Source organism: Flavobacterium aerium (assembly GCF_030766725.1).
In the GTDB taxonomy this organism is placed as follows: Bacteria; Bacteroidota; Bacteroidia; order Flavobacteriales; family Flavobacteriaceae; genus Flavobacterium; species Flavobacterium aerium.
Genome location: NZ_JARQWR010000003.1, coordinates 346030 through 403700 on the forward strand (window position 1 = coordinate 346030; position 57671 = coordinate 403700).

Here is a 57671-nt window from a genome sequence, read left to right on the forward strand (position 1 = left end):
CGACGTGCTCACTCTGTTGCTGCTCAAGGTGGTGTAAATGCTTCTAAGAACTATAAAAATGATGGTGATAATGTATTCCGAATGTTTGTGGATACGTTAAAAGGTGGTGACTTCAGAGCTCGTGAAGCCAATGTATATCGTCTGGCACAATGTTCATTAAACTTAATCGATCAAGCAGTAGCACAAGGGGTTCCCTTTGGACGTGAATACGGTGGTTATTTAAACAATCGTTCTTTTGGTGGTGTACAAGTCAGTCGTACATTTTACGCCAGAGGACAAACAGGACAGCAACTATTATTAGGTTCCTATCAAGCTTTAATGCGTCAAGAAGCAGCGGGTACAGTTTCCGTATTTACACGTCATGAAATGCTCGATTTAGTAATTATTGACGGTAAAGCACGTGGCATAATCGCAAGAAATCTAGATACGGGAAAAATAGAACGACATGCTGCTCATGCGGTTGTAATGGCCTCTGGTGGTTTTGGTAAAATCTATTACCTTTCTACATTAGCAATGGGATGTAATGGTTCTGCTATATGGCGTGCCCATAAAAAAGGAGCATTGATGGCGAGTCCAAGTTGGACTCAAATCCACCCTACTTCCTTACCGCAATCAGGAGATTATCAATCCAAACTTACATTGATGTCAGAATCATTACGTAATGATGGAAGAATCTGGGTGCCTTTGAAAGAAAATGAAACTAGAATTGCCAATGACATCCCAGAGGAAGAACGCGATTATTACTTAGAGCGTCGTTACCCAGCCTTTGGTAACCTTGCTCCTAGAGATATTTCTTCTCGCGCAGCAAAAGAACGTATTGATGCAGGATTTGGTGTTGGAACACAAAAGAATGCTGTATATCTGGATTTTTCTAAAGCGATAAGAGAACAAGGAATTGCAAAAATCAAAGAGAAATACGGAAATCTATTCGACATGTATCGAAAAATCACAGACATAAACGCATACGAAGAGCCGATGATGATTTCTCCTGCAGCTCACTTTTCTATGGGTGGTTTATGGGTAGATTATGAATTAATGACCACAATTCCTGGATTATTTGCCGCAGGTGAAGCTAATTTTGCAGATCATGGTGCCAATCGTTTGGGGGCTAATTCATTGTTGCAGGCTTGTGTTGATGGATATTTCATTATTCCGTACACTTTATCCAATTACCTTTCTACAGAAATACATACAGGTAAAATCTCAACGGATCATCCTGAATTTGAAAAGGCAGAGAAAAATGTAACAGATCAATTACAATTGTTATTACAAATTAAAGGAAACAAAACAGTCGATTACTTCCATAAACAATTGGGTAAAATCCTATATGACAAATGTGGTTTGTTACGTACTGAAAAAGGATTAAAGGAAGCTATAACAGAAATTCGTCAATTGAGGGTTGCTTTCTATAAAGAAGTACATGTTCCTGGTACTATGGAGAACATGAATGCTGAACTAGAAAAAGCAGGTCGTGTTGCTGATTATCTTGAAATTGGTGAGCTAATGTGCCAAGATGCTATAACCCGTAATGAATCCTGTGGTGCGCACTTTAGAGAAGAATATCAAACTCCCGATGGAGAAGCCTTACGGAATGATGCTGATTTCAGTTTTATCTCCGCTTGGGAATGGCTTGGTGCAGAACAAGAAGCTGCTTTACACAAAGAAAATCTACACTTTGAAACAGTACAACCTATTGTAAGAAGTTATAAATAAAATCAAAGAAAACAGTAGTTTCATCGCTACTCTATTTCTGATAAAAATAAAAATTATGAAATTAGATCTTAAAATTTGGAGACAAAAAGACCAAAAATCTGAGGGAAAATTAATTGATTATACCTTAGACAATGTCAATTCTCATATGTCGTTTCTGGAAATGCTAGATACCTTAAATGAAAAACTAATTTTACAAGGAGAAGAAGCCATTGAGTTTGATCATGATTGCCGTGAAGGAATTTGTGGCCAATGTGGTGTACTTATCAATGGTATTGCACATGGTCCTATTGAACATATTACAACTTGTCAGCTTCACATGCGTGAATTTTCAGATGGAGAAACCATTATTATTGAACCATTAAGTACACAAGTATTTAAAGTAAAAAAAGACTTAAAGGTAGATCGTTCTGCTTTTGACCGAATTATTGGTGCTGGTGGTTTTATTTCTGTAAATACAGGTCAGGCTCCTGAAGCAAATACAATAGCAATTACTCATGAAAATGCTGAAGCTGCTTTCGATTCTGCTGCTTGTATTGGTTGTGGTGCATGTGTTGCTACCTGCAAAAATGGTAGTGCAGCACTTTTTACGTCAGCAAAAATCAGTCACTTAGCACAATTACCACAAGGTAAAGAAGAACGAGAAAAAAGAGTTTTAAAAATGGTTGCTCAAATGGACTTTGAAGGTTTTGGACATTGTTCTAATACAGAAGCCTGCGAAGTAGAATGCCCTCAAGGAATTTCCGTTTTAAATATCGCCCGAATGAACTGGGAATATAACCGAGCTAATATTCTTAAAAAATAAGAATCTACTCTATATAAAAAAGCCCTTGACAACAATTATCAAGGGCTTTTTCAATTATAATACTATAGTAGATTTCCAAACAATTCCACTGATATCTGTTAATTCTAAATGATATTGTCCTTTGCCTATGTTTTTTAATTCATCGTCTTGAAAGGTCAACATTGCTTTTGCTCCTAAGGGAATAATCAAACTATGTTTTCCGGGTTTAACCTTCGCTACATATTTATTCTTAATCATAGAAGGTGCTATCATTGATAATTGTTTTCCATCATGATTAACAATTACTGTTCCCGAAGCATCTTTTATTGTAACACCAATCAGGAATGAACCATACACATCTGCTCCTTCTACTCGATTAACTTCAAAAGATAGTTTTCCATTTTCAATTTTAGCATCATTAATTGTAACCAATGGTTTTACCGATTTATTATGAAGCGTTCCCCATACTCCTCCATGAAAATATTGATTCGTGTACAAGGTTAGTCCGAAAATAGCAATCGCACCAATCACTGCTATTTTTTGCAACATCTTATCTTTTAAAGGTAATTCACCTGATGTCATCCAAAGAAACCATTTCTTGGCACTTAGTTTAGGCTTATTTTTTGCCAATACATAATCTAATGAATGCTTTCCACTACCGGATAGAAATATTGAAAAACCAGCGGCTATTCCTAATATTCCTATTTGCCATTCATCCAAACAAGTTGTTCCCAGCCATCCAGCACCCAAAAGAATCCCCATGGCCAGACCAAAAACAATGGCACTCATTAGGCGCGTATATAAGCCAAGCATAAACAATAGTCCTGCTATTCCTTCAATAATGGTAAAGGCAACCATAAACCACCATAATACGGCTTCATGTGTCACTAAATATTCAATCATCGATTGGATTCCTAATGCATTGGGTAAAAAATGATTGAATTTTTCGCCAATATATCCTGCAGCTTCAGGATCTAATTTATTCTCTAAAACTAATCTCCTCCAAAAGGCAGAGAAGTAAGTCCAGCCCACCACTAAACGAATGGAAAGCATAAAAAGTCCCGTTGTATTATAGGACTGTTTGTTTGTCATTTTTACAGTATTATTCATGTGTATATACATTGCTATGTCCTATATCCATGGGATTAAGACGGTTTGAAAATTATCTGAAAATCAGATTCTAACATAATTATATCCTTCTAAAAAAGAATAGAATCAAGCTAAGATTTTCATTTTTTGATACAGAATGTATTTTGGTAGTGTAAACCATGAAAAGAATTGATCTTTCGAATGGAGATTTGAATGGGTTGTTTTTTGTAAAAATAGTGTTCCTACAACCGGCAATAATAAGAATAGAATAATACAATCGGGCACTTTCTGAATAGACTGAATTCCTTCAACTTTTTCTTCCAAAGAACAATGACTTATTGTATTCAATGCTGTTTTAGAAACATTGGTCACAGAAACAACTGGAATATCTAAATAGGTTTGAATTGATTTCCGAACCGTACAGGATAAAAGTACAACAAGAATTACGCCCAGTGTTAAGGCGGTAAATCGAATTATTTGTTGAATACTTTCTTTAAATTTCATCTTTGTATTTAGCTAAAACGTGCCAATTCAATTGGTTTTTCTTATTCTTCAAACTTAAGGTTTTTTTCAAAATAATTAATTATGAATCTTAATTGTTTGTTATTTATATCCTATTTTTTTTATCCAAAGCCAAAACAAAAATTATTGGCACAGAAATTGGTTTATTGACCAATAGATAAAAACCCATTTCGAAAATAACAGTCAAAAGACTAAAAAACAAAACATTAAGAAGATCATGAAAAATAAACTATCCATACTGTCCCTGTTCTTAGTATTTATCACAATTACTTCTTGTGCTGCACAAACTAGAACAACCGTTAGAGCAAAAAGCTATGACATTAGTGATAATCTTGACCTTAAAGCAGTAGCTTCTATTTTTGGAGATTCTGATAATTTACAGGATTTTGAAAGACGATTGAATGATCCTAACATTCAAATTTCCAATTTAGATTTAAACGGTGACAATCAAGTAGATTACTTGAGAGTAATTGAAACTGTAAACAGTAATTCTCACTATATAACTATTCAAGCAGTAATAGGACAAGATCTATTTCAGGATGTCGCAACAATTGATGTAAATCGTGACCGTGATAGCCGTATTCAAGTACAGGTAATTGGGAACAGTTATATGTATGGCTCTAATTATATTTATGAGCCAGTATATGTACATACACCCGTAATTTACAATGTATTTTGGGTAAGTAACTACAGTCCTTATTATTCTCCTTGGTATTGGGGGTATCAACCTAGCTATTATTATGGATGGAAACCTTACTCTGTGAACCGATATAGAAGAAATATAAACGTTCACATCAACGTAAATAACCGATATACTTATACAAGTAACCGAAGAGATAATTATAACTATGGTTCTACTCGTGGTAATGCTTATGAGAATCAATATCCTGATCGTTCATTCACGAATAGAAATTCTAATGTAACGAATCGTTATGAATTAGATCGTAGCAGTAACAGTGGAAACCGTAATGGCCAATATACTTCAAATAGAAGTGATAATAATAGTAGTAGAAGTTCAAACTCTGGAAATAGAACATCAGATTCAAATACAACAAGATCTACGAATAATACGACGAGATCCACAAACAATAACACAACACGTTCTGATAATCAAACATATACAACACCTACGAGATCTACAAACAATACTAATAATAGTACGAGATCAAATACAAGTGAAAGTACAAATCAAACGTATACAACGCCTACTAGATCTACAAATACCACTAGGTCTACAAGCAATAATTCGACCTATACTGCTCCAAGCAGAACAACGAATACAACTTCTACTCGATCAGAAGGAAATACCAATACCACAAGATCTTCTAATAATTCACAAAGAAGCTCTAATGTAAGCGAGTCTAGAAGCAACAATACAAGCCGCAGTTCGAATACCTCTAATGAAGGTGGACGTTCCTCTAACAACAGCGGAAGAAGATAAAAGAATCATATTTTAAATCACCCAAAGTTAAAAACACATCTCCAAAGGATGTGTTTTTTTATTCTATTTTACTTTTTACACCATTTTCAGGCCCAATTGCATATTAACAACACAACTAACTGTTAACTTTTAAGTAAAAAAAGAATACCTTTGCCGTTCAATTACAGAAAATGAGATTACACAGAAATTTAGTTTACACTACAATAGATTCGTTAAATGCCATATTCAATGAAAAAGAGTATGCGGATAAAGTAGTAGCAAGAGCATTAAAAAAAGACAAACGTTGGGGAAGTCATGATAGAAAATTTGTTGCAGAAACAATTTATGAAATCGTGCGATGGAAAAGACTATATACAGAAATAGCTGAAGTTAAAGAGCCTTTTGATAGAGATAATCTATGGAGAGTTTTTGCTGTTTGGGCTGTTTTAAGAGGATACACAATTCCAGACTGGAGACAACTTGAGGGTACACCTGCTCGAAAAATAAAAGGTCGTTTTGAAGAATTATCAAAAATCAGAAAGTATAGAGAATCTATTCCAGATTGGATGGATGAATTGGGTGTTAAAGAATTAGGAGAAGACTTATGGTCTAAAGAAATTTCAGCTCAAAATCAACAAGCAAGAGTAATTTTGCGTGTAAATACTTTAAAATCTACTCGTGAGCAATTAAGAGCTCGATTGATGGATTTAGATATCGACACAGAGACTTTAAAAGATCAGCCTGATGGACTTGCTTTAAAAGAAAGAGCAAATGTATTTTTAACAGATGCTTTCAAAGAAGGTTTATTTGAAGTACAGGATGCCTCTTCTCAATTAGTTGCTCGTTTTCTTGATGTACAACCGGGTATGCGTGTAGTAGATACTTGCGCAGGTGCTGGAGGTAAAACATTACACTTAGCTTCTTTAATGGAAAATAAAGGACAGCTGATTGCAATGGATTTATACGAAAGTAAATTAAAGCAGTTGAAATTAAGAGCAAAGAGAAATGGTGCTTTTAATATAGAATACCGTATTATTGACAGTACGAAAGTCATTAAAAAATTACACGAAAAAGCAGACCGTGTTTTAATTGATGCACCTTGTAGTGGCTTAGGAGTTCTAAAAAGAAATCCTGATGCAAAATGGAAATTGATGCCAGAGTTTATTGATAATATCAAAAAAACACAAGCGGAAGTTTTAGAAAACTATTCTAAAATTGTAAAACCAGGTGGTAAATTGGTTTATGCTACTTGTTCTGTATTGCCTTCTGAAAATCAGGAACAAATACAACATTTCCTAAAAACTGAAATTGGTAAAGAATTTACTTTTATCAAAGATCAAAAGCTATTGGCTTCTGAATCTGGATTTGATGGATTCTACATGGCACTATTAGAAAGAAAAGAAAAATAATTCCTTGTTTATTACTAGGATTACATGAAAAAGCCTTTGGAAATTCCCAAAGGCTTTTTTTATTTCAGATACTGTTAAATTAAGGGCAGAGCAAGGAACTTAATTTGATAACAGAAATATAATTGTTAATTTTAATTGTTATTTAAATAAAGAACATACTTTTGCCATCCGAAAAAAGAACAAATGAAACAAATTTACACCTTAACAATGCTGATGCTTACCACGTTAGCATTCGCTCAAATTCCCGCTGGATATTACAATAATGCAACTGGAACGGGCTATGCGTTAAAGACGCAGTTGAAGACTATTATTACAAATGGTCACAACCCTAAATCATACAATGCGCTTTGGACATTATACGCAAACAATGCGTACAAAGATCTTTACTATGAAAATGATAATACCTTATTAGATTTCTATTCTGAGAAACCTGCTGGTCCAGATTCATATACTTTTAATGTTCCTTCAAATCAATGTGGAAGTTATACTGGGGAAGGTTCTTGTTACAACAGAGAACACGTAATGCCACAGTCGGTTTTTAATGAAGCCTCTCCTATGGTAAGTGATGCACACCACATTTTCCCAACGGATGGTTATGTAAACGGTAAAAGAAATAACTATGCTTTTGGAAAAGTAAACAGCCCAACATGGACTTCAACAAATGGTTCTAAATTAGGTCCAAATACTAATTCTGGTTATTCTGCTGGATATTCTGGTGTTGTATTTGAACCAATTGATGAGTTCAAAGGAGATATTGCTCGTGTTTTATTATACATGGCTACTCGTTATGAAGGCGTTATTGCTGGATGGAATGATCATGAAATGTTGAACCACACTAGCAATCAAGTATTTTCAGATTGGTCATTGAGTGTATTATTAACATGGAATAATCAAGATCCAGTAAGCGATAGAGAAAGAGCGATCAACAATGCTATATATACACATCAAGGTAATAGAAATCCTTATATTGATCATCCAGAATACGTTGCGCAAATCTGGGGAACTCTTGGTGTAGATACTTATGAAAACTTAGCTTCTGTATCAATCTACCCTAACCCGTCTAATGATCATAGAGTTAATATTCACAGTGAACAACCAATCACAGAGATTCAATTGATCAATATTAATGGTCAAATCATGCAACAAATTAAAAATCCTGTAATGCAGAATAATGCTACTTATTCATTGGATAATTTACCACAAGGTTTCTACTTTGTAAAACTATCTTCTGATAATAGATCGGTTACAAAAAAGATAATTGTAAACTAATCATTCAAAAGTTCCTTTATAAAAAAAACGCTCTGATAAATATCAGAGCATTTTTTTTATTTATAGCTAAACGTCAATTTATTAACCGTCATTCATTGAGATTAAAAACTCTTCGTTATTTCTTGTTTTCTTAAAGCGATCATTGATAAAATCCATTGCTTCTACTGGATTCATATCCGCTAGATATTTACGCATAATCCACATACGTTGAATTGTCTTTTCGTCCAACAATAAATCATCTCTTCTTGTACTAGAAGATGTTAAATCTATAGCAGGGAAAATACGCTTATTAGCAATCTTACGATCCAATTGTAATTCCATATTACCAGTACCTTTAAATTCTTCAAAAATAACTTCATCCATTTTTGAACCAGTATCAGTTAAAGCCGTAGCAATAATACTTAATGAACCACCATTCTCGATGTTACGAGCAGCACCAAAGAAACGTTTTGGTTTCTGTAAAGCATTTGCATCTACACCACCACTTAATACTTTACCAGATGCAGGTTGCACTGTATTGTAAGCTCTTGCTAAACGTGTAATTGAATCTAATAGAATTACAACATCATGTCCACACTCCACTAAACGTTTTGCTTTTTCAAGAACGATATTAGCTACTTTAACGTGTCTGTCTGCAGGTTCGTCAAAAGTAGAAGCAATCACTTCTCCTCTTACACTACGTTGCATATCGGTAACCTCTTCAGGTCTTTCATCAATCAACAATACGATTAAATATACTTCAGGATGATTGGCAGCAATAGTATTTGCAATATCCTTTAGCAACATCGTTTTTCCCGTTTTAGGTTGTGCCACAATCATACCTCTTTGTCCTTTTCCTATTGGAGAAAACAAATCAATAATACGGGTAGAAATTGTACTCTGTTTATCGGCTAAATTGAATTTTTCTTCTGGGAAAAGCGGTGTTAAATGTTCAAAAGAAACACGGTCTCTCACCACTTGTGGGTCATGTCCGTTAATTTTTAAAACTTTAACTAGTGGGAAGTATTTCTCTCCTTCTTTTGGAGGACGTACTACTCCTTTTACAGTATCTCCTGTTTTTAATCCAAATAATCGAATTTGCGAATTTGACAAATAAATATCATCAGGTGATGCTAAATAATTATAATCAGATGAGCGTAAAAATCCATATCCATCAGGCATCATTTCCAATACACCTTCACTTTCAATAATTCCATCAAATTCAAAATCAGAATCTCTGAAATTGCCTTTTTTGTTTTTATGATTTGGATTTTGGTTAGGGTTTTGATTTGGATTCTGGTTCGAATTCGGATTTTGATTCGGATTAGAATTTTGCTTTTGATTTGGATTCTGTTTCTGATTTGGATTAACGTGTTGTTTTGCAACAGTTGGTTCAAAAGTAATTTGATTTCCGTCAGCTTTAGATTTTTCTACAGTTTGATCTGATGTAGTATTTTGATTTTGACGGGATGTATTTGTTGTATTCTCTTTTTTAAACTTGATAACCTTCTTTACAGGTTGTTTTTCAACAAAAGGCTTCTCTGTAGCTACATTTTCCTGATCAATATCTGCATTCTTTTCTGTTACTATTTCTTCCTTTTCAATTTCATTTGGAGTAGCATTTTCTACTACTTTCTCTTCTCTTGCTTTTGGGGTAACAGTTCCTTTTGGTTTTACATCCGCAGGAGTGTTTGTTTTTTTAGCTGGAAGAATCCTTATTCTCTTTGGCTTATCTTCGGTTGCTCCGGTTTCAACAGCTAAGGGTGCAATAACTTCAGGATTTGCTGCTTGATGGTCCAAAATTTGGTAAACTAACTCATCTTTTTTTAATCCTCTAAATTTATTTATTTTAGCATTCTTAGCTATTTCTTGAAGCTCAGACAGCTTCATTTCTTTTAATACAGAAATATCAAACATGTATGTGATATGAATTTAATTATTTGATCAGTAATGTTCTAAAGTGTAGTGTATTTTGTTGACTTTGAATTGCCCGCAGAATGAAGTACTTACGGAAACACTATGCAATAATACGAATTAAATTTTATGAAACAATAGTATTTTAAAAAAAGAAAATATATTTTTGTGCTGCAAATCGATAAAAAATGATTCAGAGAATTCAGACTATTTACCTTATTATTGCCTTCATAGTAACAGGTGCCTTGCCTTTTGTCTTTCCATTATGGGTAGATCAAAACAAAGTGGACTTCTACTTCATGAATAATATGGCTTATGTAGCTTTATTTGGATTAAGCTCTACTTTGAGCTTATTGAGTCTTATATCATACAAAAACAGAAAAAATCAATTTGTCCTTGGGCGATTGAACATAATATTGAACTTAATTTTACTAGGATTATTTGTGTATCGTTCACTAAATCTATCTGGAGAAACTACGGTTTCGGAGAAGGGTATTGGGCTTTTTCTTCCTATAGTCTCTATCGTTTTTTTAGCTCTTGCTAATAAAGCCATCAAAAAGGATGAAGAACTCGTAAAATCTGTGGATCGGTTGAGATAAACCTTTCATCTTAGTTTATTAGTGCGTGAAAATCCGAATCATTTATGGTTCGGATTTTTTTTTATTCTCCCTCACTAAATTTAGTGATATTCTGTTTTTAACCAAATAAGTGATTTTATAGACGAAAAAAATGGTTAAATTTGTCTCAATAACCCAACTTATGAATACAAAAATCAGAATCCATTTAGCGGACGATCATCAAGTTTTAATTGACGGATTACTAGCTGTACTTAAAACAAATAAGAATTTTGAGGTGGTAGGCTATTCTCTGGACGGAGAAAATTTAGTGGAGGAAGTTTGTAAGAATAATATTGATATTTTAGTCATGGACATCAATATGCCAAAAAAGGATGGTATCGAAGTCCTAAAAGAATTCAGTATACAAGGATTTTGCTCGAAAGTTATAGTTCTTTCCAGCTATGATGATATTAAACTCATAAAAGAGGTATTAAAATTAGGTGCTAGTGGTTATTTAACTAAACAATGTGCTGGAGAAAACATAATTGATGCTATTATTGCAGTGCATAAAGGCGAGCAATATTTCTCAAAAGCCATTAGTGATAAAATCTTCAGTTCCTTCTCAGGTAATAATGTTAAAAGCTCGGCTAATATCAATGGTCAGATCTTATCTTCTATTACAGAAAGAGAACTTCAAATTCTAAAACTAATTTCGCAGGAATATAGCGGCAAAGAAATTAGTGAAGAATTATTTATCAGTACAAATACAGTAGAAACACATCGAAAGAATTTAATTAAAAAATTAAATGTTCGTAATACTATTGGTCTGGTAAAATTTGCTTTAAAAAACAATTTAATTAACCCATAATCTCAAACACATGTCAAATTCCCTCTTAGGTAACTATTCAGTAATCAAGTCTGAAAGTAACAATTATGCTCTAGATTTTGAAATTCCAACAAACTGCCAGTACTCTTTTGATACTGATGCTGATACTCAGTATGTGAAAATTCAATTAAATGAAGGAGAAAAGAATCCAGCTGCAACGCAACAACAATGCAATGTCCCATTGGAAATGATTAACAATTATATCAATGTAACGTTCATTCAGGAAAGAACTGCTGGAACAGTAAAAAAACCGAAAATTATTATTGAAGGTTTTGAAAGCTTAGATCGTAGTATATAATTCACTACAGTCATAAATCATAAAAATTAGCTTTTGACAACAACTCTCAAAAAGAAATATTTTTCATTTATTATAATTCTTTTTTTGAATTCAATCTGTTACGGGATTTCATTATCAAATCCCGTAACAGATTCTTTATCTTATTATGTTGCCAAAAAAGAATATGCCAATGCTTTAAACTACTCCAGAAAGCAGGCTGATATGTATTTAAAGAATAAACAATATGCTCAATATTGTGATATCTCTATACGAAAATCGAATATCTACAAACAGTTCAACGATACAGAAAACTCCATTAAAATTCTTTTTTCTGCTCTTGGTATAGCAGAAAAACATAAATTAAAAGAACATCAAATCATGATTTGTCGCGAGCTATCAATGCGATATACCGACATTATTGATTTATCAAAGACTAAAGCTTATTTATACAAAGCACAAAAAATAGCCCATTCCATTAATGACAAAAAATTAATCTCCTTGATTGATCAGTCATTATTCAAATTGCATACCCGAATAGAATCCGATAGTGCATTTTATTACATGGAAAAAGTAATGAAATACAATAAGGAATTTGGAGATGACTTGGCTAAAGCTACGAGCTACAATAATTATTTTGCTTATTATTCTAATAATAACGAGCATCAGATTGCTAAAAAATACCTTGATACTTCCATTGTTTATGCTTTAAAAACAAAAGACAATGAAATCATAGCCAATAGGCTGAACAATCTTGCCTATTATTATATCACGGTCGATAAGAATTTTAAAAAGGGAGAGCAGGAATATTTAAAAATTCTAAAATTATTCCCTAACGATTCTACTTACAATAGCAAAATAGACATTTATTACAATCTTGCCTTTGCGTATGAGAACATGAACGATTTCAAAAAGGCAAATGAGTACTTAAATAAATACATTGATTTCAATGACGATTTATACAATAATCGCATCAAAAATGCTCTTCGTGATATTGAGGCTCGTTATGAAATCAACAAACGTGAAGAAGAATATAAAAAGAAAGAACAACTATTACACGAGAAACAAATTCGAACTAAAAAGATCATTTTTATTTTCATTGCAATTCTGGCTTTTAGTATCATTTTATATTATTTCTTCTATCAGAATTTAAAATTAAAACAAAAGAATAAACTGATTGAAATTGATCGTGATATTCAACAAAATATCATCAATGCTAATATTGATGGTCAAGAGATTGAACGTAAAAAGATCGCTGAGTTTTTACACGATAGTATTAGTGCCTCACTATCTTCAGCTAGTTTGCATCTTTCGGCTTACGAAGCAAGTTATTTGAAAAAACCTTCGGAAGAAATCAAGAAAACAAAAGCAATCATCAAGGATGCACACGATAAAGTTCGTGATTTATCTCATGAATTAATTCCAACATTATTATCAAAATTTGGATTATATCATGCCATTCAGGATCTGTGTGAAAAGAACTCTAACTCGATGCTTTACTTTGAATGCATCAATTATTTAAAACGAAACACACGTTATCATAGCGAATTTGAAATGAAGATTTATTTCATCTTAGCCGAATTATTAAACAACATTATCAAACATAGTGAAGCTACGGAAGCGTTTGTAACACTTGACGAGATGGATGAAGAACTCATTATACAAATAGAAGATAACGGTAAAGGGTTTGATAGTCATAAAACAGAGACCACTGCAGGTTTTGGTTTAACTCAAATACGAGCTCGTATTAAAAATTTAAACGGTATCATGACCATCGATTCCAAAATAAATAAAGGAACCAAAATTTACATTAAACTGAAAATTTCCTAATTAGCCCCTCTTCCCTAGCTCAATTATTTCGAGGTTTTTAATCTCTTTTCCATCGATTTCAAAACGCAACATCGTACGCACCTGATGAAAACCATAAATACCAGCGGCACCAGGATTCATATGCAATAGATTATAGGTTTTATCATTCATCACTTTTAATATATGAGAATGTCCACAAATAAAAAGTCTCGGTGGGTTTTTACTAATTTCAGGTTTAATAGCAGGACTGTACTTCCCAGGATAACCACCGATGTGGGTAATTAATACATCCACTCCCTCACACATAAACCTATTGTTTAATGGGAATTCTTGTCGTGCCTGATTATCATCAATATTACCATATACGGCACGCAAAGGTTTTAATTTTTTCAACGTATCGGTAACCATCAAATCTCCTATATCACCCGCATGCCAAACTTCGTCTGCTTGATTTACATATTTCAAAATGGAATCATCAATATGACTGTGTGTATCGGATAATAAAAGTATTTTTTTCAAAGTAAGAGGTCTATAAATTATTCTACAAAAATAGAGAATCCATCCCTTTTTTAACTTCAAATTATCAAATATTGAAATTATTAAATTGTCGCATAATGACTATCTTTGTACACAATTAACTAGCGAGACATTTCCTTTGAGATACTTTATCGAATTAGCCTATAACGGAAAAGATTACCATGGTTGGCAATATCAGCCTAATGCAGCTTCTGTACAAGAAACCCTAAATAATGCACTATCAGTATTATTCAATACTAAAATAGAGATTATGGGTGCTGGTAGAACAGATGCTGGTGTACATGCAAAACAAATGTATGCTCACTTTGATATTCCAATTGAAATCGATGTTATAAGCTGGGTTAGAAAATTAAACTCTTATCTTCCAAAAGATATTGTTATTTTCAAAATCATTCCTGTACAGGATGATGCCCATACACGATTTGATGCAACACGACGTTCTTATGAGTATCATATTCATCAATTTAAGAATGTATTTGAACACGAAGGCAGTTGGTACTTTCATCAGAAATTGAATATCGATTTGATGAATGAAGCTGGTAAATTGTTATTAAATCATACTGATTTTAAGTGTTTTTCCAAATCAAATACGGATGTAAACACTTATAATTGTGATATATTTGAAGCCCGATGGACACAACATCAGGATAAATTAGTTTTCTCTATTTCTGCTGATCGTTTTCTAAGAAACATGGTACGGGCCATTGTAGGAACAATGGTAAACGTTGGTCTAGAAAAAATTTCATTAGATGATTTCAAGATGATTCTTGAAAGTAGAGATCGCAATAAAGCAGGTTTTTCAGTTCCTGCACATGGACTATATTTGACAAAAGTTGTCTATCCATATATTTAATATAACGTACACGGTAATCCCTAATAGACCGCAATGAAATTAGTTGACAATCGCATTTTCAGAAAAATAATGTTTTTCACTAAACCCTATCAATGGCGCTTTAATGGTGTTATTATATGGGCTATTAGTCTTTCCATATTTGCGGCTTTAAGACCTTATTTACTTAAACAAACCGTAGATAGTTATATTCAAAAAGAAGACGCTACAGGACTTCTTTGGTATGTTGCCCTTATGGCTCTAGTATTACTACTTGAGGTGTTGTCTCAATTCTATTTTGTCTATTGGGCAAACTGGTTAGGTCAAGACATCGTAAAAGATATCAGGGTAAAACTATTCAATCATATGACTAGTTTTAAAATGAAATATTTTGACAATGCATCAGTGGGACAACTGGTTACACGATCGGTATTTGATATTGAATCCATTGCAAAAATATTCAGTCAGGGGCTTTTCATGATTATCAGTGATTTGATGAAAATGTTTGTAATCCTGCTGTTCATGTTTTATATGAACTGGAAGCTTACCTTCATTGTACTTATTGCAATGCCTATTTTAGTATTGGCCACTCGTGTTTTTCAAATAAAAATGAAATCGGCCTTTGAAGAAGTAAGAACTCAGGTTGCTAATCTAAATACCTTTGTGCAAGAACGAGTTACAGGGATGAAAATTGTACAATTATTTTCAAGAGAAGATATCGAATATGAAAAATTCAAAGTAATTAATGACAAGCATAATAAGGCGTGGATAAAAACAGTATGGTATAACTCAATCTTCTTCCCTATTGCTGATATCGTTTCTTCTTTCACATTAGGTATTATTGTATGGTATGGTGGACAGAACATTCTGAATGGCGATAACCTTACTTCATTTGGAGATTTATTTGCCTACACGATGCTAATCAGTATGCTTTTTAATCCATTGCGTCAAATTGCAGATAAATTTAACGAGCTTCAAATGGGTATGGTGGCTGCTAATCGTGTTTTTGAAATTTTAGACACCGATAGTCAAATACAAGATAAAGGAACCGTAGAAGCCTCTATATTCAAAGGAAATATAAAATTTAAAGATGTTCGTTTTAGTTATATTGAAAATGAAGAAGTTTTAAAAGGCATTAACCTAAAGGTAAAAGCAGGAGAAACGGTAGCCATTGTTGGGGCAACAGGTGCAGGAAAATCAACCATTATCAATTTATTAAATCGTTTTTATGAAATTAATAGTGGTGTTATAGAAATAGATGGCACTAATATTCACGATTATACATTGGATTCTTTACGCAGACAAATTGCAGTAGTATTACAAGACGTCTTCTTATTTGCAGATACAATTCTGAATAATATAACATTGAACAATCCTGCTATTACCCGAGAGGAAGTTATAGTAGCTGCAAAAAAAATAGGTATTCATCAATTCATTATGAATTTACCAAATGGATATGATTACAATGTAAAAGAACGTGGTGTTATGCTATCTTCTGGACAACGCCAGTTAATTGCATTCCTCCGTGCTTATGTAAGTGATCCGAGTATCTTGATTCTAGATGAGGCAACTTCATCGATTGATTCATATTCTGAAGAAATGATTCAAAATGCAACCGAAACCATTACCAAAGACCGAACATCTATTGTTATTGCACACCGTTTGGCAACAATTGTTAAGGCAGATAAAATAATTGTGATGGATAAAGGTTTAGTTGTAGAACAAGGTACACACCATGAATTACTTTTAAATCAAGATGGTTTTTATAAAAACTTATATGAATCCCAGTTTTTAGCAGTAGAGGAAGAATAAAACATTTTAATTTTTTAACTAAAAAGAAGAGAAAACAAAAATAGTAAGTACTCAAAAAAGCGTTCCAGTTATAAGTTCAAAAAAAATTAACGGTACACAGATTTTTAAGTAATCAAATAAATAACTATTTTCGTGACTTCAAATGAATAACAAAAAACGCATAGAAATGAAATACGATATTATTGTTTTAGGTAGTGGCCCTGGTGGTTATGTTACTGCTATTAGAGCTTCACAGTTAGGTTTTAAAGTTGCAGTTATTGAGAAAGAAAATTTGGGTGGTATTTGTTTGAACTGGGGATGTATCCCAACGAAAGCATTATTAAAAAGTGCTCAAGTATTTGATTACCTAAAACATGCTTCAGATTATGGTTTAACTATTTCTGAATTTGATAAAGATTTCAACGCCGTTATCGCTCGTAGCCGTAGTGTTGCTGAAGGGATGAGCAAAGGGGTTCAATTCTTAATGAAAAAAAATAAAATTGACGTAATTGACGGTTTTGGAAAGTTAAAAGCTGGAAAAAAAGTTGATGTTACAGATAAAGACGGAAAAGTAACTGAATTCAGTGCAGATCATATCATTATTGCTACAGGTGCACGTTCTCGTGAATTACCTAATTTACCTCAAGATGGTAAAAAAGTAATTGGATACCGTCAAGCAATGACATTACCTGAGCAACCTAAAAAATTGATTGTTGTAGGTTCTGGTGCAATTGGAGTTGAATTTGCTCATTTCTACAATTCAATGGGAACAGATGTTACTATTGTTGAGTTTTTACCAAATATCGTTCCTGTAGAAGATGAAGACATCTCAAAACAAATGGAACGTTCCATGAAAAAAGCAGGTATCAAAATAATGACTAGCTCTTCTGTAGAGAAAGTTGATACTACTGGTACTGGAGTAAAAGCTACTGTAAAAACAGCTAAAGGAGAAGAAATTCTTGAAGCTGATATCGTTCTTTCTGCTGTAGGTATTAAATCAAACATTGAAAATATCGGATTAGAAGAAGTTGGTATTGCTACGGATAGAGATAAAATCTTAGTAAATGATTTCTACCAAACAAACATTCCTGGCTATTACGCTATTGGTGATGTAGTACCTGGACAAGCATTAGCACACGTTGCTTCCGCTGAAGGTATATTATGTGTAGAGAAAATTGCTGGTTTACATGTTGAAGCTTTAGATTACGGAAATATCCCAGGTTGTACATACGCTACTCCAGAGATTGCTTCTGTAGGTATGACAGAGAAACAAGCAAAAGAAAAAGGATACGAAATAAAAGTTGGAAAATTCCCATTCTCAGCTTCAGGAAAAGCAAAAGCTGCTGGTACACCAGATGGTTTTGTAAAAGTTATTTTTGATGCAAAATATGGAGAATGGTTAGGATGTCATATGATTGGTGCTGGTGTTACAGATATGATTGCTGAAGCAGTTGTGGCTAGAAAACTAGAAACTACAGGTCATGAAATCTTAAAATCAGTTCACCCTCACCCTACAATGAGTGAAGCAGTAATGGAAGCAGTAGCTGAAGCTTACGGTGAAGTAATCCACTTATAAGATAAAATATAGATTATAAAAAAATCCGCTAGTAACTAGCGGATTTTTTATTTTATAGCTTTGATAAAAATCAAGATATTATTTTATTTAGAAAGCAACATTCCATTTTGGTAAACGTTGGTTTGCAGCAAAAAACTGTTGCAATACAAATGCTTCTGCATAAGTAGGAATCTCTTTATTATGCTCGTTTACTGTTTCATACCAGTATACTTCTAAAGCATCAAAATTTTCTTTTTCCATTTGCATTGGCCAAGAATATTTTCTTCCCATTTTACCAAACTGATGTCCATTTACAATTTTGTCGTAAAGACCACCATTACGGCTTTTCAATTCACCATTGTTTTGAATTGTTCCAGAAGAACCTACCATTATCAACTCTTTTACGTCGTCAACAACACTATATACTAAATAAATTCCACTTGCATTTTCTGGTGCATTACACACTTCAACTAATTCATTTTCTTTAGTAAATCTAAAATGATTACTATGCTGATATTTCTCTAATTCTTGAAACATTTTCTTATTTTATGTTATTATTTATTTTCTACTGGAGTCGATTCCTTCTTTTAATCCTCAGAAACTAAGCTCAAAGAGCTTATTTCTAAAAGGCCTCAAAGATATAGGTTTTTAAAATGATACTCATCTACAATAGCTAATTTCTATTTAGAATTATCAAAAAAAATGCATTTCAAACACAATATCCCACAAACAACTGATAATCAATAATAAAAAATTACTCTAAAAATAAATTTTAAGAAAAATACAACATTTGAAATGCTCAAATCCAACCCCTCTTCCCTCCCTTTTATTTATCTTTGTAAGAGAAGCCATAACATTTTATGCCTCTACATCTGAGGCTTTTCTTATATCAACTATTTCTCATGTTAAATAGAATACCACATAAAAAATCAATTCAGAAATTAATTAATGCAGTATATACCGCATTATTTACCACTGAACTATTGGATAAAAAACAACAGCAACTCAATTATTCTAAAGTTGAAAATAGGCTTAGTAAGCTTTTACCTGAAGATTTATTGGATAAAGAGGCTGTTCTAAAAAAGTTCCAAACGGAATTGGACCAATTAAAGGATACTTTACTGAAAGATGCAACATTCATCTTAGAATCAGATCCTGCAGCGAATCAATTAGAAGAGGTTATTGCTATATATCCTGGATTCTATGCCATTGTATGCCATCGAGTAGCTCATATTTTGGTACAATATAACATCCCTTATATTCCAAGAATGATTACAGAGCATGCCCATCAGCTCACAGGAATTGATATTCATCCAGGTGCAACGATTGGAAGTCCTTTTTCAATAGATCATGGAACAGGAATCGTCATTGGTGAAACGTCACACATTGGTAATTATGTAAAAATGTTTCAAGGTGTTACACTTGGTGCGCTGAGTGTAGATAAAGATAAAGCCTCCAAAAAAAGACATCCTACAATTGAAGATTATGTAATCTTATATTCAGGTTGTTCTATATTAGGAGGAGAAACCATTGTTGGCGCTCATAGTGTTATTGGAGGAAATGTATTCCTTACGAATAGCATTGCAGCCAACTCTGTTGTATATCATAAAAGTGAAGTTGTAGTACGAACACAACAAAATTTTCACGAACCCATTAATTTCGTTATTTAAAAAATTAAAAACTGACAATTATGATCGTAAATACTATATTAGAAACAATCGGTAATACTCCTCATGTAAAAATCAATCGATTATTTAATCCTGATTTTTCTGTTTGGATGAAAATGGAAAAGGCAAATCCAGGAGCCAGCATTAAAGATCGTATTGCATTCGCTATGATTATTGACGCAGAAAAGAAAGGTCTTTTAAAACCTGGAAGTATCATCATTGAACCTACATCGGGTAATACTGGAATTGGTTTAGCGATGGTTGCCGCTGTAAAGGGATACCGAATCATATTGGTTATGCCCGAATCGATGTCTATTGAAAGAAGAAAAATCATGAGTGCTTATGGTGCCGAATTTGTATTAACACCTAAGGAATTAGGAATGAAAGGTGCTATTGAAAAAGCAAAAGAGCTTACTGCCGAAATGAAAGATGCTTGGATGCCTATGCAATTTGATAACCCTGCAAATACTCAAATACATTCAACAACTACAGCACAGGAGATTATTGCAGATTTCCCTAATGGAATAGATTATCTTATTACAGGAGTTGGAACAGGCGGACATATTACAGGATGTGCAGAAGCCTTAAAGAAACAGTTTCCAAATTTAAAAGTATATGCTGTTGAACCAGAATTATCACCTGTATTAAGCGGAGGTGCTCCAGGACCACACCCACTACAAGGAATTGGCGCAGGTTTTATTCCAAGTATTATGAAAACCGAATTATTAGATGGCGTAATTCAGGTAAGTAAAGAGGAAGCTTTTGAATTTACACAAAGAGCCGCAAAAGAAGAGGGAATTTTCTTAGGAATAAGCTCGGGCGCATCATTAGCTGCGGTGCATAAAAAAAGCAAAGATTTTGAAAAAGGAGCAAAAGTAATAACATTCTGCTACGATACTGGTGAACGCTATTTATCTACAGAAGGATTATTTTAATTTATAAAAAGAAGTACATGTCAAAAAAACCGACTCTAGCTATAATTGCTGAATTTATTGTAGAATTACACAATCAGTCTAAAGTGTTAGAATTACTAGTAGAATTACGCCAAAAATCACTTACTGAAGAAGGATGTTTACAATATGATATTCACACTGCTGCAAACGACCCATTAACAATTGTTCTTTATGAAAGTTATACTGATCTTGATGCCGTTCAAGCACATCGTGACAGTACACATTACAAGGAAATTGGAGGTAAGCACTTGGCGCCTTTATTATTACAAAGAACCATTACCGAATTTAATATTTACAATCATTAATTGATTTTATAGGTTCTATTATAAATCAAAAAGCATTGATGTTTTCACGCATCAATGCTTTTCTTTTTTTGTTTCTGGTATTATTATGCTCTACAAAGGCTTACGTCCTTGTATAATTCTTAAAAGAATTGCTATTACAGCAATAACTAATAAAATATGTATGATTGATCCGGCACTATAGGCAAAAAATCCAATAGCCCAACAGATGATCAATATAATTGCGATTGTATACAGTAAATTTCCCATGATTATTATTTTTTTAGGTTAATAGATGGTTAGCTTACTCCTACTTTCCGTATGTGAGTAACAGTAAATAAAAGAAGAAGCAATTCTACAAAATTTGTATTATTCAATTCTCATAGAATTGCTTCAATTGATCCTTATAGGATATTATTTTTTGATTTTAGTTTGCCAAGCAATTGCTTTGTCAAGATGTTGTCTTATACTTGCTAATTGCTCATTTGCCCAAGCTACGATTTCTGTATCTTTAGAATCTTTTGCAATGGCTTCAAATTCTGTTATTGCTTTTTTGTGATCTTCCACCATCAAATCAGCATATGCTTTATCAAAATCAGCTCCTGTTTTTTTGTTTAAGTTTTCATATACTTCTTTACCATCTTCGGTAACTGCTGTAGGAACTGTAATTTGTTTTTTCGCTGCTAATGCTTCTAATTCAGTCCATGATTTTCCATGGTCTGTTTCCATCATTTTACCAAAAGCTTTGGTATCAGCGTTGGCACTTTTTTGAACTAATTTACCTAATTCAATTTGTGCTAAATTCATTTCTGCTGCATTTACTAAGAATGTAGCATCATTTTCTTTTTCTTTATTATCATCAAACTTTGCATCGTTATGCTCTTCTGCTACTTTCATTGTATCTTCTTTTTTCTCTTTGTCATTACATGACGTAAAAGATAAAAGCATTGCTGTTGCTAAAGTCGTTCCTAATAATACTGATCTAAGGTTTTTCATAGTTTTCATAATATAAAAGTTTTGGTTAAACGTTATTACATTACAAAGTTGCGTAAACTATGAAGGCAATGTGTTACATGATATTTAGTAAATGTTACAAAATTCTCATGTAGTGTTATATCTCCCTTGTTTTAGGGGATTTAGAATCCTATAATTCTACTTCTTGCTTGAAAATTTTCACAGAATAAGGATTGGGTACAATCTCATCTCCGTATTCTCGGGCATATACTTTTGTAAATTCTGCGCCAAAGTATAGGATTATTGCCGAATAATAGACCCAAATCAGAATTACAATAACAGAACCTGCTGCTCCATATACCGAAGCAATTGTAGAGCTACCTAAGTAAGCCCCTATTGCGAATTTCCCTAACATGAAGAATATCGAAGTAAAACCTGCACCAATCAAGGAGTCTTTCCATCTGATCTCACCATCGGGTAATGATTTAAATATAATGGAGAATAGTGATGTAATAATTAAAAAGACAACAATCATATTCAGTACATAGAATACATAGAATGTCATCTCTGGAAAATAGAGTAATAAACGTTTATTCATTACATCCATCAAAGTATTCATCATTAAACTCACTAATAATAAGAATCCCACTGAAGCAATCATAGAGAATGACATTAATCTATTGCGAATAAATTTCATTAAACCGCGATTAGGTCTTGCTTTTAATCCCCATATAAAATTGATTGAACTTTGGATTTCAGCAAATACTCCTGAGGCTCCTACCAATAACATGATAATACCTATAGTGGTAGCAAACGTATTATTTCCCGATAACTCTACGTTTTTAATAGCTTCTTGTATTTGTAAAGCGGCGGCATTTCCAACTAATCCATTAATTTGTCCAAAAAATTCTCCTGTAACCGCATCTTTTCCAAAAAACATGCCTGCCACAGAAATAATGATTATCATTAAAGGGGGTAAAGAAAAAATAGTATAGTAGGACAACGAAGCACTTAGCTTCATACCATTATCCTCAATAAACTCTAATACAGTTAATTTTAATAATGAAAAACCTTTTTTTGAAACTTTCTTTACTTCCATACGTGCTATCTTATAATACTCTTTATCCTATTATTTCTTACAAAGTAAATACTTTTATTTATTTTGGTAAATAAATAGTGAAAGTTGCTCCAACACCATTTATCCCTTTAGCTTCTATAAAACCATGGTGATTCTCCATGATTTTCTTGCATATTGCTAATCCAATACCTGTTCCGTAATATGTGTTTTTATTGTGTAATCTATGAAAAAGAATAAAAATTTTATCCGCGTATTGTTGGTCAAAACCTATTCCATTATCTGAAAATGATATTTGGTAATATTTCTTGTGTAATTTGAACTTTTCATCTTTCAAATCTTTAGAATCTACAATTTCTGATTTTATGGTAATTGTTGGTATTTCATTTTCTTTACTATATTTCAACGAATTAGCAATTAGATTGGTAAACAACTGTTGCATCTGAAATGGAATCACATCTATAGTCGGTAATTGTTCTGCATTAATCACTGCCTTTTTTTCATCGATTAATTGAGTCATTTCCTGTTTCACGGTATCCAATAATACATTCAAATCCGTTCGTTGGGCTATTTTTTCTCTTTTTCCAGTTCTGGAATACATCAACAAATCATTAATCAAGGTTTGCATTCGATTAGCAGAACTCTGAATGCGTTCAAAATACTCTCTCCCCGATTCCGAAAAGTTTTTCTGATCCTTATCTTTTATTCGGGATACAAACATTTGTATTTTTCGTAAGGGCTCTTGCAAATCATGACTGGCAATATGATTAAAAGAGGCTAGTTCAGCATTACTACTTTCCAGTTCTCTATTCTTCTGTTTCAATCGAATGATATTTAAATGTTGTGAGGTAATATCACAGGTAACACCCACCACAATTGAGGTGCTACTATTGTCATTCATTAATTTCCCTGTTGATTTAAAATAACGTAATTTTCCATCTTTACGGATAACTCGGTACGATAAGGACATTGGTTTTATATTCGATCTTATTTGTATAATTTTTTTGTGTAATACTTCCCGATCTTCTGGGTGTACATATTCCATATAATTATCAATCGTTGATTCAAAAGCATTCGGTTCTACTCCCAGTAAACGATAATGATTATCGGATATATTTAATTCATTCGTTTCAAGATTCCATTCCCAATGTGAAATATCTGCAATGGCTTCTGCATGAGCAAAAGTTTCGTTCATAATCAATAATCTTCTATTCAAACGTTTCAGATTTTTAACATCACTGTTGATTTTCTGAAATGAAAAAATAAATACGAGGAGTGAAAAAATAACCACCAATAATGATGTTAGTGGTGTAAGGACAATATCTTGCTTGTACTCTCTCTCATGTTTTTGGAGCAACAACATTTCCTCATTAATCATCATATTCACATGTTGTCTAATTGCGCTCATTACTTTTTTACTCGCAATCATTTTTACGCGTAATGCTTTAGAATATCCTACTCTATTCACATTACTAACATCTATTCCTTTTGCTAAAACTAAATAGTATTTATTGATATAGAGTTGCAATACATCAATATTCTGTAGTTGTTTGAAATTATCTCCTGCTAATGTTTTTAGATTCTCTATGCTTTGATTTGCTTTAATTCTACTCCCATTATAGGTTTGCAAATAATCCAAATCATGGGTAATTATATATCCTCTTTGCCCTGTTTCCGCATCTTTGATAATCGATACTAATTGTTCCAGTTCAATATGTACTTTATGGGAATGTACGACCAATTCCTGTGACTTATTTAATGCTTGGATTTGTTTATTGGACAAGCTCGCAATAAAAAAGAGCACAAATACTGAAACAGCAAAGACTATTGTAAAAAGAGTGGATGATTTTAATAGGGATTGAAGTTTCATATTTTGAAATTCCTAATATTATTAAATACTCAGTAAAAATGTTTCTTTATTCAGTCCTGAAGTTTGATACTGCCAATTAATTTGGAGCACTTCTGACATTACTTTTTTTAATGCCGAAAAATCAGTTGGTTTTTTAATATAAACATTTGCTCCTTCTACGAAGGTATTTTCGATATCCTCATCAGAAGAAGAAGTCGAATAGATTGCAATGGATATATTTTTTAATCTTTTGTCATTGCGAATCTCTCTCAAACAGTCTAATCCTGATTTACACGGCATATTTAAATCTAGAAAAATAATATCTGGAATAATTGTTTCTTCATTTTGAAGGTATTCCATCAACTGTATACCATCATTTAATGCTGTGAATACAGTTTTAATCTTTATTTCTTCAATGGCATCTGCAAATATCAGACGATCTTCAACATCATCATCTGCTAGAACGACATTTAATGGTTTTTGATGCATGTCAATAAATTTTTCGGGGTTTTGTATTTCAAATGTACACTATTTATGCTTCTTGTAATCGAATACCATTTGGTTTAAAGTTCTTGCTGTACAGCGCGTCTTCTGGTAATAATTCGTTGGAATGATGTGGGCGTTAAACCAGTCGTTTTTTTAAACTGATTGGACAAATGTGCCACACTACTGTAATTTAATAAATATGAAATCTCGGTTAATGTCAATTCCTGTGCTATGATCAATTGTTTTACTCGTTCAATTTTTTGAATAATAATAAAATTTTCAATTGATGTATAGGTTATTTCTGAAAATAGATTTGATAAGTAGCCATAGCTGTGATTCAATTGTTCAGCTAGATATACGGACATCGTTACTTGTGGTTGTTTCTCATCAGAATAAACCATTTCTGTAATTGTATCTTTAATCTTTTGAATCAGCATTGTTTTTTGATTATTAACAATTTCTATTCCATAACGATTCAAACCTTCATTAAGCTGTTCCAATTGCTCATCGGATAAAGAATCGCTTATTTCTAAGGCATTTAAATCTTTGATCTCATAAGATACACCTAACAAGTCCAATTGCTCTTTAAGAATCATTTTACAAGCCAAATGAATGTCATATTTTACATAGAGGTTCATATCAATTTATTTAATGTTTTCAGCAAGTATATCGGACTTCGTCGATTACTCGTTACATAAACTTACAAAACCTATATTTCAAAACAAAACACTTAACTTAAATTTAGAGTATGTAAAAATTCAAAATTGAATCAGCTCAACTCGTTTTTCAACATCAATTGCATGAAAGTAACATCTAACCATTTATCAAACTTATAGCCTACTTCTTTAAGTTGGCCCATTTCTACGAATTGATAGTTTTTATGGAATAATATACTGTTCACATTATCGGAATCAATCACTGCAATCATAGCATGATATCCTCCAGTTGTAGCACTAGTGATTAATGTTTCTAATAATTTTTTCCCTACTCCTTTTCCTCTTGCATTTTCTGCAATATAAATGGAATGTTCTACTGAAAATCGATATCCTACTTTTGGCTTAAAGGTTCCATAAGTACCATACCCAATCACCTCATTATCATATTCTGCCACAAAAATTGGAAAACCTTCGGACTGTTTTTCTGCAAACCATTGTTCTTGCATTTCAAAACTACGGGGATCATAATCATACACAGCAGTTGTTGTTTCAATTGCATGATTAATAATTTCCAAAATACGTTCTAAGTCTGTATAAACGGCTTCTCTAATTCTCAATTCCATTGGTTTAATTTTTAATGCATTATATCGTCTCGTCGAGGATATTTTATTACAACAAATTAACACTCTTTTTTAATTATAATTCATAATTATTCCCGAATTAACGATAATTAAACATAATAAAATACTTATTAATAAATAACGCTTAAATAATGCATTAAAACCACCTTCTTCCAAATTCTTGTTTAAATTTGTACTCATAATAATCCCACAAATGAACCCATCTGCAAACGGTTGGATAGATAAATTTTTTTTAGAGCAAAAACCAATACTTCTCCCTGTATTTGTTTATGCGAAACAGTTCTATATCACTACCCGTGCTACAGGATTTATTTATGGCCATGTTGTATCTTTTGATAGCGTAGAGCCTATTATTACAAAAGGTTGGACTTTCGAAGAAGTCACAAAAGTAGCTTTACTCAATACTTTATATGGGATTTATGGATTAGTCACTCATGAAAGTGAGCCAAAACAGTTCATATCTCAAGCTGTTTCTTTTTATAAAGAAATGCATCCTGAAAAATTCAATGTATTAAATATTATATTGCCCAATGGTAGTCCGTCGAGTAATCTTGAGCGTGCTATTAGTGATCGTGTTCAAACAAATGATAACATCGTTAGTAAGAACTTTTCTCACATTTTGACAAATGCTTTACTGTACATGGATATTTTGGCTTTTCGTCAATATTTAATCCATGGAGCAATCCCTAATAATTACCTTAAAAAACTTGAAGAAACGATTGTCAGCATCGTATCATTGGCCTTAAAAACGAAGACACAGAAATCTAATTATGATGATTTACTAATCAAACTTTTTGAAGCTTCTGTTCGTTTTACTAAATTTTCTAAGGTGAATATTCAAAATCTTGAAACCTTACAATTGGATTATTTCACTTCCGATTTAGAGAAATTTTACCTGATTGATTTAGCTGGAATGGCTTTATGGAATGATTCCAAAATTGAAGAAAATGAAATTGCTTACTTATATCAATTAAGTGATTTAATGGAAGTTGATTCTACATTTACGGAAGACAGCATTAGAGCTACCGATGAATTTATTACAAAATACCGCAAAGAAATTCCTTATTTCAATTACTCAAATCCGGTAAAGCATTTCTATGATCAAGCCACACAAAATGTTGTTTTACTGATTACCCGAAACAAGAATAGATTGATTAAAGAGATTTCTCAAAGTGGCGAACTACTTAAATTATTAGCCGTATCTACCACAAGAGATTTGGATGAAAAGGAAAAGAAAAAAGTAAAGAAACAATTATTGGAAGTTTGTAAAACGATTCCTTCGCTTACTATTTTTTTATTGCCTGGAGGAAGTTTATTATTACCCATACTTATTAAGTTTATTCCTCGAATGTTGCCCTCAGCATTCAATGAGAATTTAGATAATGAATAAAAAAAGCCCCGATAAACATCGGGGCTTTTTTCATATATAAATTATTCGAATTAGATTTCTTTCATGAATTCTACTTCACCAGTTTCGATATCATGGTAAGCCCCTGCGATAGCAATTTCACCTGCATCATGTAATTCTTTAAGTACTGAGCTTCTTGATAATATTTCATCCATTGTATGGATAATATTGTGGTGTGCAACTGCTTCTACAAAACTAGAATCATTGCTTGCTACTGCCGCTCCAAATTCAGTTCTAACTTCATCTACAGAAGGTTGAATCTTATCTAATAATGTTGTAAGATTTCCAAGTTTTGCTCCTGCACAAGCTCCTTTAATCGCTCCACATTTACTATGTCCAAGTACTACAATCAATAAAGATCCTGCTAATTTACAAGCAAACTCCATGCTTCCTAGAATGTCTTCATTCAAAACATTTCCTGCAATTCTAGCACTGAAAATATCTCCTAAACCTTGGTCAAAGATTAATTCTGCTGATGTTCTACTATCGATACAACTTAGGATGATTGCAAATGGAAATTGCCCATCTTTTGTTGCGTTAACTTGTTCAAGTAAATTTCTATTAACTTTTAGATTGTTTACAAATCTCTTATTCCCCTCTTTTAATAGTGATAATGCTATAGTAGGAGTTAATTTTGCCTGTGTTTCTGCTGTATGTGCTGTCATTTGATAGTGTATTAAAAAGTATTAATTATTCTATTTGCCCCAAGCAAATTTTTATGTTTATAGCCAACAATCCTGTCCTCAAAACTCATTTAGGATGTTGTAATAATCAATACGGTGTTTATTTTTCTTTTGTTAATTCGGTAATCACTTTTTTGTGTGATGTGGTAGCGCTTTTTCTAAAGTCTTCCATATTTTTATGGGCAATAGAAACATGCTGGCTTTCTGAATTTTCTAATTCATAAGCTTCTTTAAAGCCAATTAAGGTAAGTTCAATATTTTTCTCTGGCGCCTTAATATTTTTCAACTCTTCTATCAAGTCTAGAACATCATGGGCGATATATACTGTATCTGAAGCATTAATAACTACTTTAGAATCTTCTGGTAGATTATTAAGTGTCAATTTGATTGCAGCTTTATTCAAGAAGGATACTTCTTGTGCAAGATCAATATGAATCACATCTCCATCTTCAAATTCTTCTTTTTTGAAATAATAAGCTCTTTTAATATTTCCTCTTAAAATAAAAATGATACTAATCAACATACCTAATGCTACACCTTTTAATAAGTCAAGGAACACCACTGCGATTAACGTTACAATGAACGGTACAAATTGATATTTCCCTTTTTCCCAGAAGTGTTTTATTGTTGCTGGTTTAGCAAGCTTATATCCTACTAAAAGTAAAATTGCAGCCAATGTTGCCAATGGAATTTTGTTTAGAATAGTAGGAATTGCCAATACACTGATTAATAGAAACAAACCATGTATAATTGCTGACATTTTAGATTTTGCCCCAGCGTTATTATTTGCTGATGTACGCACAACTACTGATGTCATTGGTAATCCGCCTAAAAATCCACTAATGATATTTCCAATTCCTTGTGCTTTTAATTCCACATTGGTATTGGTGAATCTTCTTTGCGCATCCATTCTATCTGCTGCTTCGATACACAATAAAGTTTCAATCGATGCTACCACCGCAATCGTTATGGCTACTACCCAAACTTTAGGATTTGTAATTTCTGAGAACTTTGGAGTAACGATAATGGCTTTAAATTCTTCAAAAGTAGTAGGCACTGGTAAGTTTACAAGGTGTTCCCCTTTAATAGCCAATGAACTACCAGATTGAGTAAAAAGCTCATTGATAATAACTCCTAAAGCTACTGCGATTAAAGCCCCTGGAAGAAGTTTCAATTTTTTTAAGAAAGGAACTCTATCCCAAGCAATCAAAATGGTTAATGAAACTACAGTGATGATGATAGCCCCTAAATGTAGTGATTCTAATGCTCCAGTAATTGCGGAAAACGTATTATTTCCATTAAACTGAAAGAATGATTCATCTCCTTCAAAGTCTGCATCATACCCTAATGCATGTGGTAATTGTTTCAGAATAATAATAATTCCGATACCTGCAAGCATTCCTTCAATTACATTGTTTGGGAAAAAGTCGGAAACACTTCCTGCTTTTAAAAACCCAAGAATTAACTGAATTAAACCTGCAATAACAACGGTTAGTAAGAATATATCGAATGCTCCTAAGTCACTAATAGCGGTTAAGATAATGGCTGTTAAACCTGCAGCTGGACCCGAAACACTTAAGTGTGATTGACTTAGATATCCTACTACGATTCCTCCTATTATACCTGAAATAATACCTGAGAATAAAGGGGCACCAGAAGCCATTGCTATACCTAAACATAAAGGTAGTGCCACCAAAAAGACCACTAAACCAGATGCGAAATCAGATTTAAGGTTGGCAAAAAGATTGATTTTTTTTGTCATTTTATTTTTGAAAAAATTTGATACTTAGCCACGCATTCTTATCGTATAGAAAATACACAACAGACGCATAACTTGTTTAATAAACAGAGAAAGTATTAAATAAATTCGGGTGGTGGGGAGAAGATCTCTTCTAGTAAACTATCGTGTTTTTGAAGATGTTCAAAGCAGATCATTCTTTTCGTGGTAGGTGTAAAAGCAAGTAACTCATCTCCGAAATTATATTTCAGTTCTGCTTTTACCTCTTTTATTTCTTTGTGATTTTCTTCTTCTGACATACTGTAAAGCATAGACACATCAACATCTTTCTGAATCAAACTCACAATAGTCGGAGTCGATAGAAAGGTGATAAACATGAATAATACTAACTTTACAATAATTTTCATGTTGCGAAAATATGAATTAATTGCTTTATTTAAAAATACTCTAAATAAATTTAATCTAAATTTAACACCGTTAGCTATCTGCAAAAAAAAAGCAGTTTCATTGTGAAACTGCTTTTTTTATATACTAAATATTGAGAATGATATCATTAGATTGCTTCTTCTAACCATGCTTTCATCATCCACATTGTTTTTTCTTGCTCTTTAATAAAGTCACTCATCATAGAATTTGTTCCTTCATCGTTAATTGCATCTGATGTATTTAAAATTTCCCTTTCAATTTTTAATAAATCCGTTAATGATTCTACAATAAGGTTTACTGCTTTCTCATCATTGGAAATATTCTTTCCAATTTTTAATTTGTTATTTTGAATGTAATCTTCAAATGTATGCAAAGGAGTAGCTCCTAATGTTAAAATTCGTTCTGCGATTAAATCAATTTTTAATTGTGCATCATTGTACAATTCTTCAAATTTTACATGTAAATCAAAAAAACGTTTACCTCTAATATTCCAGTGTAAACCTCTTAAGTTTTGATAATACACTTGGAAGTTTGACAATAAATTGTTTAGTTCTGCACTAATTTGTTCTGTTTCTTTAATCGGTAATCCAATACTATTCTTTTTCATATTCCTGTTTTTTTATTTACTCAAATTTAAGGAAAATTTAGAGGAATAAATAATAGTTTAAATTGATAGTTTTTATAATTTTATCGAAAATATTTATACCATGACGATCACCCAACTTTATTATGTTTTAGCTGTAGCCGAAAATAGGAATTTCACTTTGGCTGCAGAAAAATGTTTTGTTACTCAACCTACTTTAAGTATGCAAATACAAAAACTGGAGGAAGAACTTGATATACAGATATTTGATCGTACTAAAAAACCAATTCAACTTACCGATATAGGACAAAAAATCGTTAACCAAGCGAAGAATATTGTCAACGAATCGGGACGAATTAAAGATATAGTCGATCAACAAAAGGGATATATAGGAGGAGAATTTAAATTGGGAATTATCCCTACAGTTATGCCTACATTATTACCGATGTTCCTGAATAATTTTATAAAAAAATACCCTAAGGTTAAACTCATCATTGAAGAGTACAATACAGAAGAGATTATTATCAAGCTAAAAAATGGTCATTTGGATGCCGCTATTGCTTCTACCCCATTGGAAGAAGATAATATTAAAGAGGTCGTAATGTACTACGAACCTTTTGTAGCCTACATTCCTGAAAATCATTCGAGTCACTCTAAAGCTAAAATTGATATTAGCGATCTGGATGTGGATAACATATTGTTGTTACAGGATGGGCATTGTTTTAGAGAAGGAATTCTGAATTTGTGTAAAAATGCACATAATCATAACTCTAATTCTTTTCAAATTGAAAGTGGAAGTTTTGAAACTTTAATAAAATTGGCTGATGAAGGTTTGGGAACTACTTTACTACCCTATTTGACTACTTTGGATTTAAAAGACAAAGACCGCGGTAAATTACGTCATTTTAACGATCCACAACCTGCCCGTGAAGTAAGTCTCATTTATCCTAAAAGCGAGCTTAAAATCCATATAATAGAAGCTTTACGCAATACTATAGCGGGTGTAGTAAAGGGCGCCATTGCTTTTCAGGATGTTCAAATCATTAGTCCTTTGAACAAAACGAAACTAGTCAACTAAACTCAGTCGTATATAAACATAAAAAAGACCGCTCATGAGCGGTCTTTTTATTTATCGGTTCACAATGACTAAACTTAGTCTTAGTTCGGGCTTTTCAATTGTGTATTTTAATAACCATTCTCTTAATTGTTCAATTTCATATGGTAGTAATGATCTTAAACCTTTTTCTAACTCTTTACAAAAAAGTAAAGGATCAAAGCTGACTCTCTCCAAAATTGTTTTAGTGTAAGCAAACATAGGTCTTGACATGATAAATCGTATTATTTATTGGTTAGATTTTATTGTAAGAACGCTTTGTAAATGTAATTATATAAATCTTCAATCTTTAAGACATTAACGTTATATTATGAATTCTATTGTGTTAAATCTCCTTTTTTTGCACGCATCATTTCACGCTTCCCTGGTGGGCCTTGTAACTTTTCAACCTGAAAGCCAGCTTCTTGCATTGCGCGCTTGATTGGTCCCCTTGCTGCGTATGTTACTAAAATGCTATTTTCCTTTAATGCCTTATACATTATAGAGAAGATTTCAGCCGACCATAACTCAGGTTGTACTCTAAAACCAAACGCGTCAAAGTAAATTAAATCAAATTCATTTTCTGCTTGAATGTCTTTAAAAAACTGCTGTTTTTTGGTCAAATTAAATTGAGCATCTATTCTTGTTTTTTCCTCCCAAGGACAGGCATGCATTTGTTTGAAAACACCATCAAATTCCTGCGCTTGGAGTTCTGCTACATAATTTAGCTGTACAACTTCTTCTGCTGGAATTGGATAGGCTTCAATACCCGTATAATCAATTGATATTCCTTTTTGTTTTGCTTCAAGGAATGTAATAAAGGCATTTAAACCGGTTCCAAAACCAATTTCTAATATAGAAACAGACTTCTCTGTAAACAGAGAGAGTCCGCTTTTTATAAAAACATGATAAGCTTCTTGTATGGCTCCAAATTTTGAATGATAGGTTTCATCCCATTCAGGCAAAAATATTGTTGTTGACCCATCTGAAGTCTTAATAATTTTTCGTTCCAAATTCTATTGTATAAGTAATTTTCTAATTCTAGGAATCGGCCCACCACATTTTGTCTCATGACAACGTATACAGGCATTTATTGCTTCATTGAAATGCTTTTTAGCATTTGCTGAATCTTTAAAAATTAATTGTTCGGCTTCCAAAAAAAGAGCGGCTTGTTCTTTAAAAAAAGCATCATTCTCCGATTCATCTGTCATTCTGGATTGGTATATATTAACAAAATGGTCTGGGAAATCACCAATGGGTTCCCCATTTACAATTCTTTCTTTTATTCGACCATTATCTACATACATCTGTTCCATCAATGCTGCCATAGGCGACATCTCATACATCTGGAAATCTTTTTTTTCTGCTTCTTTTTTAGTTTCTACTTTTTCTTTGCACCCTGAAAGAAAGAACAAACTTAAAATTATACAATAGTATTTATTCATTGATTTATTGAGAAATTAATACACCATCTGCTTGAAAAGCGTAGGTAACTTTAGGTTCTGTAATTTTATCTATTTCTGCTTGAGATTTCCCACCATCTTTAGCATAATGTTTTAATTGTTCTACCGTTTCAACACTTACAAACGCTTTACCGTTTACAATCGCATCTTCATTGGCTGCATTCATCGGTACAAAGAAAGCATAATCTTTAAAACGAACAAAAGCTTCTTTCTCATCTGGTAACTCTAGAGACATCCAACATCCTTTTTTCTTGCACACTTCGTGAATTTTAGATTTGAATTTCACTGCAATTGTATCTCCTTCTTTCATCGACTTGAATTTCTCAAGCATTTGTTCTTTTGTAAGTGCATTGTCTGCCACAATACTATCTCCAAATGAAGCATAAGCTACTTCTGGTTTTTCTGGGGTTATAGGTTCTGTTTTTTTCTTTTCTGTACAAGCCATTAACATTAAAACGGCGCTAAAAGCGATAACTATTTTTTTCATATTTGATTATAATAAGTATTAAAAGTTTATTTTTTCTATTTCAAATTTAATTCATTTATTGTAATTATGCATCTTGTTAACATCGATTCATAAAATTATACACGAATACTGTAAAAAACTCAACGAATATAACATAATCTATGTACTTTATGAATAAAAACAGAATTTTAAATAAAAACTTCAAAAATCTATAAAAATTATTAATTTAGCAAAATTATAAGTGCAATTTCATAATAACGAAACAAAACAGCGAAATCACCTGTTTTTCAGCATTTTGCACGTTATTTCCAAAATTCAATTTAAAATGAACAATTACAACAATGACGCTTTTGATTTTATTGAAATTTCTTCTTCTAAAATTGGCAGTGTAGATTTTGAAAATATTTCTTTCGGAAATTTATTTACGGATTACATGCTTACCTGCGATTTCAAAGACGGTGCATGGCAGAAACCTCAGATTAAACCTTACGCACCATTTTTATTAGATCCATCAGCTAAAGTTTTTCACTACGGACAAGCTATTTTTGAAGGAATGAAAGCTTATAAAGATGAACAAGATGATGTTTGGCTTTTTAGACCAGATCAAAATTTTGAACGTTTTAATAAATCTGCTGTACGTATGGCGATGCCAGAAGTTCCAGAAGAAGTTTTCTTGGGTGGTTTAAATGAATTAGTTCAAATCGAGAAAGAATGGGTTAAGAAAGGAAAAGGTAACTCTTTATATATCCGTCCATTTATGATTGCTGTAGGATCTGGTGTTATTGCTGCTCCTTCTAGTCAGTATCGTTTCATGATTATCTTATCGCCTGCAAAATCATATTATTCTGGTGAAGTAAAAGTAATTATTGCTGAGCATTACAGTAGAGCGGCAAATGGTGGAATTGGTGCTGCAAAAGCGGCGGGTAATTATTCTGCTCAGTTCTACCCTACAAAATTAGCAAACGATCAAGGTTTCCAACAAATCATCTGGACTGATGATGCTACACATACAAAATTAGAGGAAGCTGGTACAATGAACGTTTTCTTTAGAATTAATGATACTTTATATACTGCTCCAACAAGTGAACGTATCTTGGATGGTGTAACACGTAAAAGTCTTATTGAATTAGCACAAAGAGAAGGTATAAAAGTAGATGTTCGTCCTGTATTAGTCGCTGAAATTGTTGAGGCAGCTAAAAACGGAACTTTAAAAGAAATTTTTGGTGCAGGAACTGCTGCGGTAGTAAATCCTATCATCGGGTTCTCTTTCCAAGATCATTACTATGAATTGCCTAAAATTGATGATTCAATTGCGTTGCAATTGAAAGAAAAACTGAACAACATTCAATATAAAATTGATGCGGATACTTTCGGTTGGACCGTTAAAATCCAATAAATCTATATTCGCTTTTACCATATAAAAAACGTCCCGACTATTTTAGATCTGGACGTTTCTTTTTTACTTGGAAGGTTTAGAAAAAAATATTTCAAATTGATCTATTATCTAATCCATTTCTTTTAGTCGGTTTGTTCTGAGTTATTTTCCTTTATTAATTACTTCTCTCGCATTGTCATTTTTAGGATTTAGCTCTAACGATTTTTTATATGCTTTTATTCCAGCTTCTTTTTTCCCTAAAAGTAATAGACATTCTCCTAAACTATCAAACGTATTAAAGCTGTTTGGATACAATTTAGTATTTAATGTAAATACCTCTAATGCTTCATTTTCTTTATTGGTATTCATCAGTTCATATCCAAAACTATTAAGTTCGTCCTCACTTATATTGTAGGTTGATTCTACACCTTTTTTGTTTTCTGTCTTGATTAATGTGATTGTCTGTTTTATGGAATTAGATTTTGAATAGAAACCTGAAATTGACATCAAATTCATATTGCGCTCCTTTTCAAGTTGTTCAGAAAGTGTTTCTACCCTGTAATATTTCCTTTCTTCATCAGTAACTTTTGTTGTATCAATGGTATATCGTTTCCATTTGGCTTCTCCATTATATCGAACATATTGTGTTCCATAAATCTGAGGTTTCTCTCTCCTCATTAGGTCTCTATCAATCGCAGCGGCCAATAACCATTTGTTTATTGTTGAATCTAATTCAATTGCTTTTCTCATTTGACTTACCGCCATAGATGAAGCAAGAGTATCATTTCCATGTTGGAATATCATAGCCGAATTATAGTAATCTTTTCCTGTTACTACTTTTCCTGAACTAATGAGCTCATAGACTCTTTTCTCTCTTTCTTTATCTTGTTTGGACAAGATTATCCAATCAATATCTTTTACACTCCTTGAATTTTGGTCTTCATTATACATTTTTTGTAATTCACTATTATCTGTTTGTGAAAGTACAGTCCATGGAAAAAGACATAAAAACAGGAATCTTATGAATATACTTGTTTGCATAATGGCTAATTTATGAGTGTGATTTTATTTTAAAATAGTATCAAATTGTGGTTTGAAATAATTTGGCCCTTTCATTACTTTTCCATCTTCACGATAAATTGGTTTTCCATCGGCTCCTAATTTACTCATATTACTGCGCTGAATTTCTTCAAAAACAGCCTCTATCTTATGTTGCAATCCATGTTCCAGTATTGTACCACATAATATGTATAGCATATCGCCTAAAGCGTCTGCAATTTCCACTACATCATTATTTTGTACTGCTTCTAGATATTCTTCATTTTCTTCCTTCATTAAATTATAACGAAGTAAATCTGTTGACTCTCCTAAAGTTCCTTTAATCTCATTGCTAACCCCTAATCCAAAAGCGGTGTGAAATTCTTTAACGGCATCCAGTTGTTTTTTCATTTTATATTAAATTTGGCTGTGTTTTACGACTACAAAATACTGAAAATTACTAAACAATCCTTAATTTTGCCTAAATTTTAAAAACTATGTTTAGTTCTGGTCAATATACATTTGCAGGTTTTTTTATAATCGTATTTCTTGTTGCAATGATTTATTCTTACAGAAAAGATATTCGATTACATCGTAAATATTACAATAAAAATTATTGGGTATTACTCGGTTTTATACTTTTTCTTGGAATCTTATTTTTCATCAAATTGTATCATAAATAATTAAAAATATCTCATTATAAAATCCTTCAAATTATGGTTTCAAAAATAGCGATTCTAGGTGATTTTAATCCTATACATTATACTTTACATGCACTAAATGATAGTACTAGAGCTGTACAAAAATCTCTAAATACAGAAATTCAATTTGACTGGATTTCTACAGATATTTTTAATCCTAAAATTGTCTTTGAAAACAATAATTACAAAGGATTATGGATTGCTCCTGGTAGCCCTTATAAAGACATGGAGAATGTATTAAATACAATAGAATACGCCAGACAAAACAACATCCCTACGTTCGGTAATTGTGGTGGATTCCAACATATGATTATTGAGTTTGCTCGAAATGCTTGTAAAATAACAAATGCAGATCATGAAGAAACATCAACAAATCATGAAGATATTTTAATTAAAAAATTGTCTTGTTCTTTAAAAGGAGAACAGGAAAAGTTAGAAATTATTGATTTGGACAGCTTCCTTTTTAAAACATTAAGACAAGAGCATTTAATAGGTCAATACTATTGCAGTTATGGCATCAATGAGAAGTATATAGACATATTAGAAAAAAATGGAATGGTATTCACTTCAAAATCAGAAGACAATCATTATCGTTCTTTTGAAATCAAATCACATCCTTTCTTTGTGGGCACCTTATTTCAACCTGCATTAACTTCGACAGATGATAAACCGAATCCTATTATTATTGAATTTATAAAAAAATGCATTCAATAAACTTAGTATAAAAAAAGTCCCGATTACATCGGGACTTTTTGTTTTAGTTTACATTCGGTAAGAAACTATAATTCTTAGAATAGTATAGCATCTGTTCTGCAAAATCTTTTGGTTGCGTTACTTCAATTGAAATAATCTCTCCTTTTTTATCCATTTTAGGAACCAATACTGGATTAACAAATCCACTATAGGCTGCTGACTTGAATTTCTTATTACGCTCTAACACCTCAGCATGTAATTTCTGATCTACTTTCACACCGTAGTTCTCTACTAAAGCTTTACCTGCCTTGTAATCACCTTCTGATTTGATACGTTGTGTCTCCTTCAATAATTCTCCGAATAACTCATGTAACTTTTCATAGTTTGTGATATTGTAATACGTCTTTCCATCGCGTGTTATTTTCTCAATAACATTGTCTTTTTTGCCTTTTTCAAATACCCAAGCACTTACCCATTGACGGTTTCTCATATGTGCTTCTTCAATATTATCTCCAAGATTTAGACGAACTAATTGCGTCATTAATCCATTACGGATGTAACCATCATAGGCTGCGGTTCCTACTTTTTTCCAATCATCAACTAATCCTAATTCTTGTAATTTTGGATTGTACAAATAGTAAAGTCCTACCAAATCGGCTCTACCTTCTTCCAAAGTTGAAGCATAGCTTTTTAATGTTTCTTTTGGTGTTCCTACACCTGGATTAATTTGTCCAGAAGCATGACCCACCACTTCATGTAATGCAGTATGCAATTTATCTGCGATTTCTCCATATTTTTCTTCTAAAGCTATTTCTTCAGCGTCGTTTGCAAATTCTTTCAACTTATCTGTACCACCTGCATGGTTGTAAGCATCAATGATATTTCCTAATGAAACAGATTTTGAACCATGTTCTGCACGAATCCAATCGGCATTTGGTAAGTTCACTCCTATTGGAGTACTTGGAGACGAATCTCCTGATTCACCGGCTACAACAACTGTTTTGTACGATACTCCTACAACACTTTTCTTTTTATGGGCTGGCATTAACGGTGAATTATCTTCAAACCATTGTGCGCTTTTAGAAATTACTTCCATTTTTGCCGACATATCAAAGTCTTTGATTTGTACCACACCTTCATAGGATCCTCTATATCCTAATGGATCGTTGTATACTTCAATAAATCCATTGATGTAATCAATATTCCCTTCTGTAGCTTGCAACCAAGCGATATTGTAATCATCCCAAGTTTGTAAACTTCCCGTTTTATAGAAGCTAATCAATAATGCTAAAGCATCGCCTTGTTTTTTATTTTCTGCAACACCTTGTGCTTTCTCTAACCAAAAAATAATCTTATCGATTGCTGCACCATACATTCCGCCACTTTTCCATACTTTTTCTTCTAATTGTCCTTGTGCATTACGAACTAATTTAGAATTTAAACCATAGGAATGTGGTTTCTTTGGATCTGGGCTTGTCATTTTAGCATAGAATGCCTCTGCTTCTTTTTCTGTAATTCCTTTATCATAAAAATTTACAGCAGAACCTTTTAACAATCCTTTTGCTTCATCCAAATTCACTTTTTTTGCATCTTCATTATTAAATAATACTGCTGCAATTTCTGGTGCCAAAGTAGTTTTAGTTTCCTCCAGTAGCGTTTTGAAATATTCTGGTGTAAAATCTGGTTTGATTTTATCATTTGAATAGTGATGATGGATTCCATTTGAAAACCATACTCTTTTTAAATAAATTTCAAAATTCTTCCAATCTGTTGTTGATTTATCTCCTTTGTAGTTTTGATAAATATTTTCCAACGCTTTACGTATAGTCAGGTTGTGCTTATAGTTCTGATCCCAAAACATATCACGTCCAGACATTCCAGCTTGCGTCAAATAATAAACAAGTTGTTGTTCTTTCAAGGTTAAATTTTCCCATCCAGCTACCTGATAGCGCAATACTTTAATATCAGCAAATTGCTCTACCACATACTCAAAAGGTTTTTCTTCTTTCTTCAACGTTTCTTTTTCGCTTTTTTTCTCCTGATTACAAGCAAAAAATGTAGTACTTAACAGGACAATTCCTGCCATTTGGTGTAATTTCATTAATTTATAATTTTTTAGGGTTATTAAAATATCATATAATTTCATCGAAAAAGATTGTACTATTTTTACGATAGATAAATCTTAACGTTTATTTCTTCGAAATTAGGAAATATTTAAGTAAACAGCGCGATTATCAATTAAATTTATAACTTTGTTTTCTCAAACCTAACCAAGTTTTTTTTATGAAAATTGCAAAATATATTTTCTTACTTCTTCTTCTAGCAATAATTGCTTTTTCTGTTTATGTGGCAACACAAAAGGGAGATTTTAATATTGAAAGAAGCCGAATCATCAATGCTCCAAGATCTTTTTTATTCAGTTATGTAAACGAATATAAAAACTGGGAGAAATGGGGAACTTGGCAGCAAGAGGATCCAACTATAAAATACACGTATCCAGAAAAGACTTCTGGTGTTGGTGGTTCTTATACTTGGATTGGAAAAGATGGGAATGGTAAAATGGAAACGGTTTTCAATAAAGTAAACGATTCTATTGCGCAACGTATCTATTTAAAAGATATTCCTTCTGATGTGTATTGGAAATTCAAAGATACTGTAGGAGGGACAAAAGTTACTTGGGGAATGAAAGGTGAAATGGGCTTTATGTGGAAGGCTTATGCAATACTAAGTGGTGGTGTCGATAAGATGATAGGACCGATGTATGAAAAAGGTTTGGATAACTTAAGTACTGTAATCGCTAATGAATTGAGTAATTTCAATATTCAGGTAAATGGTCTTACCCTAAAAGGTGGTGGATTCTACCTACAACAAACAGCTTCCTGCAACATCCCTGATCTTGATAGTAAGATGGATCCTATGTTAGTGAATATTATCAATTTCTTTAAAGAAAATAAAATTCCAACGGCTGGTGCTCCATTTAGTATTTATCATGTATATGATACTAAAAATAATGCCGTTACTTTCTCTGTTGCAATTCCTATTGTAGAGCAGATATTCACCACACCGGGTAGTGATTACACAACGGGTGAATTAATGGAATTCCAAGCTTTAAAAACGACTTTAAAAGGGGATTATTCTCATATTCAAGCGGCATGGGATAAAGCAAATGAATACATGACTAAAAATAACCTAGAAGAAGTTCCTGGTGGTAAGTTCTTAGAGGTATACATTAAAGGTCCATCGGATACAACTAGTCCATCGGAATGGATTACAGAAATATATATTCCAGTACGTGAAAAAATTGCAACTCCGCCACCTGTGGTACCTGTTGTACCAAAAGTAAAAATTACACCACCGGCTGTAACTGAATAAATAAAAAAAGTCCCGATATAATTCGGGACTTTTTTTATGTTTTTATTTTAATAAGTGTCGGATAACTGTTTCGGCTGCATGTAATCCAAAAAGTCCCGGCATATAACTGTTTGTTCCGTAAAAAGATTTCTTGAAATTCTTCCCATCTGTTACTTTCAAACTGCTTGAATCCTGAATCTCTGATGAAAACACAACTTTAATTCCTTTATCTATTTTAACTTCTTTTAAGCGTTTTTTAATTGCTTTGGCTAAAAAGCAGTTTTTTGTGTTTCTAATGTCTGCTACTTTCACCTTACTCGCTTCCATTTTGCCACCGGCACCCATACTACTGATTATCTTTACTTTTTTGCGTTTTGATGCAATAATCAAATTTAATTTGGGTGTAACACTATCAATACAATCCATTACGTAATCAAATTCATTGGAAACGATTTCAAAAGCACGTTCAGGAGATAGAAATTCTTTGATTCTTGTGAGGTTTAATTCTGGATTAATATCCATCAATCGATCACCTACTACTTCAATTTTAGGCATTCCTACAGTAGAGTGTAATGCCGGTAATTGTCTATTAATATTCGTAATATCCACTTCATCTCCATCTACAATGGTAATATTCCCTACTCCTGCACGGGCGATAAACTCTGCTGCAAACGATCCTACTCCGCCTACTCCTACAATAAGTACTTTTGCATTTTTTAATTTCTCTAACCCTTCTGGTTTAAATAATAGTTCTGCTCTTTCAGTCCACACTGCCATTCTTAAAAACTGTATTAAAATTAGTTGTAATTATTTGTTCAAGCTTTTCTAGCTCTATTTTTTTATAATATGCCGCCAGTGCATATACTTGTTCTATTGTTTCTTCTATTGTATCGGTTTCTAAAAAAATCTTATTCTCTGGTACCGCCGTAAATACCGTTTCTAATGCTGGATTTCGCAATAAATATTTTCCAAAGGATAAGTAGAATCCGTTTTTTATTAATTGTTGTGCAACTGTTTTATTTTTAGAAAATCCATGGATAATCATCGGTACAGTTGTGTTTGTATTCTTTCTACAGGCAATCACTTCCTGAAATGCTTTTACACAATGTATAATTACTGGTTTATTATAACCTTGTGCCAATAGCAATTGTTTTTCAAATACTTCTACTTGCAAAGAAAAGGGCACTTCAATGCGTTTATCCAATCCACATTCTCCTAAGGCTAAGCAATTTGGTTGTTGCAACTGCTCTTCAATAATAATCAGTTCCTGCGCAATATTCTCTTCTTTTATATACCACGGATGGATTCCTACTGAATAGAAAGGAATTGTAACATCAAGTTCTAAAGGATATTGATTTACAACATCCAGTACATGGTCTCGATTACTCCCTACATGTGTATGTAAATTATAATATTGCATTACTCATGGAATTTCTTTACTCCTGCTTTTACTTCAATTTTCATATCGTTTTCTGCTGGAGGAATTGGGCAAGAATATTTCTCATTGTAAGCACAATAAGGATTGTATGCTGCATTAAAATCTATAGTAATTGTAGCACCCGTCGGAATTTTCAAATCGACATAACGACCTCCGCCATAACTTTCTACACCAGATGTGAAATCAGTGAATGGTAAGAATAAATCGTCTTTGTATTTTTTAATTTTCATTAAATCTAAACTCTGATAGATATTCAGTTTAAACTTTTGTCCTTCTAATTCAAAATGAGCTTCTCCATACTTTACATACATCGGTTTTCGATCTGTAGTCGTTGGCATTTGAAATGGTTTTTCGTCAGCTGTTCGTACAAATTGAGCTGTCACTTTATAGGTATCATTAATAGCAAAAAAATCTAAACTTTTAAAATGCTCAAAGTCTTCCTCCTTTAGTGGAGATTTCTTTCGATCTGCATATTCTTCATTTAATTCTTTCTGATATTGCGCAGAAGATTTTTCTTTTACTTGCCCTTGTCCACAAGCTGAAAGGCTCAACACTAAACATAGTGCAATTAAAAACTTTGACATTGTTTTTTCTTTTTTGCAAAGATATTATTTAAAAGCAGAAATATGCAAAATGCCGTAAAGCGTTTTGATTAAAGGATATTTTAAGCTATTTGAGATATGATATGATGAATGGTATTTTTTTTTATATTATTTATTTTAAAAAAATTGCCAAACCATCGGAACTACCGTCTTGTTCACCCAAATGTGTGGCTACACCATTTTTCCAATAGGTTACAAAATTATCTTCGGTACCTGCAATATAAACGCTACCTCCTGATAAGGCAATACCATTTGCTATAGATTTTTTCGTCTTATCGGTAAGATCTGCCATTTTACCATTTCTCCAAAATACGGCTGTATTCCCCATATTTTGTCCATTGACTTCATTCCTTCGATAACCAACGACATAAACATTCTCACCTGAAACAGCAATACCCGTTGCAAAGTTGTGACTCGTGCCATCTGTCAATGGTACAGCTACACCATTTCTCCAGTATTTAGCAATAGTCTTACTACCACCATCGGTTGTCATCCCTTCAAATCCAACAACATACACAACGTTATTTACCACAGTTATTCCATAAGCAGCAGCAGATTTAGTCCCATCGGTCAGCGGTACAGCTACTCCATTTTTCCAATATTTGGCTACATTCCTACTTCCATTAAATTCACTTCCAGCAACATATACATCATTACCTACTACTACAATTCCATTTGTATTGGTATGATGCCCTGTAGTGCCATCGGAAAGATCGGTAGATACTCCATTTTTCCACAATTTACCCACTTTAGTACCTACACTATTGGGTACTGCTCCAGAAACATACACATCATTACCATTTACAACAATAGCACCGGTTAGCGAATTACTGACATCGCCAATAATAAGTTGTGTACTCACTCCATTTTTCCAATACTGTAACTTTCTCCCTCCAAGAATATCTTCCCAGCCAGCTACATACACATCATTGCCTACTACCTTAATGCTTGTAGCATGTCCGTCAGTGTTACTAGTAAGATTGGTTACGATACCATTCTTCCAATACTTGGGTTTCCTGCTTTGATAGCCCGTTACATAAATTTCTGATACAGCTATTTCCGGTTCGATTGGTTCAAAAATAGACGCTGTAGGATCTGTAGGGTCTATGGGATTGGAATCATCTTTATTACAAGCAGTCATACTTACTACTAATACTGTTATGACGATAATTAAACGATAGTTTATTTTCATATTTTCTTCTATTGGTTAATCATTCTGTTTTTTTTCCGATAAGATGTAATCGATTTAAACTCTACCACTTCCTTCTTCATAATGGGATTACTCTTTTCTTTTTAACTTAACTTCCTGTTTATTTTGTTTTCAGGATTAGGTCTAACTATCAGATTATCAATCGAATTTACCACTATAATAAGTGATAACCAAAAAAGAGTTATCAATTCCTACAATTTTACCTTCTTCATTTTGTTCCCAAAAATCATTTAAATTGTATTCTTTTAGTGTATTAATGTTGCATTTGACCTTTTATTTTACATTGTAATTACTCCAGATTTCAGGGAAATAACTTTCCGTTTCGCTTAGCCAAATTATCGCCTCTCAATTAGGAAACACAATCTATATAACTCATTTTAAATACATTTTATTTTAAAAAAATATTACGTTCAAAAATAATTGCTATCTCGTTTCACTTCGTAACTTTGTATAATTCGGTTATTATAATCCTTTCCCCTATGTTTCAAAGAATTCTACGCCAGTACATCGCTTCATTTTCAGGTTTTAGTAAAGAAATTTGGTTTCTTACCTTGATTACATTTATCAATCGTGCTGGAACGATGGTTTTACCTTTCTTATCAAAATATTTAAAAGAAGACTTGCATTTCTCTTATAGCGAAGTGGGATGGGTTATGGTGTGTTTTGGTAGTGGATCGATGATTGGTTCTTGGCTTGGTGGAAAATTATCCGATAAAATAGGATTTTATAAAATCATGGTTTTCAGTTTGTTTACCAGCGGAATATTATTCTTCTGTTTACAATTTGTGACTTCATTTTATGGACTATGTGCGGCAATGTTTGGAATCATGATTATTGCCGATATGTTCCGCCCTGCAATGTTTGTTTCCTTAGGTGTATATGCCAAACCTGAAAATAGAACTCGAGCTTTAACATTAGTGCGTCTTGCTATAAATTTAGGTTTTGCTGCTGGTCCTGCGATGGGTGGTTTAATTATTATGAGATTAGGTTATGAAGGATTGTTCTGGATTGATGGTGCTTCTTGTATCATCGCCATCATATTATTTAGAATACTCGTTAAGGAACGCAAAAAAGCACCCGTATCTAGGCATGAAATTGTTGAGGACAACCGCTCGGTTTTTCAGGATAAACCTTACTGGTTATTCCTTTTTATCTCATTTGCTATGGCTATGGTTTTCTTCCAATTGTTTACCACACTCCCATTATATCATAGAGAAAAATATGGATTAACAGAGGCTCAAACAGGGCTATTAATGTCATTCAATGGTTTGTTGATTTTCTTTCTCGAAATGCCTTTAGTCAGTTATATTGAGCGTAAAAAGATTCAAAAAATACGAATCATCCTTTGGAGTACATTACTTATATCCATCAGTTATTATATGCTATTGATAGATCAATGGGTTGGTATTTTAGTAGTTAGTTTATTTGTTCTATCTTTTGGAGAGATGACTGGATTCCCTTATACAAACTCCTTTGCAATGAGTCGGGCAACCAAAGGAAAAGAAGGTCGATATATGGCTTTATATACCATGAGTTTCTCTTTGGCCCATATATTAAGTGCAAAAACGGGTATGGAAATCATTGCTCGTTGGGGTTATACCGCAAACTGGTTTTTCATGGGATCCTTTGGTTTACTTGCTGTTTTCGCGACATTATGGCTTCAGCGAATCGTTAAAAACGAAAAAATTAGTTCCTAAACTAAAAAAATAGTTGGTTAACTAAATAATTAGTTTTATATTTGAATTATCAAATTAAGAACAATGCAAAAGTTAACCAACAAAGAAGAAGAAATCATGCACATATTATGGAAACTTGAAAAAGCTTTCGTAAAAGAGGTCATGGCTGAAATCACCGAAGATCAACCACACTATAATACACTTTCAACCAATATTCGCAACTTGGAAGAAAAAGGTTATGTATCTCACAATGCTTTTGGTAATACACATCAATACTTTCCTATTGTAAAAAAAGAAGAGTATAGAAAACGCTTTATGAATACGGCTATTGAAAATTACTTTAATAGTTCCTATAAAAACATGGTATCTTTTTTCGCAAAAGAGGAAAAAATATCTGCAGATGAGTTACGTGAAATTCTTGAAATGATCGAAAAAGAACAATAATATGGAAGCGCTATACATTTATTTGATAAAGTCAGGACTATTACTACTTCTATTTTATTTAGGGTATCATTTTTTATTGCGCAAAGAAACTTTTTTCACCACAAACCGTTGGTATTTACTTGTCGGTTTGTTTACTTCTGTATTATTACCTTTATTCTTCATTACTAAAGTAGTTTTAGTAGAATCTGAACCTATATATGATCAAATTGTACCGCTCGCTCCTTTAGTACAGTCGGTACCATTAGCTCCAACAGTATATAATACTACGGCTACTATTGTAGAAAACGAGCCTATTGATTGGATCAATATTGCAGGAATTTTATACATGCTTATTGCTTCCGTTTTAAGTTTTAAAATTATAGTCGATTTATACTCCTTATTTAGGTTGTTGTATCGAAAAAATAAAATTAAAAAAGAACAATTTTCATTAATTGATTTGGAGGAAAACATTGCTCCTTTCTCTTTCTTTAATTACATCATATTTAATTCTGCTTTTTATACCAATGACGAATTAGCGAGTATTTTATCCCATGAGAAAATTCATAGCCAAGAAAAGCATTCTATCGATATACTGATTGCAAATATCTTTTGTGTAGTATTCTGGTTTAATCCAATCGTTTGGTTATACAAAAAAGCTATTACCCATAATTTAGAATTTATTGCCGATCATAAAGCAATACAAAATTTCAATGACAAAAAGGTATATCAAAAGGCCTTATTAAAAGTAGTTTCTCATCAAAACTGCGTATCAATCACCAATCATTTTTATCAATCATTAATCAAAAAACGGATCGTTATGTTAAACAAAAATCAATCTCGTAAGAGAAATTATTGGAAGTACTTATTTGTTCTCCCAGTAATCGCAGCTTTCTTATTTTATTTTCAAGTAAAGATTATTGCGCAAGAAAAATTGTATCCTGTAATTTCATCAACTACAGAATCAGCTACTTGTACAAAGAATTCATTTGAAATGACTATCACAAAGGATTTAACCGATAAAGAATTAAAAACCATTGAAGACAAATTCAAAAATGATAATGGTATAAAATTCAGATTCTCAAAAGTAAGACGTAATAAAACTGGAGAGATTACTCGAATTAAAGTTTCCTTCAAAGATAAAAAGGGATTCAAAAAGGATTATTTCCAAGATAATAGCGAGGCAATAAAACCTGTTAATTTTATTCTTAAATTCGACAGTGCAGGCATCTCAGATATTCAATTTAATGACGATTACAATCAAAATAACAGAAGAAACTATGGCACAAGTAATAATAATGACGATAATGAGTCTATTAAAATACCTTCTCTTGACAGTTTACCCTTAAACATTAATATTTCAGAAAATCTAAATATTTCGGATATAGTGGGAACAGCTTTAACTTCTGCAAATGAGAATTTAAATTTTGAAAATTTAAACTTCAATAATGCAAAGCTTACAGAGGAAGAAAAGAAAAAAATCAAAGCAGAATTAGAAAATGCCAGAATTGAAATCCAAAAAGCGAAAATCGAAATTGAAAATGCTAAACCTGAAATTGAGAGAGCTCGTAGAGAAGTAGAGAGATCTAAACCAGAAATTGAAAGAGCAAAAAGGGAAATTGAAAATAGTAGACCTGAAATTGAGAGAGCAAGCAGAGAGATTGAAAGAGCTAAAAGAGAAATAGAAAAATCAATGAGAGATCTCAACAAGGATGTTAATAGAGAAGTTAGAAATTCTAAGGACACCAGAGATTTATCTGCCGAAGATGCTAAAATAGTACGTCGTGAACTTGAAAAGGCCAATAAGGAGCTTGAAAAGGCGCGTAAGCAAATTGAAAAACAACAAGCAGAGCTTGACAAAAGAAAATAGTTTCTATTCTAGAATAAGATTAAAAAAGACGAGCAAAATTGCTCGTCTTTTTTAATTTAGACCCGCCTATGCAAAGTAAAATCTGAACCCTTTTTTAGTATATATACTTCAATCAACGGTACCCTTGCAAGAAATAAATACAGATTCACTCTGTATAAAAAACAAACCAATAAAAACATAACACTAGTAAAAGCCAGTAAATCAACCCAATAGAGCACATTGAGAATATCTTTAGTGACTTATTCTTTTCTTAGATTTAAAATTTTACCGTACTTTGTAGTATCTCAATACTTTATCAATTGATTGTGTATTGGGATTTATACTGTTGATATCCCAAAATCTGATACTAATTTAAACTCTCTACGATGTTCAAACTACTCGCAAAACTTAATAAGCTATTATTACCGAGTTATACTAAACAGCAATTAGATATTGCTAAAGCTTCCAAATTTCAATTGGCTATTATTGGTTGGCGTTATTATGTAACTTCTCGTGCATTGAATTAATATACAATAGGAGAATAAATATCATGTTGTTTAATCTTCTCTCTTCCGTTTAGAAAAGACAATTCTATTAAAAAATTACACTGAACAACCTCCCCTCCTAGTCGCTCTACAAGTTCACAAACGGCTTTTGCTGTTCCTCCAGTTGCCAAAACATCATCATGAATCAAAACTTTATCTCCTTTTTGAATGGCATCAATGTGGATTTCCAATGTATCGCTTCCATATTCCAGTTCATAAGAAGCCGAAATGGTTTCATAAGGTAATTTATTTGGTTTTCGTACTGGAACAAATCCTGCGTTCAATTCTTGCGCTAAAAGTGTTCCAAAGAAGAAACCTCTACTCTCTACTCCGACTACTTTGTCTATTTTTTTATCTTGTAACGTACTGGTTAACAATTCTAAACATTCTCTTCTCGCTTTTGGATCATTTAATAATGGCGTGATGTCTTTGAAACCTACGCCAGGCTTAGGAAAGTCCTGAATATCTCTGATGAATTTTGTAATTGACATTTTTTTAAATTTTATATGAAAATGATTTGCAAGTTACATAAAAATCTCTATATTTGCACCCGTATTAAAGGCCTCGTGGCGCAACTGAATAGCGCACTTGATTACGGCTCAAGAGGTTACTGGTTTGAATCCAGTCGAGGTCACAAACTAAAAAGCTCAATTCCAACGAATTGAGCTTTTTTTTTATGTCTTTACCCTACTATTTAACAAGTATAAACGTATAGAATAAATCATTTATATGTCCATTTAGTTTAACACTACGGAATATAAACCTCTCCTTTACGTAATCAATCTTCCATGGCAAGCGAAAATACTATTTAAAGAATCTTCTGAAATGAGATTTTGGATTTGTAATTTATAATTCTCTAAAGAAAATCGGGATCGAAGTTTTCATAATATCGCATTTTAAAGTTTGGATTGGGATATTTTATTCCGTTACAAAATCAATCTGATCCGTTTTCTTTATTTTCTCAACGCCCCTTTCTCTTATTAGTTCCACTGCATCGAGCATTTTGATTAAATGAATATAGGGCGTCGTCAGGTCAGAGTCAGGATCTCTGGTATAGGGAGACAATGAAAGCTCAACGATTTGACATAAAAATAATTCAAATTCTTCAAGAGTTTTTTCATCAAATGCTTTTTGAAATACTATAAAAGGATTATCGTATTCTTCCTTCGTCAGAGAAGAAAGATGAAAAACCGTTTCACAGTACAAAGACTCTTTCACTTTCCATTTTTTGCTTTTCTCTTGCAGGCAGAAACAGACTTTAAGAAAAGAATTGAAAGCAGTATAAAAAACAAAAACATCGGAAGGGTTGTCTTGTTTGTAGACTTTTCTTTTATAGTTGTAAATTACCGCTTCGCTTAAATTCTGTTTATAATAATCGAGGGCTGCAAAGTCAAAAAAGTCATCAATTGCCTTAAATGGATTTCCTGCCACAAACCCTGGCCAAAAACTAGTTTCGAAGGAAATTTTATTCTTTTTCATAGTAAGGAGATTTAAAATTCATAAGCGAAGTTCTATTCTTTCAAAAGGATAATCTATTCGAAAAATGGATATAATATCTGACAAAAAAGATATTTTACAGGATATTTTTTTATCTTTGAAATTCAGGATTTTTAATACAAATGGCTTTATCTTTGAGTCTTTAGAAAATTGATATTCATTATGGAACAGAAAATACATCAGGGAAGAAACGTAAAACGTTTTAGAGAAATGCTTAACATAAAGCAGGAAGCATTAGCTTATGATTTAGGCGAAGACTGGAACCAGAAGAAAATTTCTATGCTGGAGCAAAAAGATGTAATTGAAGACAGTTTGTTGAAACAAATTTCAGATGTATTGAAAATTCCTGTAGAAGCTTTTCAGAATTTTGATGAAGAACAAGCGATAAATGTTATTTCTAATACTTTTGGAGATAATGCTTGTGTTGGAAATCCTAATTCTTCATTCAACTTCAATTCTGTCGAAGAGTTAAAAAAACTTCACGAAGAAAAAATTGCATTATACGAGCGTATGTTGAAAGAGAAAGATGAAATGATGGTGAGGCTTGAAAAACTGATTAATAAATAGTCATTTATAAAGATATATAGATTTTGGAAAGAGACTTTTTGAGTCTCTTTTTTATTTTTGGAAATATTACGATTGCTAAATCAAGAGGCATTCACACAGCTTTTCATAAGAACTCTTCGGAGAGCGGGTGTAAATCTGAATTCTTATTATGTCTTGATATTTTTTGTTTGCTAATTTTTTTCACATATTTAATACGTTCCATATGTCCTTTTCTTGAATTCTCTGTTTTGTTTGGATCAACAGCTGAAGCGAATGTATGTGGTAATGGCAAGATTCCATTGTTTTTAATAAGTACACCAGTTACTTTAGGAGTTTTTGTACAATAATGAGTTTTTGCAAAATTTATCTTTAATCCTCGCTCTCGCAATTCATCTAATATTTTTGGAGTTCTTAATTTGAAATCAATTGAGTTAGAAATCGTAATATCATCTACATATACTGATACTTTAAATCCTTCTGATATGTATTTTTGAAAGATATTATCACAACTATGATAAACGACAAGTGCAGCTAAATATGAAGAAGTTGGACAACCTTGTGGAATTGCACCTTCCTTAGTGCAAATACGCGTAATTAATCTTGCTACATCAGGATAAAACCCTTCTTTGCGAAGTGCTTTTTCTACACTTGATGAAGAAACTGACGGGTAGAAATCCTTTAAATCCGTTAAGAAAAAAAATTTATTTCCTTGATGATGGCGACCATTCATAACAGCATCTTTGTTTTTTAATCCACCAAAGAAATAATTTGGTAATTTGGATTTATATAAGACGTTATGTAATAACAATGATTGAACTATTTTTAACCTTTTTATTGGAGCATTTATAGGACGTGTTAATGCAATACCATTATCATCAAATCTAGGTAAGCCTCTTTCGTCAGTTTTCGGTTCGTCCCAATTATTATAAAATTTACTTTCATCAATATCTAAATCGGTTGTTAGTTGAATTAAAATATTTTTATCAACTTTTAAACAATATGCTAAATCCTTGATTCGAGTTTTCATATTTATAAGGTTTATGAAATAAAGACATCACTGATTAATCCCTTGATAGAAGGTACTAACATTTCAAATGCATCACGTTTAGATTCCGAAATATCATTTTTATCCAATGAAAAGAATACTAATACTGGCATTGGGATGGAAAGCGCATTTGCAATTTGTTTAAGGATACCTAATGTAGGTTCTTTGTTTCCTTTTTCAATAGACGAAAGATATGACTGTGATAAACCACATTTTACAGCAAAATCCGTTTGTTTGAAACCCTTTTGCTGTCTTAAATCTTTAATGGCGTTACCTATATCCATAATAGTTAAATAAAATTAATATAATAAAAAAAATGAGAAGTGCGGAATTATAATAAATCTGTAAAATTGTCAATCCCGAAGAATTTCAGAAATTTCAGAAGTAAAGAGATGATTTGCAACAGCTTATATGGTTTATTACCCTCTATGCTATTGTCCTTTGGACTAATGTCCTCTGGAGTGTTCAACATCTCTTCCAACTCTACAAGAATATTTTCAAGTATTGCCTTATCTTCTTCCGTGAACGTGTACCCGTTCTTTGCTAATATTGACCTAACTCCATTTTGAAGTTGACCAATTCTTTGTTTGTGTTTCATACTGTTTCAGTATTTAGATTATTATGGAGAGCACTATTGCTGCCTGCTTAATCAGCTGTGTGAACCCATATAGGATACTGTCCTAAAACACTTCTCGATTTCCTGCTTAAAAAAAATAAATAAAAATATAATCTGATTTTATTCTAATGGTTTTTACACTAATAGTTTTGACCTAAAGGCGTTTTGTCTAGTTTGGTATTCTTCATCTCACGGTTTTCGTTTAACGATTTTCCTGTAAAGGCGTTTCGTCTAATTGGTTTTTCAGATGTGATTTTTCAAGGTTTAAGCGTTTTCACAGGGGGACGATTTCTATTCGAGTTTCGTTTTCGCATCAGTTTTCACATCCGCCTTTCGTTCCGAACAGTTTCGTTTCTGCTATAATAACCCTTACGGGTGGAGGGATTTCCCTCTTCAATTGTCTTTATAAAAAAAACTCTTGGGTTCACAACACAAACATTTCAAAGAACTACACTGCAAATATAACACTTTATTTCTGTCAGTAATAAAAAAAATCAAAAAAATATCAAAAAATGTGAATTTATTTTTCTGTGAGAGATAAAAGCATAAATAAAACAAATAACACCGCTCTACGAAGTCTTAAACCCGATCACGCGGATTTGTAATCTTAAGTGTTCGAAACATGAAATTAGCAAAAAAAACGATTTATTTTTTCTAAAAATTGAATCTGTTCTTCAAAGAAAATCAAGTTATTTCATTCTTTCTAATTGCTTTTTAAATTTAAAAACAAGCTTTCGAAAACTTATGATTGCAAATCTATACTGACTTTTTGTAGACATATCAACACGATCGGGTAATCTTATTATTAAGCATAAAAAAAAGCTCTCAAATTGAGAGCTTTTTTTTATTGAATTTTAATCGTCACCAAAAATATCCATGTCAACATCTACATCACCATCGATTTTAACATTCTGAGAATCTTTAAAATCAAATTTACCACTACCTTTAGGTATTTTGCTAAAGCTCATATCAAAACTGCTGTCACCTTTGCTCGCTCCCATTATCAAACTACCTGAAAATGTAGCATCCTTAAATGTAAAAGTTCTGTTTGGAATATCTACATAAAATTGAGATTCATCAATTTCTACTTCCCAATCATTTACACCATAATTACCTGGATTAGTGTCCGTAAGAATCTCACCCAGATATCATGACTATAGCTAAGTTCATCCATTAATTGCTGTCTAATATTTTCTAATTCCATATTTCTAAATTTTATTCAAAATCATCTGGTTCAGGTTCGTCCTGAAAATCATAACTATATCTTCCTTCTTCAGTTGCACCATGAGTCTAACATCATCATTATTAAAAGCACCTACAGGATATTCCCATACTTCATAATCAATCTCGATTTCATTACCACAACTATCACAATTAAATGTTATTTCTCCGCTGGCGCGAGCGTCTCGCTCGTGAACGTACGTTTTGATTTCAGAAATATGATAATATCTCTAGATAATAATGTAAATCGATTTTAGGTATTAAGTGAACGAGCGAGACGCTCGCGCCAGAGAGGGAAAGATGAAATGATGGTAAGGCTTGAAAAATTAATAAATAAATAATTAGTTTAAAGATATATTATTCACCAGAACGTCAATAAAAATTATGAATTTAACACCTTAAAATAATTCAGCAGAATTTGAAAAGTTTCTTTTTCAAAAGATTAATTTAGAACTTTTTCATTATAAATTTCTGTTCGATTATGTTGAATATGCTTTAACAGGTCAGAAAAAACTTTACGACAAATCAGTCTTCAGTATAAGTGATGAAGGCTGGATCTTAATATTGCATGGCGAAATCTTACTTATTTATGGGGAAAATTGGAACATAGATCAATTTAGTGAAATAAGTGAAATTATAGATTTGAATGATTTTAAAGGTTTTTCGATTATTGGTGATTCCAAATTGACCAATTCTTTATTGTCTTTTTTTAAAATTGATAGTATAGAAATCCTTAAGGAACGTCTACTTTATCGAACTCAAGTTATTAATAATACTATCGACAATAATTTTAAAATTTCACCCGGAATATTGCAAACCAAGAAGAACTAGCAAAAATGCTTCAAGACTATTATCATGAAGAATATAAAGGTGAAAATGATAAATCAATTGAAGACATGAGAATGCGCATATTGCAAGTTATCTCGACAGGAAAAATTTTCGTACTAAAAAATAATCATAATCAAATCCTCGGTTTTTGTACAATCATTGACCCAGATATTGGAATATTATTTACAAAACTTCAATTCCGAAATCAAGATAATGGAAAAAAATTACTCGTTCATACTTCAAGGCTATTACTCCAGAAAAATAAAGAAGTTTTTGTGATGACCGACAAAAATGAAATTGCTTCGAACAAAACTTGTATTTCTGTTGGTTTCGTTCAGTATTTCGAGAACATATTCCTCCAAATAAATTAAGGCTAAATCCGATTCCGCAGATTTGTAACCCATGCCGCAAAGTTTATCTTAATTCATTAAAAAAAGGAAATTCAGTTTTTAAATACTTTATTGTTTTATTAATATATGATCGGACACGGAAAGAATTTCCGCGTTAACGTTCTACATATCCGATTAATCCTGTTTAAAAATTAACTCTGAATATGGAAAACCGTAATAAGATGCCAACTCTAAAATATAAATTTGACTTTTAACCTTTAATTATTTAGTTATGGCATCATTACATGAGATCAGGTGTATAAACAAATCTGATAAGACAAATATTCATGAACGAATCATGAATATCGGAGGTATTAATGGGGACAAAGGACGTTGGAAAATCAGTCAGTCAGAAGCAATTTTGGCTATTGAATCCGATAAATGGAACTTTTATGTAGGACAAGAAAGCAACAGAGTTAATGTTGTAATTGCAATTAGTTCTGCGGGATATAAATATTTAAAAACCGCAAATGATAACACTACAAGTAATAATTTACTTAGTTTGCCTGAATGTCCTCTCTAATTTTAAAAAAAAATGGCAATTGCAAGCTACTTAATTGTAGCTTGCTTTTATTACAAAAATAATATTCGTTGTATATACCCGAGCGATCGGATCTCTTTAAGAGATTATTCCTTCTTTTTTCGCTTCATAAATATATGAAAATGAAGATTCTCTTAACTTTGCTCAAATGCATTGCCCCTATAATTTCATTAACAAATCAACAACAAGCGATATTCACCTTCATTTTCTATAGGTGCTCTGTGAATGCAAGGTAGCACTTGTTGTTTTGGATGATCTACTGCCAACCGCCAAAGATGTCCTAATCCTAAATTAATAGGTGCTGCATCGGGATGTGCCTGATAATGCAAATCGAAATAATTTTCCTCTAGAAAGTTTTCAAATCCTTCCTCTGGTCCATCGTGTAGTTCTTTTAGCTTTGTTCGGATTTCTGGAATTAGAATTTTTTGCTCTGCTTGCGCATTAGCAATAATATCACTTGCTGCTCCGTGATAGGTACATAAAAAAGTATCTGTTGCAATGGGCGAACGATCCACATGAAACGAATACACATCGGTCGATATGAAATCAAATTCATCATCACGTTCATAACACTTCAGTAAATTAAGAGCTGGCGAAGCTCCAAAATCAGTTAATAATTGTAAATCATTTAAGATTATTTCCCTTGCTATATTCCCTTTTTCGGATAGTTGCAGTGCAATTAAATCTTCAGGAGAAACTTCGGTTATATTTTCTTTTAAACCTAGTTGGGTTACAATCTCGTTAAAATCGCCATCCAAATTTCTGTACCAGCATAATGCATTCATTTCTCCCTTGAAACTGGTGTGTACAAGCTCAGAGAAAGTAGATATGATACCAATTTGGTTACTGGCAGAAAATGTATTACTCATACTATGATATTAAGAGATTAGTTACTTTATGCATTACAAAAATATGTAATAGTAGTCACTTCCGGCATTTTTATCGCTGTAAACTTTTGGAGTTACTCAAGTGATAATTTTCCATATAATAACTTCTAAACAACTATAAAAACACCTGTTATTTAAATACATTTAAGCCGTTCATCCAAACCAAATGGTTAGTATCGTTCAAAGACAGACTCTAGATATAGTAGCCAATTTCTTTAAATCATTCATAAAGTAATTTATAAATAGTTTGTATGACCATAAAAGTTGATTGAATTGTACTCCTATCTCTTATCCATCTTTTCTAAAATTCTAAGTAGTTTTGTACTGGTAATCTTTTATAGTAAATTTGCACAACTACGACAAGCGATAAAACGCTGAAGAATCTAAATTTACCTTGTTAAATTATATTCGCTAAGTTTTTTCTTATAGTGAGGAATCAAGATCAAA

The 57671-nt window shown here is 32.4% G+C and carries 61 protein-coding genes and 1 tRNA gene (1 of these 62 running past the window's edge); 28 read left to right on the forward strand and 34 right to left on the reverse strand.

Annotated elements, in window-relative coordinates; all coding sequences use genetic code 11:
* Positions 1 to 1713: the 3' portion of a fumarate reductase/succinate dehydrogenase flavoprotein subunit gene (locus tag P6733_RS06055; RefSeq protein ID WP_306350967.1), read on the forward strand. The gene continues 204 nt to the left of window position 1, outside the view; the window shows 1713 of its 1917 coding nt (coding positions 205-1917); its start codon lies beyond the left edge, outside the window; its stop codon occupies positions 1711 to 1713.
* Positions 1714 to 1768: 55 nt separating this feature from the next.
* Positions 1769 to 2515 carry a succinate dehydrogenase/fumarate reductase iron-sulfur subunit gene (locus tag P6733_RS06060; protein WP_306350968.1) on the forward strand — a complete coding sequence of 249 codons (747 nt, stop codon included), beginning with the start codon at positions 1769 to 1771 and terminating at the stop codon, positions 2513 to 2515.
* Between the two features lie 54 nt (positions 2516 to 2569).
* Here the strand turns inward: P6733_RS06060 and P6733_RS06065 are convergent, their stop codons facing one another.
* Together P6733_RS06065 and P6733_RS06070 are read right to left on the reverse strand one after the other, a co-directional pair.
* A complete protein-coding gene (locus tag P6733_RS06065) occupies positions 2570 to 3604 on the reverse strand; it encodes a TQO small subunit DoxD (protein WP_306350970.1) in 1035 nt (344 codons plus the stop codon).
* 105 nt (positions 3605 to 3709) lie between these two features.
* A complete protein-coding gene (locus P6733_RS06070; protein WP_306350972.1) occupies positions 3710 to 4087 on the reverse strand; it encodes a hypothetical protein in 378 nt (125 codons plus the stop codon).
* 235 nt (positions 4088 to 4322) lie between these two features.
* On the opposite strand from P6733_RS06070, the gene P6733_RS06075 reads away from it, so the two are divergent.
* The 3 genes from P6733_RS06075 to P6733_RS06085 all read left to right on the forward strand — a co-directional run bounded on the left by P6733_RS06075 (position 4323) and on the right by P6733_RS06085 (position 8203).
* A complete protein-coding gene (locus P6733_RS06075; RefSeq protein WP_306350974.1) occupies positions 4323 to 5546 on the forward strand; it encodes a hypothetical protein in 1224 nt (407 codons plus the stop codon).
* Positions 5547 to 5716: 170 nt separating this feature from the next.
* Positions 5717 to 6934: an RsmB/NOP family class I SAM-dependent RNA methyltransferase gene (locus tag P6733_RS06080; protein ID WP_306350976.1), complete on the forward strand. Its 1218-nt coding sequence runs from the start codon at positions 5717 to 5719 to the stop codon at positions 6932 to 6934.
* Positions 6935 to 7117: 183 nt separating this feature from the next.
* Positions 7118 to 8203, forward strand: a complete 1086-nt coding sequence (locus P6733_RS06085; protein WP_306350978.1) for an endonuclease — start codon at positions 7118 to 7120, stop codon at positions 8201 to 8203.
* A gap of 81 nt (positions 8204 to 8284) precedes the next feature.
* On the opposite strand, the gene rho is transcribed toward P6733_RS06085, so the two are convergent.
* Complete coding sequence (gene rho / locus P6733_RS06090) at positions 8285 to 10099, reverse strand: transcription termination factor Rho (RefSeq protein WP_306350980.1); 1815 nt, start codon at positions 10097 to 10099, stop codon at positions 8285 to 8287.
* A gap of 185 nt (positions 10100 to 10284) precedes the next feature.
* Between rho and P6733_RS06095 the strand changes: the two genes are divergently transcribed.
* From P6733_RS06095 to P6733_RS06110, 4 genes are all read left to right on the forward strand, one after another.
* Positions 10285 to 10695: a DUF4293 domain-containing protein gene (locus P6733_RS06095; protein WP_306350982.1), complete on the forward strand. Its 411-nt coding sequence runs from the start codon at positions 10285 to 10287 to the stop codon at positions 10693 to 10695.
* Positions 10696 to 10855: 160 nt separating this feature from the next.
* A complete protein-coding gene (locus P6733_RS06100) occupies positions 10856 to 11521 on the forward strand; it encodes a response regulator (protein WP_306350984.1) in 666 nt (221 codons plus the stop codon).
* Between the two features lie 10 nt (positions 11522 to 11531).
* Positions 11532 to 11837, forward strand: a complete 306-nt coding sequence (locus P6733_RS06105; protein WP_306350986.1) for a hypothetical protein — start codon at positions 11532 to 11534, stop codon at positions 11835 to 11837.
* A gap of 84 nt (positions 11838 to 11921) precedes the next feature.
* A complete protein-coding gene (locus P6733_RS06110; RefSeq protein WP_306350988.1) occupies positions 11922 to 13643 on the forward strand; it encodes a tetratricopeptide repeat-containing sensor histidine kinase in 1722 nt (573 codons plus the stop codon).
* Here P6733_RS06110 and P6733_RS06115 read toward each other — a convergent pair whose 3' ends face one another.
* Positions 13644 to 14141 carry a metallophosphoesterase family protein gene (locus P6733_RS06115; RefSeq protein ID WP_306350990.1) on the reverse strand — a complete coding sequence of 166 codons (498 nt, stop codon included), beginning with the start codon at positions 14139 to 14141 and terminating at the stop codon, positions 13644 to 13646. It abuts the gene before it with no gap.
* Between the two features lie 136 nt (positions 14142 to 14277).
* Here P6733_RS06115 and truA point away from each other — a divergent pair, with 136 nt between their 5' ends.
* The 3 genes from truA to lpdA all read left to right on the forward strand — a co-directional run bounded on the left by truA (position 14278) and on the right by lpdA (position 18355).
* On the forward strand, positions 14278 to 15012 hold the full coding sequence (gene truA / locus P6733_RS06120) for a tRNA pseudouridine(38-40) synthase TruA (RefSeq protein WP_306350992.1): 735 nt from the start codon (positions 14278 to 14280) through the stop codon (positions 15010 to 15012).
* 33 nt (positions 15013 to 15045) lie between these two features.
* A complete protein-coding gene (locus tag P6733_RS06125; protein ID WP_306350994.1) occupies positions 15046 to 16800 on the forward strand; it encodes an ABC transporter ATP-binding protein in 1755 nt (584 codons plus the stop codon).
* A gap of 166 nt (positions 16801 to 16966) precedes the next feature.
* Positions 16967 to 18355, forward strand: a complete 1389-nt coding sequence (gene lpdA / locus P6733_RS06130; RefSeq protein ID WP_306350996.1) for a dihydrolipoyl dehydrogenase — start codon at positions 16967 to 16969, stop codon at positions 18353 to 18355.
* Positions 18356 to 18442: 87 nt separating this feature from the next.
* Here lpdA and P6733_RS06135 read toward each other — a convergent pair whose 3' ends face one another.
* A complete protein-coding gene (locus tag P6733_RS06135; protein ID WP_306350998.1) occupies positions 18443 to 18871 on the reverse strand; it encodes a hypothetical protein in 429 nt (142 codons plus the stop codon).
* Positions 18872 to 19236: 365 nt separating this feature from the next.
* Between P6733_RS06135 and P6733_RS06140 the strand changes: the two genes are divergently transcribed.
* From P6733_RS06140 to P6733_RS06150, 3 genes are read left to right on the forward strand one after another with little or no spacing between them, the layout of a single operon-like run.
* The gene (locus P6733_RS06140) at positions 19237 to 20004 is read left to right on the forward strand and encodes a serine O-acetyltransferase (protein WP_306351000.1); all 768 of its coding nucleotides are present in this window, start codon (positions 19237 to 19239) and stop codon (positions 20002 to 20004) included.
* A gap of 20 nt (positions 20005 to 20024) precedes the next feature.
* A complete protein-coding gene (cysK, locus tag P6733_RS06145) occupies positions 20025 to 20936 on the forward strand; it encodes a cysteine synthase A (RefSeq protein ID WP_306351002.1) in 912 nt (303 codons plus the stop codon).
* 17 nt (positions 20937 to 20953) lie between these two features.
* On the forward strand, positions 20954 to 21259 hold the full coding sequence (locus P6733_RS06150) for a putative quinol monooxygenase (RefSeq protein ID WP_306351004.1): 306 nt from the start codon (positions 20954 to 20956) through the stop codon (positions 21257 to 21259).
* A 90-nt stretch (positions 21260 to 21349) separates the two neighbouring features.
* Here the strand turns inward: P6733_RS06150 and P6733_RS06155 are convergent, their stop codons facing one another.
* The 7 genes from P6733_RS06155 to P6733_RS06185 all read right to left on the reverse strand — a co-directional run bounded on the left by P6733_RS06155 (position 21350) and on the right by P6733_RS06185 (position 26878).
* Positions 21350 to 21505, reverse strand: coding sequence for a lmo0937 family membrane protein (locus P6733_RS06155; RefSeq protein WP_306351005.1), 156 nt, complete (start codon positions 21503 to 21505; stop codon positions 21350 to 21352).
* A gap of 144 nt (positions 21506 to 21649) precedes the next feature.
* A complete protein-coding gene (locus P6733_RS06160) occupies positions 21650 to 22240 on the reverse strand; it encodes a DUF4142 domain-containing protein (RefSeq protein ID WP_306351007.1) in 591 nt (196 codons plus the stop codon).
* 139 nt (positions 22241 to 22379) lie between these two features.
* The gene (locus tag P6733_RS06165) at positions 22380 to 23288 is read right to left on the reverse strand and encodes a YihY/virulence factor BrkB family protein (RefSeq protein WP_306351009.1); all 909 of its coding nucleotides are present in this window, start codon (positions 23286 to 23288) and stop codon (positions 22380 to 22382) included.
* A 58-nt stretch (positions 23289 to 23346) separates the two neighbouring features.
* Entirely contained in the window at positions 23347 to 25134 is a 1788-nt protein-coding gene (locus tag P6733_RS06170) for a sensor histidine kinase (RefSeq protein WP_306351010.1), read from the reverse strand.
* 21 nt (positions 25135 to 25155) lie between these two features.
* On the reverse strand, positions 25156 to 25602 hold the full coding sequence (locus P6733_RS06175) for a response regulator (RefSeq protein ID WP_306351013.1): 447 nt from the start codon (positions 25600 to 25602) through the stop codon (positions 25156 to 25158).
* Between the two features lie 74 nt (positions 25603 to 25676).
* Positions 25677 to 26237, reverse strand: coding sequence for a helix-turn-helix domain-containing protein (locus P6733_RS06180; RefSeq protein WP_306351015.1), 561 nt, complete (start codon positions 26235 to 26237; stop codon positions 25677 to 25679).
* 131 nt (positions 26238 to 26368) lie between these two features.
* Positions 26369 to 26878 (reverse strand): GNAT family N-acetyltransferase, encoded by a 510-nt coding sequence (locus tag P6733_RS06185; protein ID WP_306351017.1) that lies wholly within the window; start codon positions 26876 to 26878, stop codon positions 26369 to 26371.
* Positions 26879 to 27089: 211 nt separating this feature from the next.
* On the opposite strand from P6733_RS06185, the gene P6733_RS06190 reads away from it, so the two are divergent.
* Positions 27090 to 28286, forward strand: a complete 1197-nt coding sequence (locus P6733_RS06190) for an LETM1-related biofilm-associated protein (RefSeq protein ID WP_306351021.1) — start codon at positions 27090 to 27092, stop codon at positions 28284 to 28286.
* A 50-nt stretch (positions 28287 to 28336) separates the two neighbouring features.
* Here P6733_RS06190 and P6733_RS06195 read toward each other — a convergent pair whose 3' ends face one another.
* The 4 genes from P6733_RS06195 to P6733_RS06210 form a co-directional block, all read right to left on the reverse strand.
* A complete protein-coding gene (locus P6733_RS06195; protein WP_306351023.1) occupies positions 28337 to 28969 on the reverse strand; it encodes a carbonic anhydrase family protein in 633 nt (210 codons plus the stop codon).
* A gap of 118 nt (positions 28970 to 29087) precedes the next feature.
* Entirely contained in the window at positions 29088 to 30749 is a 1662-nt protein-coding gene (locus P6733_RS06200) for a SulP family inorganic anion transporter (protein ID WP_306351025.1), read from the reverse strand.
* 95 nt (positions 30750 to 30844) lie between these two features.
* Positions 30845 to 31132, reverse strand: coding sequence for a hypothetical protein (locus tag P6733_RS06205; RefSeq protein ID WP_306351027.1), 288 nt, complete (start codon positions 31130 to 31132; stop codon positions 30845 to 30847).
* 146 nt (positions 31133 to 31278) lie between these two features.
* Complete coding sequence (locus P6733_RS06210; RefSeq protein ID WP_306351029.1) at positions 31279 to 31758, reverse strand: Dps family protein; 480 nt, start codon at positions 31756 to 31758, stop codon at positions 31279 to 31281.
* A gap of 100 nt (positions 31759 to 31858) precedes the next feature.
* Here P6733_RS06210 and P6733_RS06215 point away from each other — a divergent pair, with 100 nt between their 5' ends.
* A complete protein-coding gene (locus P6733_RS06215; RefSeq protein ID WP_306351031.1) occupies positions 31859 to 32812 on the forward strand; it encodes a LysR substrate-binding domain-containing protein in 954 nt (317 codons plus the stop codon).
* Between the two features lie 51 nt (positions 32813 to 32863).
* Here P6733_RS06215 and P6733_RS06220 read toward each other — a convergent pair whose 3' ends face one another.
* The 4 genes from P6733_RS06220 to P6733_RS06235 all read right to left on the reverse strand — a co-directional run bounded on the left by P6733_RS06220 (position 32864) and on the right by P6733_RS06235 (position 34777).
* Positions 32864 to 33061: a hypothetical protein gene (locus tag P6733_RS06220; protein WP_306351033.1), complete on the reverse strand. Its 198-nt coding sequence runs from the start codon at positions 33059 to 33061 to the stop codon at positions 32864 to 32866.
* A 104-nt stretch (positions 33062 to 33165) separates the two neighbouring features.
* Entirely contained in the window at positions 33166 to 33840 is a 675-nt protein-coding gene (mnmC2, locus tag P6733_RS06225; RefSeq protein WP_306351035.1) for a tRNA (5-methylaminomethyl-2-thiouridine)(34)-methyltransferase MnmC2, read from the reverse strand.
* A gap of 3 nt (positions 33841 to 33843) precedes the next feature.
* A complete protein-coding gene (locus P6733_RS06230) occupies positions 33844 to 34272 on the reverse strand; it encodes a hypothetical protein (protein WP_306351037.1) in 429 nt (142 codons plus the stop codon).
* Between the two features lie 4 nt (positions 34273 to 34276).
* The gene (locus P6733_RS06235) at positions 34277 to 34777 is read right to left on the reverse strand and encodes a DUF4920 domain-containing protein (protein ID WP_306351039.1); all 501 of its coding nucleotides are present in this window, start codon (positions 34775 to 34777) and stop codon (positions 34277 to 34279) included.
* 304 nt (positions 34778 to 35081) lie between these two features.
* Between P6733_RS06235 and P6733_RS06240 the strand changes: the two genes are divergently transcribed.
* Complete coding sequence (locus P6733_RS06240) at positions 35082 to 36152, forward strand: branched-chain amino acid aminotransferase (RefSeq protein ID WP_306351041.1); 1071 nt, start codon at positions 35082 to 35084, stop codon at positions 36150 to 36152.
* Positions 36153 to 36293: 141 nt separating this feature from the next.
* Here P6733_RS06240 and P6733_RS06245 read toward each other — a convergent pair whose 3' ends face one another.
* Positions 36294 to 37172, reverse strand: coding sequence for a tetratricopeptide repeat protein (locus tag P6733_RS06245; protein WP_306351043.1), 879 nt, complete (start codon positions 37170 to 37172; stop codon positions 36294 to 36296).
* A 24-nt stretch (positions 37173 to 37196) separates the two neighbouring features.
* The gene (locus P6733_RS06250) at positions 37197 to 37580 is read right to left on the reverse strand and encodes a nucleoside triphosphate pyrophosphohydrolase family protein (RefSeq protein WP_306351045.1); all 384 of its coding nucleotides are present in this window, start codon (positions 37578 to 37580) and stop codon (positions 37197 to 37199) included.
* 305 nt (positions 37581 to 37885) lie between these two features.
* On the opposite strand from P6733_RS06250, the gene P6733_RS06255 reads away from it, so the two are divergent.
* The gene (locus P6733_RS06255; protein WP_306351047.1) at positions 37886 to 38584 is read left to right on the forward strand and encodes a glutamine amidotransferase-related protein; all 699 of its coding nucleotides are present in this window, start codon (positions 37886 to 37888) and stop codon (positions 38582 to 38584) included.
* A 43-nt stretch (positions 38585 to 38627) separates the two neighbouring features.
* On the opposite strand, the gene P6733_RS06260 is transcribed toward P6733_RS06255, so the two are convergent.
* The gene (locus tag P6733_RS06260) at positions 38628 to 40664 is read right to left on the reverse strand and encodes a dipeptidyl-peptidase 3 family protein (RefSeq protein ID WP_306351049.1); all 2037 of its coding nucleotides are present in this window, start codon (positions 40662 to 40664) and stop codon (positions 38628 to 38630) included.
* 182 nt (positions 40665 to 40846) lie between these two features.
* On the opposite strand from P6733_RS06260, the gene P6733_RS06265 reads away from it, so the two are divergent.
* The gene (locus tag P6733_RS06265; RefSeq protein ID WP_306351051.1) at positions 40847 to 41935 is read left to right on the forward strand and encodes an SRPBCC family protein; all 1089 of its coding nucleotides are present in this window, start codon (positions 40847 to 40849) and stop codon (positions 41933 to 41935) included.
* A 42-nt stretch (positions 41936 to 41977) separates the two neighbouring features.
* Here the strand turns inward: P6733_RS06265 and P6733_RS06270 are convergent, their stop codons facing one another.
* The 4 genes from P6733_RS06270 to P6733_RS06285 form a co-directional block, all read right to left on the reverse strand.
* Entirely contained in the window at positions 41978 to 42691 is a 714-nt protein-coding gene (locus tag P6733_RS06270) for a tRNA threonylcarbamoyladenosine dehydratase (protein WP_306351053.1), read from the reverse strand.
* Positions 42675 to 43334 carry a TatD family hydrolase gene (locus P6733_RS06275; RefSeq protein WP_306351055.1) on the reverse strand — a complete coding sequence of 220 codons (660 nt, stop codon included), beginning with the start codon at positions 43332 to 43334 and terminating at the stop codon, positions 42675 to 42677. The genes P6733_RS06270 and P6733_RS06275 overlap by 17 nt, the downstream gene beginning before the upstream one ends.
* On the reverse strand, positions 43334 to 43936 hold the full coding sequence (locus P6733_RS06280) for a DUF1684 domain-containing protein (RefSeq protein WP_306351057.1): 603 nt from the start codon (positions 43934 to 43936) through the stop codon (positions 43334 to 43336). The genes P6733_RS06275 and P6733_RS06280 overlap by 1 nt, the downstream gene beginning before the upstream one ends.
* A 130-nt stretch (positions 43937 to 44066) precedes the next feature.
* A complete protein-coding gene (locus P6733_RS06285; protein ID WP_306351058.1) occupies positions 44067 to 45146 on the reverse strand; it encodes a hypothetical protein in 1080 nt (359 codons plus the stop codon).
* Positions 45147 to 45643: 497 nt separating this feature from the next.
* Between P6733_RS06285 and P6733_RS06290 the strand changes: the two genes are divergently transcribed.
* From P6733_RS06290 to P6733_RS06305, 4 genes are all read left to right on the forward strand, one after another.
* Positions 45644 to 46861, forward strand: a complete 1218-nt coding sequence (locus P6733_RS06290) for an MDR family MFS transporter (protein WP_306351060.1) — start codon at positions 45644 to 45646, stop codon at positions 46859 to 46861.
* A 63-nt stretch (positions 46862 to 46924) separates the two neighbouring features.
* Positions 46925 to 47284 (forward strand): BlaI/MecI/CopY family transcriptional regulator, encoded by a 360-nt coding sequence (locus P6733_RS06295; protein ID WP_306351062.1) that lies wholly within the window; start codon positions 46925 to 46927, stop codon positions 47282 to 47284.
* A 1-nt stretch (position 47285) separates the two neighbouring features.
* The gene (locus tag P6733_RS06300; protein WP_306351064.1) at positions 47286 to 49130 is read left to right on the forward strand and encodes a M56 family metallopeptidase; all 1845 of its coding nucleotides are present in this window, start codon (positions 47286 to 47288) and stop codon (positions 49128 to 49130) included.
* A gap of 365 nt (positions 49131 to 49495) precedes the next feature.
* Complete coding sequence (locus P6733_RS06305; protein ID WP_306351066.1) at positions 49496 to 49636, forward strand: SsrA-binding protein; 141 nt, start codon at positions 49496 to 49498, stop codon at positions 49634 to 49636.
* Here P6733_RS06305 and P6733_RS06310 read toward each other — a convergent pair.
* Entirely contained in the window at positions 49633 to 50145 is a 513-nt protein-coding gene (locus tag P6733_RS06310) for an adenine phosphoribosyltransferase (RefSeq protein ID WP_306351068.1), read from the reverse strand. The genes P6733_RS06305 and P6733_RS06310 overlap by 4 nt on opposite strands.
* 69 nt (positions 50146 to 50214) lie before the next feature.
* On the opposite strand from P6733_RS06310, the gene P6733_RS06315 reads away from it, so the two are divergent.
* Positions 50215 to 50288: transfer RNA gene (locus P6733_RS06315), tRNA-Arg, on the forward strand.
* Between the two features lie 284 nt (positions 50289 to 50572).
* On the opposite strand, the gene P6733_RS06320 is transcribed toward P6733_RS06315, so the two are convergent.
* Entirely contained in the window at positions 50573 to 51133 is a 561-nt protein-coding gene (locus P6733_RS06320; RefSeq protein WP_306351070.1) for a hypothetical protein, read from the reverse strand.
* A gap of 180 nt (positions 51134 to 51313) precedes the next feature.
* Here P6733_RS06320 and P6733_RS06325 point away from each other — a divergent pair, with 180 nt between their 5' ends.
* A complete protein-coding gene (locus P6733_RS06325; protein WP_306351072.1) occupies positions 51314 to 51718 on the forward strand; it encodes a helix-turn-helix domain-containing protein in 405 nt (134 codons plus the stop codon).
* Positions 51719 to 51821: 103 nt separating this feature from the next.
* On the opposite strand, the gene P6733_RS06330 is transcribed toward P6733_RS06325, so the two are convergent.
* The 4 genes from P6733_RS06330 to P6733_RS06345 form a co-directional block, all read right to left on the reverse strand.
* Positions 51822 to 52724 (reverse strand): reverse transcriptase family protein, encoded by a 903-nt coding sequence (locus P6733_RS06330; RefSeq protein WP_306351073.1) that lies wholly within the window; start codon positions 52722 to 52724, stop codon positions 51822 to 51824.
* Between the two features lie 11 nt (positions 52725 to 52735).
* A complete protein-coding gene (locus P6733_RS06335) occupies positions 52736 to 53026 on the reverse strand; it encodes a helix-turn-helix domain-containing protein (protein ID WP_306351075.1) in 291 nt (96 codons plus the stop codon).
* A 47-nt stretch (positions 53027 to 53073) separates the two neighbouring features.
* On the reverse strand, positions 53074 to 53340 hold the full coding sequence (locus tag P6733_RS06340) for a hypothetical protein (RefSeq protein WP_306351077.1): 267 nt from the start codon (positions 53338 to 53340) through the stop codon (positions 53074 to 53076).
* A gap of 872 nt (positions 53341 to 54212) precedes the next feature.
* Complete coding sequence (locus P6733_RS06345; RefSeq protein ID WP_306351079.1) at positions 54213 to 54359, reverse strand: hypothetical protein; 147 nt, start codon at positions 54357 to 54359, stop codon at positions 54213 to 54215.
* A gap of 1056 nt (positions 54360 to 55415) precedes the next feature.
* Here P6733_RS06345 and P6733_RS06350 point away from each other — a divergent pair.
* On the forward strand, positions 55416 to 55778 hold the full coding sequence (locus P6733_RS06350) for a hypothetical protein (protein ID WP_306351081.1): 363 nt from the start codon (positions 55416 to 55418) through the stop codon (positions 55776 to 55778).
* 250 nt (positions 55779 to 56028) lie between these two features.
* On the forward strand, positions 56029 to 56319 hold the full coding sequence (locus tag P6733_RS06355; protein WP_306351083.1) for a DUF3892 domain-containing protein: 291 nt from the start codon (positions 56029 to 56031) through the stop codon (positions 56317 to 56319).
* A gap of 188 nt (positions 56320 to 56507) precedes the next feature.
* Here the strand turns inward: P6733_RS06355 and P6733_RS06360 are convergent, their stop codons facing one another.
* Positions 56508 to 57206 (reverse strand): DUF1826 domain-containing protein, encoded by a 699-nt coding sequence (locus P6733_RS06360; protein ID WP_306351084.1) that lies wholly within the window; start codon positions 57204 to 57206, stop codon positions 56508 to 56510.
* Positions 57207 to 57671 lie beyond the last annotated feature (465 nt).

Bases quoted from the DNA above. Each gene is read 5' to 3' on its own strand.
- P6733_RS06060 (WP_306350968.1), top strand. From the start codon at position 1,769: ATGAAATTAGATCTTAAAATTTGGAGACAAAAAGACCAAAAATCTGAG.
- P6733_RS06065 (WP_306350970.1), bottom strand. From the start codon at position 3,604: ATGAATAATACTGTAAAAATGACAAACAAACAGTCCTATAATACAACG.
- P6733_RS06070 (WP_306350972.1), bottom strand. From the start codon at position 4,087: ATGAAATTTAAAGAAAGTATTCAACAAATAATTCGATTTACCGCCTTA.
- P6733_RS06075 (WP_306350974.1), top strand. From the start codon at position 4,323: ATGAAAAATAAACTATCCATACTGTCCCTGTTCTTAGTATTTATCACA.
- P6733_RS06080 (WP_306350976.1), top strand. From the start codon at position 5,717: ATGAGATTACACAGAAATTTAGTTTACACTACAATAGATTCGTTAAAT.
- P6733_RS06085 (WP_306350978.1), top strand. From the start codon at position 7,118: ATGAAACAAATTTACACCTTAACAATGCTGATGCTTACCACGTTAGCA.
- rho (WP_306350980.1), bottom strand. From the start codon at position 10,099: ATGTTTGATATTTCTGTATTAAAAGAAATGAAGCTGTCTGAGCTTCAA.
- P6733_RS06095 (WP_306350982.1), top strand. From the start codon at position 10,285: ATGATTCAGAGAATTCAGACTATTTACCTTATTATTGCCTTCATAGTA.
- P6733_RS06100 (WP_306350984.1), top strand. From the start codon at position 10,856: ATGAATACAAAAATCAGAATCCATTTAGCGGACGATCATCAAGTTTTA.
- P6733_RS06105 (WP_306350986.1), top strand. From the start codon at position 11,532: ATGTCAAATTCCCTCTTAGGTAACTATTCAGTAATCAAGTCTGAAAGT.
- P6733_RS06125 (WP_306350994.1), top strand. From the start codon at position 15,046: ATGAAATTAGTTGACAATCGCATTTTCAGAAAAATAATGTTTTTCACT.
- lpdA (WP_306350996.1), top strand. From the start codon at position 16,967: ATGAAATACGATATTATTGTTTTAGGTAGTGGCCCTGGTGGTTATGTT.
- P6733_RS06135 (WP_306350998.1), bottom strand. From the start codon at position 18,871: ATGTTTCAAGAATTAGAGAAATATCAGCATAGTAATCATTTTAGATTT.
- P6733_RS06140 (WP_306351000.1), top strand. From the start codon at position 19,237: ATGTTAAATAGAATACCACATAAAAAATCAATTCAGAAATTAATTAAT.
- cysK (WP_306351002.1), top strand. From the start codon at position 20,025: ATGATCGTAAATACTATATTAGAAACAATCGGTAATACTCCTCATGTA.
- P6733_RS06150 (WP_306351004.1), top strand. From the start codon at position 20,954: ATGTCAAAAAAACCGACTCTAGCTATAATTGCTGAATTTATTGTAGAA.
- P6733_RS06155 (WP_306351005.1), bottom strand. From the start codon at position 21,505: ATGGGAAATTTACTGTATACAATCGCAATTATATTGATCATCTGTTGG.
- P6733_RS06160 (WP_306351007.1), bottom strand. From the start codon at position 22,240: ATGAAAACTATGAAAAACCTTAGATCAGTATTATTAGGAACGACTTTA.
- P6733_RS06165 (WP_306351009.1), bottom strand. From the start codon at position 23,288: ATGGAAGTAAAGAAAGTTTCAAAAAAAGGTTTTTCATTATTAAAATTA.
- P6733_RS06170 (WP_306351010.1), bottom strand. From the start codon at position 25,134: ATGAAACTTCAATCCCTATTAAAATCATCCACTCTTTTTACAATAGTC.
- P6733_RS06175 (WP_306351013.1), bottom strand. From the start codon at position 25,602: ATGCATCAAAAACCATTAAATGTCGTTCTAGCAGATGATGATGTTGAA.
- P6733_RS06180 (WP_306351015.1), bottom strand. From the start codon at position 26,237: ATGAACCTCTATGTAAAATATGACATTCATTTGGCTTGTAAAATGATT.
- P6733_RS06185 (WP_306351017.1), bottom strand. From the start codon at position 26,878: ATGGAATTGAGAATTAGAGAAGCCGTTTATACAGACTTAGAACGTATT.
- P6733_RS06190 (WP_306351021.1), top strand. From the start codon at position 27,090: ATGAACCCATCTGCAAACGGTTGGATAGATAAATTTTTTTTAGAGCAA.
- P6733_RS06195 (WP_306351023.1), bottom strand. From the start codon at position 28,969: ATGACAGCACATACAGCAGAAACACAGGCAAAATTAACTCCTACTATA.
- P6733_RS06200 (WP_306351025.1), bottom strand. From the start codon at position 30,749: ATGACAAAAAAAATCAATCTTTTTGCCAACCTTAAATCTGATTTCGCA.
- P6733_RS06205 (WP_306351027.1), bottom strand. From the start codon at position 31,132: ATGAAAATTATTGTAAAGTTAGTATTATTCATGTTTATCACCTTTCTA.
- P6733_RS06210 (WP_306351029.1), bottom strand. From the start codon at position 31,758: ATGAAAAAGAATAGTATTGGATTACCGATTAAAGAAACAGAACAAATT.
- P6733_RS06215 (WP_306351031.1), top strand. From the start codon at position 31,859: ATGACGATCACCCAACTTTATTATGTTTTAGCTGTAGCCGAAAATAGG.
- P6733_RS06220 (WP_306351033.1), bottom strand. From the start codon at position 33,061: ATGTCAAGACCTATGTTTGCTTACACTAAAACAATTTTGGAGAGAGTC.
- P6733_RS06230 (WP_306351037.1), bottom strand. From the start codon at position 34,272: ATGAATAAATACTATTGTATAATTTTAAGTTTGTTCTTTCTTTCAGGG.
- P6733_RS06235 (WP_306351039.1), bottom strand. From the start codon at position 34,777: ATGAAAAAAATAGTTATCGCTTTTAGCGCCGTTTTAATGTTAATGGCT.
- P6733_RS06240 (WP_306351041.1), top strand. From the start codon at position 35,082: ATGAACAATTACAACAATGACGCTTTTGATTTTATTGAAATTTCTTCT.
- P6733_RS06245 (WP_306351043.1), bottom strand. From the start codon at position 37,172: ATGCAAACAAGTATATTCATAAGATTCCTGTTTTTATGTCTTTTTCCA.
- P6733_RS06250 (WP_306351045.1), bottom strand. From the start codon at position 37,580: ATGAAAAAACAACTGGATGCCGTTAAAGAATTTCACACCGCTTTTGGA.
- P6733_RS06255 (WP_306351047.1), top strand. From the start codon at position 37,886: ATGGTTTCAAAAATAGCGATTCTAGGTGATTTTAATCCTATACATTAT.
- P6733_RS06260 (WP_306351049.1), bottom strand. From the start codon at position 40,664: ATGAAATTACACCAAATGGCAGGAATTGTCCTGTTAAGTACTACATTT.
- P6733_RS06265 (WP_306351051.1), top strand. From the start codon at position 40,847: ATGAAAATTGCAAAATATATTTTCTTACTTCTTCTTCTAGCAATAATT.
- P6733_RS06270 (WP_306351053.1), bottom strand. From the start codon at position 42,691: ATGGCAGTGTGGACTGAAAGAGCAGAACTATTATTTAAACCAGAAGGG.
- P6733_RS06275 (WP_306351055.1), bottom strand. From the start codon at position 43,334: ATGCAATATTATAATTTACATACACATGTAGGGAGTAATCGAGACCAT.
- P6733_RS06280 (WP_306351057.1), bottom strand. From the start codon at position 43,936: ATGTCAAAGTTTTTAATTGCACTATGTTTAGTGTTGAGCCTTTCAGCT.
- P6733_RS06285 (WP_306351058.1), bottom strand. From the start codon at position 45,146: ATGAAAATAAACTATCGTTTAATTATCGTCATAACAGTATTAGTAGTA.
- P6733_RS06290 (WP_306351060.1), top strand. From the start codon at position 45,644: ATGTTTCAAAGAATTCTACGCCAGTACATCGCTTCATTTTCAGGTTTT.
- P6733_RS06295 (WP_306351062.1), top strand. From the start codon at position 46,925: ATGCAAAAGTTAACCAACAAAGAAGAAGAAATCATGCACATATTATGG.
- P6733_RS06300 (WP_306351064.1), top strand. From the start codon at position 47,286: ATGGAAGCGCTATACATTTATTTGATAAAGTCAGGACTATTACTACTT.
- P6733_RS06305 (WP_306351066.1), top strand. From the start codon at position 49,496: ATGTTCAAACTACTCGCAAAACTTAATAAGCTATTATTACCGAGTTAT.
- P6733_RS06310 (WP_306351068.1), bottom strand. From the start codon at position 50,145: ATGTCAATTACAAAATTCATCAGAGATATTCAGGACTTTCCTAAGCCT.
- P6733_RS06320 (WP_306351070.1), bottom strand. From the start codon at position 51,133: ATGAAAAAGAATAAAATTTCCTTCGAAACTAGTTTTTGGCCAGGGTTT.
- P6733_RS06325 (WP_306351072.1), top strand. From the start codon at position 51,314: ATGGAACAGAAAATACATCAGGGAAGAAACGTAAAACGTTTTAGAGAA.
- P6733_RS06330 (WP_306351073.1), bottom strand. From the start codon at position 52,724: ATGAAAACTCGAATCAAGGATTTAGCATATTGTTTAAAAGTTGATAAA.
- P6733_RS06335 (WP_306351075.1), bottom strand. From the start codon at position 53,026: ATGGATATAGGTAACGCCATTAAAGATTTAAGACAGCAAAAGGGTTTC.
- P6733_RS06340 (WP_306351077.1), bottom strand. From the start codon at position 53,340: ATGAAACACAAACAAAGAATTGGTCAACTTCAAAATGGAGTTAGGTCA.
- P6733_RS06345 (WP_306351079.1), bottom strand. From the start codon at position 54,359: ATGGGAGCGAGCAAAGGTGACAGCAGTTTTGATATGAGCTTTAGCAAA.
- P6733_RS06350 (WP_306351081.1), top strand. From the start codon at position 55,416: ATGCTTCAAGACTATTATCATGAAGAATATAAAGGTGAAAATGATAAA.
- P6733_RS06355 (WP_306351083.1), top strand. From the start codon at position 56,029: ATGGCATCATTACATGAGATCAGGTGTATAAACAAATCTGATAAGACA.
- P6733_RS06360 (WP_306351084.1), bottom strand. From the start codon at position 57,206: ATGAGTAATACATTTTCTGCCAGTAACCAAATTGGTATCATATCTACT.